The sequence below is a fragment of the Kitasatospora sp. NPDC043949 genome, assembly GCF_056435365.1.
The window spans coordinates 36,295-93,965 of sequence record NZ_JBWKEQ010000017.1 but is presented as its reverse complement, the minus strand read 5'-3'; the positions used below and the strand labels follow the sequence as shown (position 1 = coordinate 93,965).

44 protein-coding genes (1 of these 44 running past the window's edge) are annotated in these 57,671 nt (G+C 74.5%); 24 read left to right on the top strand and 20 right to left on the bottom strand.

Annotation, left to right across the window (positions count from 1 at the left end; genetic code table 11):
* Positions 1 to 967 carry the 3' portion of an APC family permease gene (locus AC07AL_RS16520; RefSeq protein ID WP_363630552.1) on the top strand. 881 nt of this gene lie to the left of the window's left edge, so 967 of the gene's 1,848 nt are visible here — the last part of the coding sequence; its start codon lies beyond the left edge, outside the window; its stop codon occupies positions 965 to 967.
* 30 nt (positions 968 to 997) lie between these two features.
* Here AC07AL_RS16520 and AC07AL_RS16515 read toward each other — a convergent pair whose 3' ends face one another.
* Complete coding sequence (locus AC07AL_RS16515; protein WP_363630512.1) at positions 998 to 1,576, bottom strand: DUF5994 family protein; 579 nt, start codon at positions 1,574 to 1,576, stop codon at positions 998 to 1,000.
* A 471-nt stretch (positions 1,577 to 2,047) separates the two neighbouring features.
* Between AC07AL_RS16515 and AC07AL_RS16510 the strand changes: the two genes are divergently transcribed.
* Positions 2,048 to 3,055, top strand: a complete 1,008-nt coding sequence (locus AC07AL_RS16510) for a LysR family transcriptional regulator (protein ID WP_363630510.1) — start codon at positions 2,048 to 2,050, stop codon at positions 3,053 to 3,055.
* Between the two features lie 69 nt (positions 3,056 to 3,124).
* Positions 3,125 to 3,796, top strand: a complete 672-nt coding sequence (locus tag AC07AL_RS16505) for a DUF3592 domain-containing protein (RefSeq protein WP_363586465.1) — start codon at positions 3,125 to 3,127, stop codon at positions 3,794 to 3,796.
* A gap of 254 nt (positions 3,797 to 4,050) precedes the next feature.
* On the opposite strand, the gene AC07AL_RS16500 is transcribed toward AC07AL_RS16505, so the two are convergent.
* Complete coding sequence (locus tag AC07AL_RS16500) at positions 4,051 to 11,616, bottom strand: LamG-like jellyroll fold domain-containing protein (RefSeq protein WP_363630508.1); 7,566 nt, start codon at positions 11,614 to 11,616, stop codon at positions 4,051 to 4,053.
* Positions 11,617 to 11,957: 341 nt separating this feature from the next.
* Here AC07AL_RS16500 and AC07AL_RS16495 point away from each other — a divergent pair, with 341 nt between their 5' ends.
* Positions 11,958 to 13,022: a substrate-binding domain-containing protein gene (locus AC07AL_RS16495; RefSeq protein WP_400805921.1), complete on the top strand. Its 1,065-nt coding sequence runs from the start codon at positions 11,958 to 11,960 to the stop codon at positions 13,020 to 13,022.
* A gap of 78 nt (positions 13,023 to 13,100) precedes the next feature.
* On the opposite strand, the gene AC07AL_RS16490 is transcribed toward AC07AL_RS16495, so the two are convergent.
* A complete protein-coding gene (locus AC07AL_RS16490; RefSeq protein ID WP_478317701.1) occupies positions 13,101 to 13,895 on the bottom strand; it encodes a sugar phosphate isomerase/epimerase family protein in 795 nt (264 codons plus the stop codon).
* A gap of 9 nt (positions 13,896 to 13,904) precedes the next feature.
* On the bottom strand, positions 13,905 to 15,896 hold the full coding sequence (locus tag AC07AL_RS16485) for a DUF2264 domain-containing protein (protein WP_478317700.1): 1,992 nt from the start codon (positions 15,894 to 15,896) through the stop codon (positions 13,905 to 13,907).
* A gap of 210 nt (positions 15,897 to 16,106) precedes the next feature.
* Between AC07AL_RS16485 and AC07AL_RS16480 the strand changes: the two genes are divergently transcribed.
* The 8 genes from AC07AL_RS16480 to AC07AL_RS16445 all read left to right on the top strand — a co-directional run bounded on the left by AC07AL_RS16480 (position 16,107) and on the right by AC07AL_RS16445 (position 25,454).
* The gene (locus AC07AL_RS16480) at positions 16,107 to 17,444 is read left to right on the top strand and encodes an ABC transporter substrate-binding protein (protein WP_363617368.1); all 1,338 of its coding nucleotides are present in this window, start codon (positions 16,107 to 16,109) and stop codon (positions 17,442 to 17,444) included.
* The gene (locus tag AC07AL_RS16475) at positions 17,441 to 18,391 is read left to right on the top strand and encodes a carbohydrate ABC transporter permease (protein ID WP_400334298.1); all 951 of its coding nucleotides are present in this window, start codon (positions 17,441 to 17,443) and stop codon (positions 18,389 to 18,391) included. Before AC07AL_RS16480 ends, AC07AL_RS16475 begins: the two co-directional genes overlap by 4 nt.
* On the top strand, positions 18,388 to 19,290 hold the full coding sequence (locus AC07AL_RS16470) for a carbohydrate ABC transporter permease (RefSeq protein WP_363586471.1): 903 nt from the start codon (positions 18,388 to 18,390) through the stop codon (positions 19,288 to 19,290). Before AC07AL_RS16475 ends, AC07AL_RS16470 begins: the two co-directional genes overlap by 4 nt.
* The gene (locus AC07AL_RS16465) at positions 19,287 to 20,336 is read left to right on the top strand and encodes a hydroxyacid dehydrogenase (protein ID WP_400805931.1); all 1,050 of its coding nucleotides are present in this window, start codon (positions 19,287 to 19,289) and stop codon (positions 20,334 to 20,336) included. The genes AC07AL_RS16470 and AC07AL_RS16465 overlap by 4 nt, the downstream gene beginning before the upstream one ends.
* Before the next feature lie 85 nt (positions 20,337 to 20,421).
* Positions 20,422 to 21,525 (top strand): Gfo/Idh/MocA family protein, encoded by a 1,104-nt coding sequence (locus AC07AL_RS16460; RefSeq protein WP_478317728.1) that lies wholly within the window; start codon positions 20,422 to 20,424, stop codon positions 21,523 to 21,525.
* Positions 21,525 to 22,697 (top strand): dihydrodipicolinate synthase family protein, encoded by a 1,173-nt coding sequence (locus AC07AL_RS16455; RefSeq protein WP_478317698.1) that lies wholly within the window; start codon positions 21,525 to 21,527, stop codon positions 22,695 to 22,697. Before AC07AL_RS16460 ends, AC07AL_RS16455 begins: the two co-directional genes overlap by 1 nt.
* A complete protein-coding gene (locus AC07AL_RS16450; protein WP_478317697.1) occupies positions 22,694 to 23,575 on the top strand; it encodes a sugar phosphate isomerase/epimerase family protein in 882 nt (293 codons plus the stop codon). The genes AC07AL_RS16455 and AC07AL_RS16450 overlap by 4 nt, the downstream gene beginning before the upstream one ends.
* A gap of 73 nt (positions 23,576 to 23,648) precedes the next feature.
* Positions 23,649 to 25,454 carry a beta-galactosidase gene (locus AC07AL_RS16445; protein ID WP_478317695.1) on the top strand — a complete coding sequence of 602 codons (1,806 nt, stop codon included), beginning with the start codon at positions 23,649 to 23,651 and terminating at the stop codon, positions 25,452 to 25,454.
* 99 nt (positions 25,455 to 25,553) lie between these two features.
* Here AC07AL_RS16445 and AC07AL_RS16440 read toward each other — a convergent pair whose 3' ends face one another.
* The gene (locus AC07AL_RS16440) at positions 25,554 to 26,345 is read right to left on the bottom strand and encodes a methyltransferase domain-containing protein (RefSeq protein ID WP_363630494.1); all 792 of its coding nucleotides are present in this window, start codon (positions 26,343 to 26,345) and stop codon (positions 25,554 to 25,556) included.
* Positions 26,346 to 26,669: 324 nt separating this feature from the next.
* Between AC07AL_RS16440 and AC07AL_RS16435 the strand changes: the two genes are divergently transcribed.
* Positions 26,670 to 27,749, top strand: coding sequence for a peptidoglycan recognition protein family protein (locus tag AC07AL_RS16435; RefSeq protein WP_478317694.1), 1,080 nt, complete (start codon positions 26,670 to 26,672; stop codon positions 27,747 to 27,749).
* A 77-nt stretch (positions 27,750 to 27,826) separates the two neighbouring features.
* Here the strand turns inward: AC07AL_RS16435 and AC07AL_RS16430 are convergent, their stop codons facing one another.
* Positions 27,827 to 28,276: a helix-turn-helix domain-containing protein gene (locus AC07AL_RS16430; protein WP_478317693.1), complete on the bottom strand. Its 450-nt coding sequence runs from the start codon at positions 28,274 to 28,276 to the stop codon at positions 27,827 to 27,829.
* A 299-nt stretch (positions 28,277 to 28,575) separates the two neighbouring features.
* Here AC07AL_RS16430 and AC07AL_RS16425 point away from each other — a divergent pair, with 299 nt between their 5' ends.
* Positions 28,576 to 29,655 (top strand): DUF2690 domain-containing protein, encoded by a 1,080-nt coding sequence (locus tag AC07AL_RS16425; protein ID WP_478317692.1) that lies wholly within the window; start codon positions 28,576 to 28,578, stop codon positions 29,653 to 29,655.
* 56 nt (positions 29,656 to 29,711) lie between these two features.
* Entirely contained in the window at positions 29,712 to 30,281 is a 570-nt protein-coding gene (locus AC07AL_RS16420; protein ID WP_363586480.1) for a DinB family protein, read from the top strand.
* 38 nt (positions 30,282 to 30,319) lie between these two features.
* Here the strand turns inward: AC07AL_RS16420 and AC07AL_RS16415 are convergent, their stop codons facing one another.
* Together AC07AL_RS16415 and AC07AL_RS16410 are read right to left on the bottom strand one after the other, a co-directional pair.
* Entirely contained in the window at positions 30,320 to 32,770 is a 2,451-nt protein-coding gene (locus AC07AL_RS16415; protein WP_478317691.1) for a polysaccharide lyase 8 family protein, read from the bottom strand.
* A gap of 101 nt (positions 32,771 to 32,871) precedes the next feature.
* On the bottom strand, positions 32,872 to 33,879 hold the full coding sequence (locus tag AC07AL_RS16410; protein ID WP_400805945.1) for a LacI family DNA-binding transcriptional regulator: 1,008 nt from the start codon (positions 33,877 to 33,879) through the stop codon (positions 32,872 to 32,874).
* A gap of 307 nt (positions 33,880 to 34,186) precedes the next feature.
* Here AC07AL_RS16410 and AC07AL_RS16405 point away from each other — a divergent pair, with 307 nt between their 5' ends.
* On the top strand, positions 34,187 to 35,626 hold the full coding sequence (locus AC07AL_RS16405; RefSeq protein WP_478317727.1) for a DUF2252 domain-containing protein: 1,440 nt from the start codon (positions 34,187 to 34,189) through the stop codon (positions 35,624 to 35,626).
* Positions 35,627 to 35,673: 47 nt separating this feature from the next.
* Here the strand turns inward: AC07AL_RS16405 and AC07AL_RS16400 are convergent, their stop codons facing one another.
* The 3 genes from AC07AL_RS16400 to AC07AL_RS16390 are packed head-to-tail and all read right to left on the bottom strand — an operon-like array spanning position 35,674 to position 38,426.
* The gene (locus AC07AL_RS16400; protein WP_400805948.1) at positions 35,674 to 36,360 is read right to left on the bottom strand and encodes an alpha/beta fold hydrolase; all 687 of its coding nucleotides are present in this window, start codon (positions 36,358 to 36,360) and stop codon (positions 35,674 to 35,676) included.
* A 27-nt stretch (positions 36,361 to 36,387) separates the two neighbouring features.
* Complete coding sequence (locus AC07AL_RS16395) at positions 36,388 to 37,866, bottom strand: MFS transporter (RefSeq protein WP_363586484.1); 1,479 nt, start codon at positions 37,864 to 37,866, stop codon at positions 36,388 to 36,390.
* Positions 37,863 to 38,426 carry a helix-turn-helix domain-containing protein gene (locus AC07AL_RS16390; RefSeq protein ID WP_363630482.1) on the bottom strand — a complete coding sequence of 188 codons (564 nt, stop codon included), beginning with the start codon at positions 38,424 to 38,426 and terminating at the stop codon, positions 37,863 to 37,865. Before AC07AL_RS16390 ends, AC07AL_RS16395 begins: the two co-directional genes overlap by 4 nt.
* A gap of 263 nt (positions 38,427 to 38,689) precedes the next feature.
* Between AC07AL_RS16390 and AC07AL_RS16385 the strand changes: the two genes are divergently transcribed.
* Complete coding sequence (locus AC07AL_RS16385; protein ID WP_478317689.1) at positions 38,690 to 40,009, top strand: proline-rich domain-containing protein; 1,320 nt, start codon at positions 38,690 to 38,692, stop codon at positions 40,007 to 40,009.
* A gap of 12 nt (positions 40,010 to 40,021) precedes the next feature.
* Here AC07AL_RS16385 and AC07AL_RS16380 read toward each other — a convergent pair whose 3' ends face one another.
* Positions 40,022 to 40,207 carry a hypothetical protein gene (locus AC07AL_RS16380; protein ID WP_478317688.1) on the bottom strand — a complete coding sequence of 62 codons (186 nt, stop codon included), beginning with the start codon at positions 40,205 to 40,207 and terminating at the stop codon, positions 40,022 to 40,024.
* A complete protein-coding gene (locus AC07AL_RS16375; protein WP_350879489.1) occupies positions 40,200 to 40,367 on the bottom strand; it encodes a hypothetical protein in 168 nt (55 codons plus the stop codon). Before AC07AL_RS16375 ends, AC07AL_RS16380 begins: the two co-directional genes overlap by 8 nt.
* 187 nt (positions 40,368 to 40,554) lie before the next feature.
* Between AC07AL_RS16375 and AC07AL_RS16370 the strand changes: the two genes are divergently transcribed.
* Positions 40,555 to 41,760: an alginate lyase family protein gene (locus AC07AL_RS16370; protein ID WP_363586487.1), complete on the top strand. Its 1,206-nt coding sequence runs from the start codon at positions 40,555 to 40,557 to the stop codon at positions 41,758 to 41,760.
* A 156-nt stretch (positions 41,761 to 41,916) separates the two neighbouring features.
* Here AC07AL_RS16370 and AC07AL_RS16365 read toward each other — a convergent pair whose 3' ends face one another.
* A complete protein-coding gene (locus AC07AL_RS16365; RefSeq protein ID WP_363586488.1) occupies positions 41,917 to 42,756 on the bottom strand; it encodes an HAD family hydrolase in 840 nt (279 codons plus the stop codon).
* A gap of 421 nt (positions 42,757 to 43,177) precedes the next feature.
* Here AC07AL_RS16365 and AC07AL_RS16360 point away from each other — a divergent pair, with 421 nt between their 5' ends.
* Positions 43,178 to 44,047 (top strand): chitosanase, encoded by an 870-nt coding sequence (locus AC07AL_RS16360; RefSeq protein ID WP_478317686.1) that lies wholly within the window; start codon positions 43,178 to 43,180, stop codon positions 44,045 to 44,047.
* 260 nt (positions 44,048 to 44,307) lie between these two features.
* Positions 44,308 to 45,582, top strand: a complete 1,275-nt coding sequence (locus AC07AL_RS16355) for an ROK family transcriptional regulator (protein ID WP_478317685.1) — start codon at positions 44,308 to 44,310, stop codon at positions 45,580 to 45,582.
* A gap of 14 nt (positions 45,583 to 45,596) precedes the next feature.
* Here AC07AL_RS16355 and AC07AL_RS16350 read toward each other — a convergent pair whose 3' ends face one another.
* Complete coding sequence (locus AC07AL_RS16350; RefSeq protein WP_363586491.1) at positions 45,597 to 46,166, bottom strand: TetR/AcrR family transcriptional regulator; 570 nt, start codon at positions 46,164 to 46,166, stop codon at positions 45,597 to 45,599.
* 101 nt (positions 46,167 to 46,267) lie between these two features.
* Between AC07AL_RS16350 and AC07AL_RS16345 the strand changes: the two genes are divergently transcribed.
* The 3 genes from AC07AL_RS16345 to AC07AL_RS16335 all read left to right on the top strand — a co-directional run bounded on the left by AC07AL_RS16345 (position 46,268) and on the right by AC07AL_RS16335 (position 49,383).
* The gene (locus AC07AL_RS16345; RefSeq protein ID WP_363586492.1) at positions 46,268 to 46,738 is read left to right on the top strand and encodes a nuclear transport factor 2 family protein; all 471 of its coding nucleotides are present in this window, start codon (positions 46,268 to 46,270) and stop codon (positions 46,736 to 46,738) included.
* A gap of 145 nt (positions 46,739 to 46,883) precedes the next feature.
* Positions 46,884 to 47,954: a TolB family protein gene (locus AC07AL_RS16340; RefSeq protein WP_478317684.1), complete on the top strand. Its 1,071-nt coding sequence runs from the start codon at positions 46,884 to 46,886 to the stop codon at positions 47,952 to 47,954.
* A 232-nt stretch (positions 47,955 to 48,186) separates the two neighbouring features.
* Positions 48,187 to 49,383, top strand: coding sequence for an RICIN domain-containing protein (locus AC07AL_RS16335; RefSeq protein WP_363586494.1), 1,197 nt, complete (start codon positions 48,187 to 48,189; stop codon positions 49,381 to 49,383).
* A gap of 135 nt (positions 49,384 to 49,518) precedes the next feature.
* On the opposite strand, the gene AC07AL_RS16330 is transcribed toward AC07AL_RS16335, so the two are convergent.
* From AC07AL_RS16330 to AC07AL_RS16315, 4 genes are all read right to left on the bottom strand, one after another.
* On the bottom strand, positions 49,519 to 50,508 hold the full coding sequence (locus AC07AL_RS16330) for a PI-PLC domain-containing protein (RefSeq protein WP_363589482.1): 990 nt from the start codon (positions 50,506 to 50,508) through the stop codon (positions 49,519 to 49,521).
* A 134-nt stretch (positions 50,509 to 50,642) separates the two neighbouring features.
* Positions 50,643 to 51,233, bottom strand: coding sequence for a hypothetical protein (locus AC07AL_RS16325; RefSeq protein ID WP_363589480.1), 591 nt, complete (start codon positions 51,231 to 51,233; stop codon positions 50,643 to 50,645).
* A 129-nt stretch (positions 51,234 to 51,362) separates the two neighbouring features.
* A complete protein-coding gene (locus AC07AL_RS16320) occupies positions 51,363 to 52,247 on the bottom strand; it encodes an alkaline phosphatase family protein (protein ID WP_363589478.1) in 885 nt (294 codons plus the stop codon).
* Between the two features lie 66 nt (positions 52,248 to 52,313).
* Positions 52,314 to 53,312 carry a phospholipase D-like domain-containing protein gene (locus AC07AL_RS16315; RefSeq protein ID WP_478317683.1) on the bottom strand — a complete coding sequence of 333 codons (999 nt, stop codon included), beginning with the start codon at positions 53,310 to 53,312 and terminating at the stop codon, positions 52,314 to 52,316.
* Positions 53,313 to 53,562: 250 nt separating this feature from the next.
* Here AC07AL_RS16315 and AC07AL_RS16310 point away from each other — a divergent pair, with 250 nt between their 5' ends.
* Entirely contained in the window at positions 53,563 to 54,828 is a 1,266-nt protein-coding gene (locus tag AC07AL_RS16310) for a serine hydrolase domain-containing protein (RefSeq protein WP_363589474.1), read from the top strand.
* Between the two features lie 88 nt (positions 54,829 to 54,916).
* On the opposite strand, the gene AC07AL_RS16305 is transcribed toward AC07AL_RS16310, so the two are convergent.
* Entirely contained in the window at positions 54,917 to 57,307 is a 2,391-nt protein-coding gene (locus tag AC07AL_RS16305; RefSeq protein ID WP_363589473.1) for an ATP-binding protein, read from the bottom strand.
* Positions 57,308 to 57,671 lie beyond the last annotated feature (364 nt).

The window sequence follows — 57,671 nt, the reverse complement described above, 5'->3', positions numbered from 1 at the left end:
CAACGACTTCCCCCGCGTCCTCTACCTCCTGGCACGCGACAACCAGGCGCCGCGGATCTTCCTACGGCTGGGCGACCGGCTGGCCTTCAGCAACGGCATCGTCGTGCTCTCGGTCGCCGCGGCCGCGATCTACGCGGCGTTCGACGGCATGACGGCGCCGCTGATCCCGCTGTACGCGGTCGGCGTCTTCCTCGCCTTCACGCTGTCGCAGACCGGCATGGTCGTGCACTGGTGGCGCCTGCGCGACCGCCACTGGCGCAAGAGCCTGATCTTCAACGCCGTCGGCGCGCTGCTCTCGGCGACCGTGCTCGTCACCGCCGCGATCACCAAGTTCACCTCGGGCGCCTGGTTCGCCGCGCTCGTGGTGGGCCTGTTCATCCTGGTGGCCACCAGGATCCGGCACCACTACGAGCAGGTCGCCGCGGCGCTCGCCCTGCACCCGCACGCCGTCGAGGTCCCCGGCCGCGCCCTCACCCGCCCGCGCCCACGGGACGGCGCGCCCGCGCCCTCCGCAGAGGCGGAAGCGGAGTGTGAGCGCGAGGCGGAGAGCGAGGAGACTCCCGAGGAGATCCACCCGCTGCTGATCGTGCCGATCGCCGCACTGGACCTGGCCGGCATGCGCGCCCTCGCCTACGCCGCCTCGCTCCGCCAGCCCGTCCTCGCCCTGCACATCAGCGCCAGCGAGGAGGAGGCCCAGCGCTTCCGCGCGTACTGGAACCTGTGGGGCGACCACCTGCCCCTGAAGATCCTCCTCTCCCCCTACCGCACGATCGTCGCGCCCCTGGTCAACTACATCGAGGCCCTGCACGACCAGCGCCCGGACCTCACCCTGACCGTCGTCCTCCCGGAGATCGTCGTACGGCACCGGCGCCACCGCCTCCTGCACAACCGACTCGCCCCCCGCCTGCGCAGGGCGCTCCGCCCACTGCCGAAGATCGTCGTCACCACCGTCCCGTTCCACGTCTGAGGACTGTCCAGCGTGTCCGCACCCGGACCGCTACGCGCCGGCGGGCCAGGAGGCGGCGCGGCTTCGGGCGACGTCCGCCCGCCGGCCGGCCTCGCCCGCGCCGGTGGCGGGCACGACCGCCGAGGGCAGGACGTCGGTACCGGGTTCCGGTCCGGCCGCGCCGCGGGCCGGCTCCGAGGCGAGCAGTTCGCTCGCGGTCCGGCTGTCGGCGGGGTCGGCCGCCCGGGCCATCAGCCGCTCGGCGGTGACGGCGTCCGTCTCCGGCGGTACGACCAGCAGGTTCAGCCGCAGCGGGGCGTACGAGCAGACCACGATCAGGTGCTCGTCCTGCTCGACGGTGAACCAGCCCACGTGGACGGTGTGCCCGGCGACCGGGGCCCGGTGCGGGACGGTCGGCCACTGCGCGGGGTTCACGGTGGCCCGGGTGACCCGCCCCCACGGACCGTCCAACGCTGCGGCGAGGGAAGGGAGTTCGAGGAGAAGGTCACGCGAGCGGGGCCACCAGGCGCCGTCCAGCCGACCGGGCCGGGTGCCCTCGGGCACCCGGGAGAGCCGTGCTGCGGGTACCGGGGCGGTGGGCGCCATCGCGCGATCGAGGGTCGTGGTCATGATCGAAGACCTGTCCCCGGACCCGGCCTCGGGCCGGATCCGGCATCGTCGTTCGCCGGAGACGACGCCAGTTGTCTTGCCCGGCATGCGAGGTGCCTTCGGTGATGTCCAGGCTACTCTCCGCCAGGCCCGGACCTCGCATGGCGGCCGCAGCAGCGCTTTCCCGACGATTCGTCGGCCGCGAGCCAGCACCCGGCTTCGATCGGATGGTTCCGGCTGCACGCCGGTGACTGTTTGCGCACGCGGCGTGTGGGACGACCCGCTGGAGTCCCGCCCCTCGCGCCGGGAGCGGCCGGCCGACGGGCAGCGGCGCGCCTGCCTGCCCTTCGGGAAGGGCGAGGAGAGGTGCCCGGCGAACGGCTTCGCCCTCAAACCGACCGGCAGGCCCGCCGCCCGGCCGCCGCCGCCGCGTCCGGCCTCTGCCAGGATGGGCGTCCTCGACCCCGGGCGCGGCGAAAGGGCGGCACAGTGGTGGAACTCGACCCGAAGAGGCTGCTGATCCTGCGCCAGATCGCCGACGCCGGCAGCGTGGCGGGCGCCTCGCGCGCGCTGGGCCACACCCCCTCCGCGGTGTCCCAGCAACTGGGCCGGCTGGAACGCGAGGTCGGCGTCCCCCTGGTGGACCGCACCGGTGGACGGGCCGAACTGACCGCCGCCGGCCGCCTGTTGGCGGGCTACGGCGACCGGATCGGCCAGGCGCTCCAGGACGCCGCCCGCGACCTGCGCGCACTCGGCGCCGCCGCCGCCGGCCCGGTCGCCATCGGTGTGCCGCCGCCCGCCATCACGTTCTTCGCCACCACCGCCGTCCACCTGCTCGCCCGCACCCACCCCGACCTGGCCCCCCGCCTGGTGGAGACCGGACGGCAGGAGGGCCTGCGCGCCCTGCGCCTGGGCGAACTGGACGTCCTGGTCATCGAGGACGACCGGCAGGAACCCACCCCGCTGCCGCCCGGCGTCGAGGCGAGCGTCATGTTCGAGGACGCCTACCGCCTGGTCGTCCCCTCCGACTGGCCCCCGCTCACCGACCCCGCCCAGTTGTCCGGCCGCCCCTGGATCGCCGCCCCGGCCGGCTCACCCCGGCAGCTGGCCTTCCGACGCCTGGCAGCCCGGCACGACATCGTGCCCCTGGTCGAGCACACCGCCCGCTACCGCTTCGCCGTCTACACCATGCTCGCCGCCCGTCTGGGCGCGGCGATCCTGCCCGCGAACGCCGCCGCCCTGATCGGCCCGGGCGCCGGCACCGTCACCACGCTGCCGGTACCGGGCACCTACCTGGTGCGCCTGCTGCGCCGCACCGGACCGTGGGGGGCGCCGCCGGCGGTGCGGGCGGCGGCCGAGGCGCTGCAGAGCGCGCTGCTGGCGGCGAGCGAGCGGCTGGCGGCCCAGGGCCTGACCGAGAGTGAGCCGCGCGTGAACGGCCACCTGGTCGACCCCAGCGAGCCGAACACACCCGCCGACCCGCCCGTCGCGACACCGTAAGCGCTGCTGAACGCCGGGGGTGAGCGCCGCTTGCTGGTGCCCGGCCCGGCCCTCTGCCAGCGTGGCCGGGTGACCACCATCGCGGACGAGCGACCCCCCGCCCCTCCTCCTGCCCCCTCCGGCGGGCTGCGCCGCCGGGCGCGCGCCGCCACGCGTCTGCTCCAACGGGCGGCCTGGGCCACCACGCTGGTCGGCGCGGTGACGACGGCCTGCACGCCGTGGGGATCCACGCCCTGGTACACCGGCTGGATCGGCGCGGCCGGTGCGGCGGCACTCGCGGCGCTGGCCTCACCGGTGCGGCCGGCCCTGGGCGAGAGCCCGCGCTCCGGCTCCGTCGCCGCCCTGTTCCACGGCGCCATGCTCGCCCTGATGCTCTGCACCTTCGCCGGCTGCTTCGCCTTCTCCCTCAGCGGCTGGTTCCACGAGCACGACCGCGACCTGCACGCCACGCTGCGGGTGTCCGCCACCGTCACCGGCTGCCACAACAGCGGTGACACCAGTACCGAGTGCACCTTCCTCTGGACGGCGGACGGGCACGAGTACCGCGCCGCCGAGGGCACGGACGTGCAGTGGCCCGACGGGCACCGGGTCGACGTGCGGATCGATCCCGTCCACCCGCAGCGGGATCCCGTCACCGACGGCGGCTACTGGCCGCTGTGGATCGCGGTCGTCGTGGGCGGGATCGGCACCCCGTTCAGCCTGTGGGCCTGGTGGGTCCTGGAGGAGTCCGCGAACTACTGACGCCGCGCCGGGCTCCTGCGGGTGCGGTTGTCAACCAATCGTCTCCGGATCAACACCGAACTCGGCGTGACCAGCAGGCTCCAGGCCGACCTGCTGCTCCAACGGCCGCGCGCGAGCGGGCACGGGACCTGAACACGGCTCAAGGCCTCGCCGTCGGCGAGGCCTTGAGCCGTGAGGTCAGCCCTCGGTGGTGGGCCCGCTCTTTCGGATCACGCCGGGCGCGCGACGTGATCCGACAGAGCGGACCTGGGTGCTCAGGCGTCCACGCCGTAGTACTGCGCGAGGAAGCCGGTCACGTCCGCCGCGTGCGGGAGCAACTCCGGCAGTTGGGCGGCGAGCGCGGAGCGGGTGGCCTCGGCGAGTTCGGGCAGGCCGGTGGCGGCGCCCTTCACGTACGGGTCGAGGCGGCGGATGAGCTCGTAGTTGCTCTCCACGTCGAGCTGGCGCATGGCCTTCTCCAGCGGCGGCGCCCCGGCCGGCGGGACGGCGGGCAGCACCCGGCTGACGAAGGTGACCCGGTGCAGCACCCGCCAGCACGGGGGCTTGCGGTCCGACTGGCGGGCCTGGCGCAGCGCCGCCGCGTTGGGGTCGTTGCCGTTCGCGAGCCAGGTGGGGTCGACGACCTTGTGGAAGAAGGTCTCGAAGTGCTCGCTGTCCTCGCCGAGGTAGAAGCTGAGGAAGCGGTAGGCGTCCACCTTGCCGGGCACCTTGACGGGTTGGCCGTCCTGGTCGAAGACGGGCTTGCGGTCCTGGTCGTAGCGCTGGAGGTTGGTGGCGGGGTTGACCTCCACGTTCAGTCCGAAGGAGCGGGTGGCCTCCTTACCCCGGGCGCGGGTGGCGGTCATCCCGCCGCCGACGGAGGCGTCCAGCTGGGCGCCGATGCCGATGCCGGCGATCTGGAAGGAGGTGCCGACCGAGGTGCCGACCGATCCGGACAGCGAGTACGAGCCCGAGGTCGTCTCGCTGACCACGTCGGTGGTCTCGGTGGTCTCGGCGAAGAACCCTCCGGCGGCGGTCCAGACGTAGGTGTTGACCAGGTCCCGGCGGGAGAAGCCCTGGCCGGTGGCGCTGTCGGTGGTCCCCCGCTCGCGGGCCGGCGAGGCGTCGGTGCCGATCGCGCCGCCGAGTACCCGGCCGGCCCGTTGGGCGGTGGGGTCGGGGGCGTGGGTCTCGGTGGAGACGGTGTCGTAGTAGCTGTGCAGGCGCTGCTGGTCGCGCTGGATGCGGCGCTTGAGCGCGTACGCCTCGCGGGGCTTGAAGTAGCTGTACTCGCCGCGCTCGCGGGTGCCCCGGTAGTCGGGGTCGGCGACCTTTCCGCGCTCGTCGAAGCCGACGGTGCCGTCGAGGGTGCCCTGCTTGGTGTAGCGGGGGTTGATCGGGAACGGGATGACGTTCCAGTCCTTGGGGATGTCGGGGTTGGGCTGGATGCGGTAGGCGACCAGGGCCCCGCTGTGGGCCAGGCGCAGGGCGAAGACGTCGGCGGTCTGGGACTGCACGACGGCGAAGCCGGTGTTGGCCGGGACGTAGCGGCGGCCGGTGGCGGGGTTGAGCAGGCGGCCCGGGTCCTCCCAGTGGCCGGTGAGGGAGACCTTGGTGGTGCGGGCGGTGTTCTCGCCCTGGGAGACGGAGGTCTCCTCCGCCCAGCTGTTGGAGAACTCCAGGTTGCCGCGCACGCCGGCGGAGACGCCGCCCTTGGCGATGGCCTTGGCGATGCCGAAGCCGAGCGGGGCGGTGATCATCCAGACGTCGACGTCCACCTCGTTGGACAGGGCGAACCCGAAGGCGGCGTCGACGCTGCGCTCCTTGGCGGAGGACAGCGAGCGCACCACCTGCTCGGCCTCGGTGAGTTGGACGGAGGAGGCGCCCTCGAAGGTGTCGCTGCCGGGGTCGGTGAGCCCGGCGGTGAGGTTCTCCGAGGGGACCGGCGGGGCGCCCTCCACGTAGCCGACGAGCTGCGGGTCGAACTGGATCTGGCTGACCCATTCGCTCACCAGCTCGCCGACCTTGTAGCCGGTGACCAGGTGCCAGCGCCCGTCCCGCAGGTAGCTGTAGGCGCGCTTGAGGACGCCGAACGCCTCGCCGCGGACGCCGTACTGCATGTCGGCGTACTCGGCCACGGCCGGGGCGGCGGAGACGGTCTCGTGGAACGGGGTGCGCATGCCGGCCAGCGCCGAGCGGACCTGCGCGGTGTCGGTGGAGACCGGCGCGCTGGACAGGACGGTGCGCGGGCGGGTGGCCTCGGCGCCCAGGCGCAGGTGGTTGCCGCGCAGGCCGTCGTCGCGGACCTGGGCGACGTCCGGCTCGGTGGAGTCGCGGTCGAACGGCCAGTAGGCGACCAGGTCCTCCTTCTCGCCCTTGAGCCGGGTGAAGAGGTTGTCGAGCAACTGCTCGTGGGTGCGGGCGGTGCGCCAGATCCGCACCTCCTCCAGCACGCCGTTCAACGACTCCGCGGCCTTGCCGCCCCTGATCACCGCGCCCAGGGTCAGCTGGGCGTCGCCGGCGTCGGCGAGGGCCGCGCTGTCGGGGGCGCCGGGGGTGCCCGCCGGGTCGCAGGCCACGGCGACGCCGTTGCGGTAGAGCCGGAAGACGCTGCCGCGCGGGTCGGGGTTGCGGACCCAGCGGGCGCCGCGCAGCCGGGCGGGGTGCGAGCCGGTGGCGTCGGCCGCCGTGCCGCCGGCGTTCTCCTCGAACCGCCAGTGCGCGATCAGGCCCCGGTCGCGGGCGGTGACGGCGGTGCCGAGCCGGGCGGCGTCGCGGGCGGCGCCCCAGATCCGGACCTCGGCGAGCACGCCGGTCAGCCGCTGCACGACGGAGCCGTCGCGGGCCCGGCCCAGCTCCAGCGGCGCGTCGTTGCCGCGCGGGCCGGGGCCCTCGTAGCGGGCCGTGCCGATCTCCCGGCCGTCCAGGTGGAAGCGGATGTCCTGCCACTCGCGGACCGCCACCGACTCGACCAGCTCGACGCTCTGGGTCACCGGCTTGCCGTCGGCCCCGGCCGCGGTGATCTGGCGGGTGCCCTTCTGCTCCTGCATCGAGCGCCCGCTCTTGCGGACCACCGCGATCCGGTGGAACGCCCCGGCCTTGACGCCCTCGGTGGAGGTGTACCGCACGGCCCGGCCCTCGGGCTCCTCGAAGGCGAACTCCAGCCTGCCGTCGGGCAGCACCGCCAGGCGGTACGGCACGCTGCCGCCCGCGCCGTCGGCGGTGCGGCCCTTCGAGAGCAGGCCCTGGGTCTCGCCGAGCCGGTCGAGGCGGGCGAAGACCTCCAGCGTCAGGTCGTCGGCGATGTCGAGGGCGTCGTCGTCGGCGACCTCCAGGTAGGCCTCGCCGTCCAACCGGACGGCCCAGGACTGCTGGTAGGCGGCGGCGAAGTGGCTCCACTCGCTCAGCGGGAAGGTCTCCCGGCTGACCACCCGGCGATCGCCGACGGTGGCGACGGCCCAGTAGCGGCCGCCCTCGATCGGCGACGGCGCGGGCACCGGGCCCGGCTTGCCGCGCAGTTCGGCGTGCCGCTGGTTGCCGGAACGGTCGGCCAGCACGGGCTGCGCACCGGCCGCCGGGGCGGAGTAGAGCCAGTAGCCGAGCAGCCCGGTCTCGCCGCCGGTGAGCCGGCGCTTCATCGCGGCGCGCACGTCGTCGCCGCCGCGCGCGCTGGACCAGAGCCGGACTTCGTCGATCTGTAGGGAGGCGAACTTGGTGGCCTGGAAGGGCACCTGCGCCAGGGAGAGCCTGCCCTGGCCCCGGTAGGGGGCGCTCGCGGTGCGGCGGGCGATCTCCTGGCCGTCCCGGTAGACCACCTGCTGGCTGGTGCCGCGTTCGAAGACGCAGGCCCAGTGGTGCCACTGGGTGTCGCCGAACCGCTGGGTGGTGTCCAGGTCGTCGCCGAAGAAGGCGAAGGTGAACTTGCCGTTCGACCGGAAGCCGATGTGCAGGCTCTCGTTGTTGCGGCCCTGGTCGCCGCCGTGCCCGAGGACGAAGTGGTCGCGCTCGTCGACGGCGGTGCGGCGGGCCCAGAACTCGACGGTGAAGTCGCCGTCGCCGAAGCCGAACGCGCCGGGCACCACCGCGGCGGCGCTCACCCCGTCGTAGGCCAGCGCCGAGGCGGCGGGGCCGCCGAGCAGCCCCAGGCCGTACGGGGTGTCGCCCGCGTTGGCGTGCACCAGCCGCACCGGGCCCTCGACCCGCTCGGGGTTCACCCAGGCCTCCAGGGTGAGGTCACCGGGGGTGGCGGCCCGCGGCAGCTGCTCGGCGGGCAGGGCCAGGAAGCGCCCCTGCCCGTCGAAGGCGTAGGCGCGGCCGGGCATGTCGGCGCGCCAGCGTCCGCCGTGGCCGCGCAGCAGGTCGCCGGCGGTGCCGACCGGGATCTCGGCGAGGCCGCCGGGGTCGACGGTGACCAGCCGGGAGCCGGACGAGAGCGCCACACCGGGCGCGGAGGCGGTGGCCCAGCGCTGGTCGTAGCGCACCCGCTGCACGCCCATGCCCGGCTTCAGCACCGTCGGGTCCGCGCCCGCGCCCAGCTTCAGCGACTTGCTGCCGGCGGGGTGGTCGCCCTCGAAGCGGAAGCCGTGGCCGCCGACGGTGACGAAGCCGGGGCCGGCGAGCCGGGCGAGGGTGCCCTCGGTGAACTCCACCACGCCGCCGTCGATCCGCAGCACGGTGCCGATCGGCACCGGCTGTTCGGCCGCGCCGTTGACCACGGCGGCGAAGTCCTCGGCCCGGCGGGGCAGGTGGGACCACTGCTCGCTCTGCCCGTCCCGGCGGATGGTCAGCTTGACCTGGGCCGGGTTGTCGCCGACCTCGACGGTGATCTCCGCCGCGGCCAGGTCGGTGGCGGCATCGCGGGCGGTGAAGGCGAGCGCCTTGCCGCCGGCCGTCAGCCGCCGGGAGGAGCGCAGCACCTGCGTGTCGTAGTAGCCGGCGAAGAACTGGCCGTTGGCGCCCCGGAAGTAGAGCACCAGGCTGCCGGTGGCGCTGTCCAGCAGGAACGGCCGGTCACTGCCCCGGGCGAAGGCGAGCAGCGCGCCGGAGCTGCTGAGGCCGGTGCGGTCGACGGAGAGCTGGGACATCGGCAGGGCGATGTCGTCGGAGCCGCGCACGCCGCCGGTGAGCCGGCCCAGCTCCTCGCGCTTGGCTGCCAGCAGGGCCTGCCGGGCCGGCAGGTCGCGGCGGTGGCGGGCGAGCGCGTCCTGCTTTCCGCCCAGTGTCAGCAGCCGATTGTCGATGTCCAGGATCTGCTGGTTCCGCTGGGCGGCACTCGCGCCCGGCCTGCCGGAGGCGCCGTCCTTCTCCAGCACGATGACGCCCTCGCCGGAGGCGTTGACCGTCCCGTAGTCGTACTGCACGATGCGGTCGCCCTGGCTGTCCCGGGCGCAGACCAGCTTGCCGCTGCGGCGGACCACCAGGCCTCGGCCGTTCCAGCTGTCCAGCGCGAAGTGGGTGGCGTCGTTGTCGGCCTCCCGGCGGTACTGGATCAGCGGGGTGTCGTTGTCGGTCTTCCCGCCGGAGAGGTTCATGTCCAGACCGGAGTCGACGTTGCGCAGGAAGTAGCAGGGGACGCCGTTGAGGTTGGTGCCGGTGGATTCGAAGGTCCACAGTGTGGAGGCGGCCGTCCGGTTGGCGGTGCGCACCAGCGGGGCCGTCGCGTCCTTGCGGTCGTTCTCCACCGCGAGGTACTGGTCCCGGCCGTCCTTGGGCAGCCTGAACCGCAGCCGGTAGCGCCAGAGGGTGACGTCGTCGTCCTGGCCTGCCCGCAGTTCGGCGCGCCGGCGCTCCAACTCCGGGACCTCGGCGGTCTCCTGCTGGAGGCGGGCGATCTCCGCCTCGGAGTTGGCCACGTCCCGGACGAGCTTGGCCACCTGGGCGTCCAGGTCACCGACGGCGTCCACGGCGCCGCTGGAGTCGGGGGCGGCGAGCACCGGCAGGGCCACCCGGTCCGGGATCTCGGCCAGCCGGCCGTCCCCGCCGACGCCCAGGTCGAGGGTGGCGAGGTAGGCGTCGTCGGTGGCCTTGCCGGTCACCGGGTCGGGCCCGCCGGTGGCGCAGGCGAGCAGCACCCGGGCCTGGCGCTTGACGGGCTTGGCCGCGCCGTCGTACCCGGCCGGGGAGGCCTCCTGCTGGTGGTGCAGGACGGCGGAGAGGCCGGAGACCACCGTGCGCCCGGTAAAGGCGAAGCTGTCGCGGCGCACCCCGGGGTTGTCGCCGATCGGGGCCTCGGAGGTGATCCAGGCCGGCCCGCCGCGCAGAGCCGCGTTGCGGGCGTTGTCCGTCTGGTCGTACAGCGTGTCGCCGGCGCCCTCGTCGAAGCGGTAGTAGACGGCCAGGCCGGGCTCGTTGCCGATCAGGCGGCGGCCGCGGTCGGCGGCCAGCTCGTCGCCGCTGCGGGGGCGGTTCCAGATCCGGACCTCGTCCAGTTCGGCGCGGCCGAACGAGCCGAGGGCGCGGCCCAGGGTCAGCGGGCCGAGACCGGCGTAGGGCATGTCGGTGGTGCGGCGGCCGAGTTCGACGCCGTCGCGGTAGACGATCTGCTCGCGGGTGGCGCGGACGAAGACGCAGGCCCAGTGGTGCCAGTCGGTGTCGCTGGTGCGCCGGCCGACGTTCAGGTCGTCGGCGTAGAAGGCGAAGGCGAAGGTGTCGTCCGAACGGAAGCCGATGTGCAGGCTGCGCAGCCGGGCGCCGGCGGCCGCGCCGTGCCCGATCAGGAAGTCCTCCTGGCCGCCGGTCGCGGTGCGCCGGGCCCAGAACTCCACGGTGAAGTCCGCGTCGGCGAGTTGGAGGGCGTTGGCGGGCAGCTCGGCCACGTCGTCGACGCCGTCGAAGCGCAGCGCCGTCTCGGCGTGGCCGCTCTCGCTCACCGCCGGTACCAGCGGCCGGCCGGTGAACGGGCAGGTGCCGGGGGCGGGTTCGTAGACGGCCTCGCGGTAGCGCTCGTCGGGGCTGGTCCAGGCCTGCGAGCCCTGGGTGTTGAACAGCCCGTCGCGGCTGCGCTCGACGCTGAAGCCGTCGATCCGGGCGGTGGCGTCGTTGTGCGCGAAGATCTGCCAGCGCTCCCTGCCGTGCACGGCGGTGGGCACCAGCAGGGCGGTGAACCGGCCGCGGGAGAGGTTGCGGACGAAGTTGAGCTCCTGGGTCGGCTCGATGAACGCCCGGCCCTCCATGTCCCGGGTGCCGAGGCTGTCCTTCGCGGAGTCCGGGCGGCCCTTGTGCCGGCTGCGGCGGTAGCGGACCTCCAGCACCGGCTTCAACTCGCCGCCGACCAGCAGGAACCGGTCGCAGAGCAGCGTGGCGTCGACCACCGGCGTCCGGCCCGCACCGCCGCCGGCGAGGTAGTCGGTGCGGGTCGGGTCGGCCGAGGAGCCGGTGCCGTCGGCGAGCCGGAAGACCGCGTCCGCGTCGTCGGCCCGGATCGACTGGCGCAGCACGTACAGGTGGGTGCCGTCGGAGACCACGTGGAAGGGCGCGGCCGCACCGAGCCTGGCCGTGCTGGACAGGAACGGGTCCAGTTCGTCGTCGCCGAGCCGCTCCGCCGGATCCGCCTCGACCCGCCCGCCGCGCTTGACCACGGGCATCCGCACCGCACCGGCCACCGCGTAGCCGACCCGGGCCAGCTCCGCCGGGAACGGCAGCGGCAGCGGGTTCTCCGACCAGTACGCCGCATCCGCCTCCCCGCGCGCCTCGTCGTGCTGCGACAGGTCGAGGACCGTGTAGACGATCCGTCGCTGGTCGTCCATCGCGAAGGCGACCGTGCTGCCCTGGTGCCGCACGGTCGTGGTGTGCACATAGGAGCGGTCGCTGTAGACCCGCGCCAGATGCTGAACCTCCGTCAAACCCGCCACCTCACAAGCCGTTGGCCGCCGGGAACGCGACGGCCGGTGATCAACACTTAACGTGTCGACGCTCTCACTCGACGTGACGGGTGGGCAAGGTGGCTTTCCGCCAGTGCGCGGCTGGAATCCGATCATGCACGGGCGCGGCGGATTCCCCGCGAGTGCGAAGGGCGGGCGGAAGGACTGCGCCTGAGGTCAGGCCGGGCGGGCCGTCGCCGTGGACGCGCGGGCAGGCCGGTGCGGTACCGGGTGCGGCATCACGGTCATACTTGATCGGAAGTCGATCGAAAGATATGGTCCGATCAACCAGCGGCGGTTCGGAGCAGTACGGGGGACAGGCGATGACCATCTCGGCCGAGGAACGTCGGGACCTGATCCTCAAGGCCGTCGGCGAGGCGAGCGGGCCCCTGCGGCTCGCCGACCTGGCGGCGCGGCTCGCCATTCCGGCGGTGACCGTGCGGCGGGACGTCGCCGCGCTGGCCGAGGCCGGCCGGGTGGGGCGCTCACACGGATTCGTCGTACGGCGCACACCGGAGAAGCCGACGGACGGCGAGGGCGGGACCCGCGCCCTCGGGCTGCTCGTGCCCTCCGTCGGGTCGTACTTCGACGAGCTGATCAACGGAGCCCGGGCCGCCGCGACGGCGGCGGGCGCCCGGCTGGTCCTCGGCATCGCCCCGTACGAGGCCCGCGACGACCGCACGCAGGCCGAACGGCTGCTGGAGTCCGGCCTCGACGGGCTGCTGCTCGCGCCCAACCTCCTGCCGGGCCGGCCCGCGCAGGCCCACGACTGGCTGGACGACCTGCCGGTGCCCGCCGTCCTGGTCGAACGCGGCGCCCCCGAGTACGGGGGCCCCGGCGCCGGCCTGGACTCCGTCGGCTCGGACCACCGGCAGGGCGTCCTCCTCGCGCTGCGCCACTTCGCCGACCTCGGCCACGACCGGGTCCTGCTCGCGGCCCGCGGCGACTCCTGGACGGCCCGGGAGGTCCGGGCCGGCTACCAGTACGGCACCAGGTTGCTCGGACTGGCCGCCCTGCCCGTCCTGGACACCCTCGGTGACGACGGCCGCCCCGCCGACTCCGACCGGCTCGCCGGGCTGATCGCCGACGCCGTGTCCGACGGCGTCCGCGCCGCCCTCATCCACAACGACCAGGACGCGATCCAGCTGCTCCCGCTGCTCCGCGCCCGCGGCCTCGCGGTGCCCGCCGACCTCGCGCTGATCGCCTACGACGACGTGTTCGCCGCCCTGGCGGCCCCGCCGCTGACCGCCGTCACCCCGCCGACCCGCGCGGTCGGCGAGACCGCCGTCGGCCTCCTGCTGCGCCGTCTCACCGCCGGGCCCGATCTGCCGGTGCACCGGATCTCCCTGCTCCCGGCCCTGCGCATCCGCACCTCCTGCGGCGGCTGAACCCCCAGCCCCCGGCCGGGGGCCCGTCCAGCTGCCACCTTCGCAGGGCGGTCCGCCCACGGGCCGGGCCGGGGAGCGCTACCGCCGCAGTCCCGCCAGCCAGGCGGCGGCCGCGCCGAGCAGCGGAGCCAGCGGGGCGGCCTCGGGGTACCACGGCGCCTCGTACTCCCAGCAGACCCAGGCGTCGGCCGGCAGCAGGGCGAGGCAGGCGGCGATCGGCAGGGTGCCGGCGCCGAGCGGCAGCGGCGTGCGGTCGACGGCCGAGGCGACGTCCTTGACCTGGACGTGGCCCAGCCGGCCGGCTAGCGCCCGGTGGGTGGCCTGCGGCGGCTCCCCGCCGAGGACGGTGTGCTGGAGGTCCCACAGGGCGCCGACGGCCGGGTGGTCGACGGGGGCGAGCAGCCGGGCGAGGTCGCGGCCGGTCGGGTGCGAGTCGTGCGTCTCGACCAGGACCCGGACGCCGAGCTCGGCCGCGCGGCCGGCGACGGCGGCCAGCCGCCGGGCGGCGCGCTCATCAGCCCGTTCGTCGGCCGCCGCCGGGCCGGGCGCGGCGCCGCCGCGCGGGAAGACCCGGACGGCCGGGCAGCCCAGGTCGGCGGCGAGTTCCAGGTGTCCGCCGAGGTCGGCGAGAAGCGGGGCGTCCGCGCCCGGGGCGGCGATGCCGAGGTAGGAGGCCAGCGCGAGCGGAACCGTCCCGGTGGACGCCAGTGCGCGCACCGCGGCGCGCCGCTCGTCGGCGGTCAGGCCGGGGTGGACCGGCTGGCCCGGGGCGCAGCGCAGTTCCAGCCCGTGCCAGCCGTGGTCGGCGGCGAGGCGCGCGGCGGCGGCGAGCGGCAGATCGGGCAGGCCGAGGGTGGACAGGGCGAGCGGCACGGGTGCTCCTCAGGTTCGGTCGCCGGGCGGAAGTCGGCGGGCGAAGGCCGCTCCCGGCGACAGCTCCGCCTCGTGGACGGTGCCGTCGGCCCACCGCACCCGCAGCCGGTAGGCCTCGTCGGGAGCGGCCGCCACGTCCGCCGTCGGGCCACCGAGCGGCGGGAGCTCGTCCGCGGCGGCGGTAAGGCGGGCTGCGGTGAGGCGGGCTGCGCACACCAGCAGGTGGACGGCCCCGCCGGTGGCGCCGGTCAGGACCGGCAGGGCGGCGTCCGCCCCGAAGGCCGTGCCGTCCGGGACGGGGCTGGTGCGGGCGGCGGTGTAACCGTGCAGGGCGCGCAGTTCGCTGGTCAGCAGACGGCCGTCCAGCGTGTGGGCGGTCGCGGTGGCAGCGGCGGTGGCGGTGCCGGGCCGGGCGGGTGGCAGGTGGTCTCCGGCGACGGCCCAGCCGCCCTCGCGCAGCGGGGTGCCGGACGGGGCGCCGACGACCAGGTGGGCGCGGACCTCGTCGGCGCCGTGGGCGAGGGTCAGCGAGGTGACGGTGACGCCGGGCAGGGGGTGTCCGCCGGCCCGGGGGCGGTGGGTGGAGGCCGCCCAGCCGTCGCCGGTGGCGAGCGGGGTGATCGGGCCGCGTTCGGTGGGTTCGCCGTCGACCAGCAGGGCGAGGTGGTTGTCGGCCGGACCGGTGTGGACGGGGCCGGTGGCGGTGGAGTGGGCGAGCCGCGCGTAGTGCGGGTCGTCGGGGTGGACGCGGTCGGCGGGCTGGTCGTCGCTGCCGTGGTTGTGGAGGCGGACCAGGCCGTCGGCCGCGGTGGACTGGACCAGCCAGCCGGGGCCGGGCAGCACGCGGACGGTGTCGCGGCGTTCGGCGGGCGCGGGCTCCTCGCGGTCGGTCCAGGCGGGGTGGTCGGCGGGCAGCAACAGGCCGAGGAAGCCGGAGGCCGCCCAGTAGGGCGAGGAGGGGCCGGAGTAGGGCTGGACGAGCGGGGGGTGGGGGCCGTACCAGCCGAGGGTGAGCAGGCCGTCGGGGTCGGTGGCGCCGCGGTCGAGGAAGTGGCGCAGGGCGCCGGAGGCGAGTCGGCGGGTGGTGCCGGGGGTGAGCGGGGTGTGGCCGGTGAGCGTGCCGGCCCAGAGCGGGGCGGCGGCGGCGAACCGGTAGATCAGCGAGCGGCCCTGGTGCACCGGCGCGCCGTCGCCGCCGAACAGGTGGGCGTGGTCGGCGAGGTGGGCGGCGAGCCGGGGGCCGTACTCGGCGAGCAGGGCGCGGTCGTCGGCGAGGTGGGCGTGCAGCACGGGGTAGAGGTGCAGGGCCCAGCCGTTGTAGTGGTCGAAGGCGCGGGGGCGGCCGTCGGTGTACCAGCCGTCGCCGAGGTAGAAGCGGTCGACGCGGTCCAGTCCGCGCCGGACGGCGGCGCGGGCGGCGTGCTCCTCGATGCCGGCCTCGGCGAGGAAGCCGCCGACGGCGAGCGGGAAGAGCCACCAGTTGTTGTCGTTGGGCGTGCGGTGGAGGGTCTCGGCGAGCCACCGGGCAGTCCTGGTCCGGACGTCGGCGGGGAGGCGGTCCCAGAGCCAGGGGCGGGTCAGCCGCAGGGCGAACGCGATGGCGGCGGCCTCGACCATGGCCTGGCCGCGGTCGGTGACGACGGGCCAGGACGCCGGGTCGTCGTCGGTGAGGTCGCGAGCGGTGGTGGGGTGGCGGGTGCCGGCGTCGAGTCCGGCGGCGTAGCGGTCGAGCAGGCCGTGGGGGTCGGCGCCGCCGGCGCCGGCGATCCGCAGGGCGGCGAGGAGGAAGGTGCGGGCGAAGCCTTCGAGGGCGTCGGAGCGGCGGCCGGACCAGCTCGGCCGGGGGCCGGGGAGGTCGATCAGCGCGTGTCCGGGGCCGGCCCAGGGGAGGACGGCGTCGAGCAGCCCGTCGGCGGCGGCCTCCCAGTGGGCTCTGGTCCAGCCGGTGCGGGGGCTGAGGGCGTGGTCTTCCGGGGGCAGCAGCACGGCGGTGTCCTCCATGGCCCGGGGCTCGGGAGTCGCGCCCCGTGCGGGGAATCTAGAAAGCGGTTGATCGTTCGTCAAGGCTTTTGATCGCAACGGATCATTTGATCCAGATCTCTTGACTTCGATCGATCGCCCGCCCAGGATGGCGACCACTTGCCCGCCCGGTCGCGGCCACCGGCAGCCCCCCTGACCCCCCGGCCGCGCCCCCCTCTCCCGGAGTCGTGCATGCCCTCACTCCCGCTCCCCCTCCCCCACCCCCGGCGCAGACTCCTCCGCGCGGCCGCCGGCGGCCTGCTGTCCACCGTCCTCCTCGCCGCCTGCGCCGGCAGCGGCGGCGGGGCCCCGAAGGCCGACGACGGCAAGCCGGTCACGCTGACCTTCTGGGCCTGGTCCAAGGGGACGAAGGAGGTCGTCGCCGCCTTCAACGCCTCCCACCCCGACGTCAACGTGGTCTACGAGGAGATACCCTCCGGCACGGCCGGCGGGTACGCCAAGATCTCCAACGCGGTGAAGGCCGGCAACGCCCCCGACGTGTTCAACGTCGAGTACGCCCAACTGCCGGACTTCGTCAGCCAGGGCGCCGTCCAGGACATCTCCAAGCTCGTCCCCGGCGAGCTCAGGGCGAAGTACCTGCCGCAGACCATGGACCTGACCACCCTCGGCGGCCGCACCTGGGCGCTGCCCCTGGACGCCTCGCCGCAGGCCTTCTACTACCGCAAGGACCTCTTCGACCGGGCCGGCCTCACCCCGCCGAAGACCTGGGACGAATTCCGCACCGCCGCGCAGAAACTGAAGCAGGCCCAGCCGGACACCCGGATCGCCACCTTCTTCCCCGACGACCCGGCCACCTTCGAGGCGATGGCCTGGCAGGCCGGCGCCCACTGGTTCACCGGCCGCGACGACGCCTGGAGCGTCGACCTCAACGGCGCCGGGACCAAACCGACCGCGGACTACTGGCAGCAGCTGATCGCCGAGGACCTGGTCCGCGTCCAGCCCTCGTTCAGCCAGCCGTGGACGGCCTCGCTGCAGAAGGGCGAGACCGCCGGCTACCTCGGCGCCTCCTGGGGCGGCGGGGTGCTGAAGGGCACCCTGCCCGACGCGGCCGGCACATGGGCCGTCGCCCCGGTGCCCAGCTGGGACGGCACCCCGGCCAGCGGCATGGTCGGCGGCACCACCTTCGCCGTCTCCAAGGACAGCAGGAAGGCCGGGGCCGCCGTCGAGTTCGCCACCTGGGCGACCACCACGCCGGAGGGCATCAAGGCCCGGATCGCCTCCGGCACCTCCTCCGCCTTCCCGGCCGCGCCCGCCCTCGTCCCGGTGGCCGAGGAGGCCTTCAAGGCCGACTTCTACGGCGGCCAGGACGTGTACGCGCTCTACACGGACGCCGCGAAGTCGATCAAGCCGAACTGGCAGTGGGGCCCGACGATGAACGCGACCAACAACGCGCTCAAGGACGCGTTCGGCAAGCTCACCCAGGGCGGCACCGTGCAGGCGGCCCTCGACGCCGCGCAGCAGTCCACCCAGGCCGAGCTGAAGAACCGCGGCCTCAAGGTCAAGCAGTGACCGCCCACCCGCCCCGCACCGGGCCCGGGCCCGCCGTCGCCGCCCGCGCCCGCCGGCGCGGGCGGTACGGGGCCCCGGCCGTCCTGCTCGCCCCGTTCGTGCTCCTGTTCACGGCCTGCACGCTCGTCCCGATCGGCTACGCCGTCCACCTCAGCCTGTACACCGAGCACCGGTCCGGGCTCGGCTTCGGCGGCGGCGAGACGGTCTTCACCGGCCTCGGCAACTACGCCCGGGCGCTCGGCGACCAGGCGTTCCGCTCGGGTTTCTGGACCACCGCGCAGTACTGCCTGCTCTACATCCCGCTGATGACGGGGCTGGCGCTGCTCCTCGCGCTGCTGCTGGACTCGGCGCTGGCCCGCGCCCGCCGCTTCTTCCAGCTGGCACTGTTCCTGCCGCACGCGGTGCCCGGCATCATCGCCGCGCTGATCTGGGTCTACCTGTACACGCCCGGCATCAGCCCGGTCATCGACGTGCTGAACGCCGGCGGCGCCCACCCCGACCCGTTCGGCGCGCCACTGCCCGCCGTGGTCAACATCGCGCTCTGGGAGTGGACCGGCTACAACATGGTCATCTTCTACGCCGCGCTCCAGGCCGTCCCGCGCGAAGTCCTCGAAGCGGCCGTCGTCGACGGCGCCGGACCGCTGCGGACCGCCGTCAGCGTCAAGATCCCGCTCATCCGCGCCTCGATCGTGCTGGTCGGCCTGTTCACCCTGATCGGCTCGCTCCAGCTCTTCACCGAACCGATGATCCTGCACGGCGCCTCCCCCGGCGTCGTCTCCACCTGGACGCCCAGCATGTACGCCTACACCGCCGCCTTCGACCGGGGCGACTACGGCCTGGCCGCCGCCGCCTCGGTGCTGCTCGCGCTCGCCGCCGCCGCGCTGTCCTTCCTCGTCACCCGGGCCACCCGCCCGCGCCCGGACCGGCGGACGGAGGCCACCGGATGACCACGCTCGCCCCCGGACGCCGCCCCCGGCAGCGCTCCGCCGCCCGCAGCCACCCGCCCCGCCGGCCGTGGACGCTCTCCAAGGCCGCCGTCAACGGCGCCCTCGTCCTCGCCACCGCCTACACCCTGCTGCCGCTGCTGTGGCTGGTGACCGCCGCCGCCAAGAACACCGGCGACCTGCTCGGCGGGCGCGCCCTCTCCCCCGCCACCTGGCACCTCGGCGACAACCTGCACGCGCTGGCCACCACCGGGGACGGCATCTACTTCCGCTGGTACCTCAACTCCCTGCTGTACGCCGGGCTCGGCGCCCTGGCCTGCGCCCTGGTCTGCGTCTGCGCCGGGTACGCGTTCCACGTCCACGCCTTCCCCGGCAAGGAGAAGCTGTTCGGCCTGGTGCTGCTCGGCGTGCTGGTGCCCACCACCACACTGGCCCTGCCGATGTACCTGCTCGCCTCGGACCTCGGCGTGGTCAACACCTTCTGGGCGGTCTTCGTGCCCTCCCTGGTCAACCCCTTCGGCGTCTACCTCGCCCGGGTGTTCTGCGCGGGCTACGTCCCCGGGGAGGTGCTGGAGGCGGCCCGGATGGACGGCGCGGGTGAACTGCGCACCTTCTGGTCGATCGGCCTGCGGATGATGACGCCCGGCTTCGTCACGGTGTTCCTCTTCCAGTTCACCGCGATCTGGAACAACTTCTTCCTCCCCCTGGTGATGCTCTCGGACAACCGGCTCTTCCCGGTCAGCCTCGGCCTGTTCAGCTGGAACGCCCAGACCCACGCCTTCCCCGAGTACTACCCCCTCGTCGTCAGCGGCTCGCTGCTCGCCGTCCTCCCGCTGGTGGCGGCCTTCGTCGGCCTGCAACGCCACTGGCGGGCCGGCCTGACCGCAGGAAGCGTCAAATGACCACCACCACAGCCGACATCCGCTCCCCCGCCGCCCCGGCCCGCAGGCCCCGCGCCCTGCTCGCGATGGACCGTGCCCTGCCCGCCCGGCTGCTCGACCGGCACGCCGTCCAGCGGCTCACCGACCTCGCCGACCTCGACCCCGACCTGGTCGTGGACGACTTCGCCGCCCCCGAGGCCGCCGCCGCGCTGGCCCGCACCGAGGTCATCATCAGCGGCTGGGGCTGCCCGCCGCTGGACGAGGCCGTGCTGGCCGCCGCGCCCCGGCTGCGCGCCGTCATCCACGCCGCCGGCTCGGTCAAGCACCATGTCACCGAGGCCTGTTGGCGGCGCGGCCTCCAGGTGACCTCGGCGGCCTGGGCCAACGCGCTGCCCGTCGCCGAGTACACCGTCGCCGCCGTGCTGCTCGCCAACAAGCGGCTGCTCGCGATCCGCGAGGACTACCGGCACCGGCGCGCCCCGCACGACTGGCAGGGCGCCTACGCCGCCGCCGGGAACTACCGGCGCACAGTGGGCATCGTCGGCGCCTCCCGGATCGGGCGCCGGGTGCTCGAACTGCTCGGCCCGCACGACCTCGACCTGCTGCTGTACGACCCGTACGTGGAGGCCGCCGAGGCCGCCGCGCTCGGTGCCCGGGCCGTCGGCCTGGACGACCTGTGCGCCTCCTCCGACGTGGTCACCGTGCACGCCCCCGAACTGCCGGAGACCCATCACCTGGTGGACCGCCGCAGGCTCGCCCTGATGCGCGACGGCGCCACCCTGGTCAACACCTCCCGCGGCTCGCTGGTCGACCAGCAGGCGCTCACCGACGAACTCGTCGCCGGCCGCCTGGACGCCGTCCTCGACGTCACCGTCCCCGAGGTCCTGCCCGCCGACTCACCGCTGTACGAGCTGCCGAACGTCCTGCTCACCCCGCACGTGGCCGGCTCGCTCGGCGGCGAGCTGCACCGGATGGCCGCCGCCGCGGCCGACGAACTCGCCCGCTACGCGCGGGGCCTGCCGTTCGCCCACGCCGTCCACCCCGAAGGCATCCACCGCACGGCCTGACCGCCCCCCCCCGTTACCAGCTGCAAGGAGAACACCCGTGGACCGCAAGGTGATCGGCGTCGTCCTGAACGGCGTCACCGGCCGCATGGGCCACCGCCAGCACCTCGTCCGCTCGATCCTCGCCATCCGCGAGCAGGGCGGCCTCGACCTCGACGACGGCCGGGTGCTCTGGCCCGAACCCATCCTGCTCGGCCGCAACGAGGCCAAGCTGCGCGCCCTGGCCGAACGCCACGGCCTGGAGCACTGGACCACCTCGCTCGACGAGGCGCTCGCCCACCCGCTCACCGAGGTGTACTTCGACGCCCAGGTGACCCCCGCCCGGGAGGCCGCCCTGCGCGCCGCGATCGGCGCCGGCAAGCACGTCTACACCGAGAAGCCGACCGCCGAATCCCTCGACGCCGCCCTGGAGCTGGCCCGCCTCGCCCGGGCGGCCGGCGTCCGCAACGGCGTCGTCCAGGACAAGCTGTTCCTGCCCGGGCTGCGCAAGCTCAAGCGGCTGGTCGACGGCGGGTTCTTCGGCCGGATCCTGTCCGTGCGAGGCGAGTTCGGCTACTGGGTCTTCGAGGGCGACTGGCAGAGCGCCCAGCGCCCGTCCTGGAACTACCGCGCCGAGGACGGCGGCGGCGTGATCCTCGACATGTTCCCGCACTGGCGCTACGTGCTGGACAACCTCTTCGGGCCCGTCCGCACGGTGTACGCGCACACCGCCACCCACATCCCCCGCCGCGTCGACGAGCAGGGCCGGGCCTACCCCGCCACCGCCGACGACGCCGCGTACGGCGTCTTCGAGCTGGCCGGCGGCGTCGTCGCGCAGATCAACTCCTCCTGGGCGGTGCGGGTCGACCGGGACGAACTGGTCGAGTTCCAGGTCGACGGCACCGAGGGCAGCGCCGTCGCCGGGCTGCGCGAGTGCCGCATCCAGCACCGGGCCACCACCCCCCGGCCGGTCTGGAACCCGGACCTCCCGGCCACCGACCCCTTCCGCGCCCAGTGGCAGCCGGTGCCCGCGAACGAGGAGTACGACAACGGCTTCAAGGTGCAGTGGGAGCTGTTCCTGCGCCACGTGGCGACCGGCTCCGCCTACCCGTGGGACCTCCTGGAGGGCGCCAAGGGCGTCCAACTCGCCGAACTCGGCCTGCGCTCGGCGCGCGAGGGCCGCCGCCTCGACGTCCCCGAGCTGGTGCTCTGATGGCCGAACTGGACCTGCCCGGGCACGGCCGGCTGCGGCTACGCGAGCCCGCACCGCTCGACCTGCCCGCGCACCCGCCCGCCTCCCGCACGGCCTTCGCGGCCGCCCACGTCGTCGCCGACCCGCTCGGCGCCAACGCCGCCGGCGCCCCGGCCGCCCTGGACTGGGACGCCACCCTCGCCTTCCGCCACCGCCTCTGGTCGCTCGGCCTCGGCGTCGCCGACGCCATGGACACCGCCCAGCGCGGCATGGGCCTGGACTGGGCCGCCACCCGCGAACTCATCACCCGCTCCGGCGCGGCGGCCCGCGCCGTCGGCGGCCGGCTCGCCTGCGGCGTCGGCACCGACCAACTCACCGACCCGGCACGCTCCTTGAGCGACATCACAGCCGCTGCCCTGAGCGAGGTGGCGGACGCCTACGAGGCGCAGCTCGCCGTGGTCGAGGCGGCCGGCGCGCAGCCCGTCCTGATGGCCAGCCGGGCCCTCAACTCCCGCGCCCGCGGCCCGGAGGACTTCCTCCGCGTCTACGACGGGCTGATCCGGCAGTCCGCCCGGCCGGTGATCCTGCACTGGCTCGGCGCCGTCTTCGACCCGGCACTGGCCGGCTACTGGGGCTCCGCCGACCTCGACGCGGCCACCGACACCGTCCTCACCCTCATCCGCGAACACCCCGGGCGGATCGACGGCATCAAGGTGTCGCTGCTGGACGCCGACCGGGAGATCGCGCTGCGCCGCGCCCTGCCCGCCGGGGTGCGGCTCTACACCGGCGACGACTTCCACTACCCCGAACTGATCAAGGGCGACGAACTCGGCCACAGCGACGCCCTGCTCGGCGTCTTCGACCCGATCGCCGGCCACGCCGCGGCAGCCCTGCACGCCCTCGACGCCGGCGACACCGCCCGCTACGACGCGCTGCTCGGCCCGACGCTTCCGCTGGCCCGGCACCTCTTCGCGGCGCCGACCTACCAGTACAAGACCGGTGTGGTCTTCCTCGCCTACCTGGCCGGCCACCAGGAGCACTTCACCATGGTGGCCGGCGCCCAGAGCGGCCGGTCCGTACCGCACCTCGTCGAACTGCTCCGGCTCGCCGACGCCGCCGGGGTGCTCCCCGACCCCGAGCTCGCGGCCGACCGGATGCGCCGCTACCTCGCCCTGGCCGGGTGGTCGGCGTGACCGCACCTCACCCCGCCGAGCGGGGCACCGCCGCCCCCGGACTGGAACGGCTCTCGCTCAACCAGATCACCACCAAGCACTGGTCCCTGCCCGAGGCCGTCCGGGGCTGCGCGCAGGCGGGCATCCCGGCGATCGGCCTGTGGCGGGACAAGGTCGCCGAGACCGGAACGGCCCGCGCCGCCCGGCTGGTCCGCGACAGCGGCCTGACCGTCAGCAGCCTCTGCCGGGGCGGCTTCCTCACCGCCGCCGGAGCGGAGGGCCGCCGCGCCGCGCTCGACGACAACCGGCGGGCCGTCGAGGAGGCCGCCGAACTCGGCACCGACACCCTGGTGCTGGTCGCCGGAGGCCTGCCCGAGGGCAGCCGTGACCTGCCCGGCGCGCGCGCCCGGATCGCCGACCTGCTCGCCGAACTCGCCCCGTACGCAGGACAGTTCGGCGTACGGCTGGCCATCGAACCGCTGCATCCGATGTTCTGCGCCGACCGCGCCGTGGTCTCCACCCTCGGCCAGGCGCTCGACCTCGCCGCGCCGCACCCGGCCGCCCAGGTCGGCGTGGTCGTCGACAGCTACCACGTCTGGTGGGACCCGGCGCTGCCCGAACAGCTCGACCGGGCGGGCCGGGACGGCCGCATCGCCGCCTACCAGGTGTGCGACTGGACGCTGCCGCTGCCCGCCGACGTCCTGCTCGGGCGCGGCCACGTCGGCGACGGCCACATCGACTTCCGTTCCCTCACCGACCAGGTCACGGCCGCGGGCTACACCGGCTGGATCGAGGTCGAGATCTTCAACGAGCGGATCTGGGCCACCCCCGGCGCGCAGACCCTCGCCACCGTGGCCGACCGCCACCGCACCCACGTGGTCGCCGCGCCGCGCCGGTAGCCGTCGGGCGTTCGCCGTTCGGCCCTGCCCTACCCTGGCAGCCCGTGCCACCCCCTCGAAAGCTGGTCACGCCATGATCGAAACGATCGAACTCGACTACGACGACTCCGGGTTCCGCCGCAACGGGGCCCCGCACCGGATCGTCGCCGGCGCCCTGCACTACTTCCGCGTCCACCCCGAGCTCTGGGACGACCGGCTGCGCCGCCTGCGCGCCCTCGGCGTCAACACCGTGGACACCTACATCCCCTGGAACTTCCACGAACTTCCCACCGGTGAGATCGACTTCACCGGCTGGCGGGACGTGGCCCGGTTCGTCCGGCTGGCCCAGCAGCACGGACTGGACGTCATCCTGCGGCCCGGCCCCTACATCTGCGCCGAATGGGAGTTCGGCGGCCTGCCCGCCCGGCTGCTCGCCGTCGACGGCCTGCGCCTGCGCTGCGCCGACCCCGCCTTCCTGGCCGCCGTGGACGGCTGGTTCGACGCCCTCGTGCCCGAGCTGGTGCCGCTGCTGGCGAGCCGCGGCGGCCCCGTCGTGGCCGTCCAGGTCGAGAACGAGTACGGCAGCTACGGCACCGACGCCGGCTACCTCGCCCACCTGCGCGACGGCCTCCTCGCGCGCGGCGTGGACTGCCTGCTGTTCACCGCCGACGGCGCCGAGGACTTCATGCAGCAGGGCGGCGCGATCCCCGGCCTGCTCGCCACCGCGACCTTCGGCTCCCGCGCCCCCGAGCGCTTCGAGGTGCTGCGCCGCCAGCAGCCCAAGGGGCCGCTCGCCGCCATGGAGTTCTGGATCGGCTGGTTCGACCGCGTCGGCGGGCCCCACCACGTCCGCGACCCGGAGGAGACCGCCCTTTCCCTGGACGCACTCCTCGCCACCGGAGCCTCCGTCAACCTCTACATGGCCCACGGCGGCACCAACTTCGGCCTCTGGTCCGGCGCCAACCACACCGGCACCAGCCCCGACACCCCGGGCTACGAGCCCACCACCACCAGCTACGACTACGACGCCCCCATCGGCGAGGCCGGCGAGCTCACCCCCAAGTTCCACGCCCTGCGCGACGTCATCGGCCGGTACCTCCCCCTGCCCGACGGCGAACTCCCCGCCGAGCCGCCCCGCCTGGCCCCGCGCCGCATCGACCGCAGGACCGGCCGGGCCCGCCTGTTCGACTCCCTCGACGCGCTCGCCACCCCGCACCACCGGCCCGTCCCGGAACCCATGGAGAACCTCGGCCAGTCACTCGGCCTCATCCACTACCGCACCCGTGTCCCCGGCCCCCGCCCCACCCTGCCGCTGCGCGTCGACGGCCTCGGCGACCGCGCCCAGGTCTTCGCCGACGGCAACCCCCTCGGCACCCTCGACCGCAACGACCCCGGCGCCACCCTCCCGCTGGCCACCACGCCGGCCGGCGCCACCCTGGACATCCTGGTCGAGGCGCTCGGCCGCACCAACTACGGCCCCCAACTCGACGACCGCAAGGGCATCCGGCGCGGCGTCTCGCACGAACGCCAGCGCCTCCACGACTGGGAGATCCGCCCGCTCCCCCTCACCGACCTGAGCGGCCTGGCCTTCGACCCGGCCACCACCGCCACCGACGGCGACCCGGCCTTCCACCGCTTCGAGACCGACCTCGACACCCCCGCCGACGCCTTCCTCGCCCTCCCCGGCTGGGGCCGCGGCCTGCTCTGGCTCAACGGCTTCCTCCTCGGCCGCTACACCGACGAGGGACCGCAGCGCACCCTCTACGCCCCCGCCCCGCTCTGGCGCCCGGGCACCAACACCCTCGTCCTCCTCGAACTCACCCGCCACGGCGAGGCCCTCGACCTCCGCGACCGACCCGACCTCGGCCCCGTCACGGACGCCCCCAGCTCAGAGTTCTGAAACCCCGCCTCACCGACATCGTGACCGCCCTGCTCACCGGCTACGCCGTCGCCTCGACGACCCGGCCGGTCGGGGACTGAGCGTTCCCGCGGTGGTCGGCTACCGGCGCCGGCCCCAGCAGGTGATCAACGGGGCGGTGGTCACGTCCAGTTCGGTGTCGCGGAGGTTGGCCAGGTGCCGGTCCAGGTCGGCGGCGGTGAGGCCGGGGCCGACCAACTGGTCGCGGAGCTGACGGACCGTCGCCGCCTCCAGCTCCCGGCAGGCCGGGGAGGTGACGGGGAAGTACGCCTCGGCGGCGACGTCCGTCAGGCCCGCCTCGCGGAGCAGCCGGGGCAGGGTGCGGCCGAAGGCGAGGTCGGCGCCGCGCTCGGCGAGCCGGGCCCGGAACGCCCGGCGCACCCGGTTCGCCAGCTCCTGGTCCGGTCCGTGCTCGTCCGGGCAGGCGAGCGGTTGCAGGGCCGGGTCCGCGTCCTCCACCACCAGCCAGCCCCCGGGCCGGACCGCCGACGCCAGCCGTCGCAGCACCTCGGCCCGGTCCGGCAGGTGCACCAGCACCAGGCGGACGTGCACCAGGTCGAACAGCTCGTCGGGCAGCGGGTCGCGGGTGACGTCGTGCCGGCGGACCTCGACGCGGTCGGCGGGCAGTCCGGTCAGCCAGCTGGTGTCGAGGTCGCTGGCCAGGACCCGGCCGGTCGGCCCGACCCGCTCGGCCAGCGCCAGCGGGATCCCCGGGCCGCCCGCACCCACCTCCCAGCAGTGGTGCCCGTCGGCCGGGCCCAGCCGGTCCAGGTGCTCCAGCGTCCACGGGTCGAACAGTTCGGCGATGCCCTCGAACCGTCGACCCGCCTCCCGCTGCCGGTTGTCCAGCAGGTAGCCGCGCTCGTCGCCCATGCTCCGCGCCTCTCGGATCGCCCTTGCCCGTCGCCCCGCCCGTCGCTCGACGCGGCCGACCGCGATGGTAGGCGATCGGCGCCGGGTGCGCGAAGGCACCCCGAGGAACGCACCCTCGCGTCTCCCGCCCCGGGCTGCGGCGTCCCGGGACGTGGGAGGGACGGCGAAGCCATGGTGGACCGGGCCTCCGCGCTCCTAGCGTGGCGGCCGACCGGTCCGACCGGTCCGACCGGTGCGGACCGCGGACCGCCCGCGGACCCGCCCGGACCCGCCCGGACCCGCCCGCCAGCCCGCCAGCCCGCCAAGGAACAGGTGGCCCCGTTCATGTACCCCGACTTCACCCCGCCCCGCCCCGGTCGCCGCTCCTTCCTGACCGGCGCCCTCGCGGTCGGCGGCGGTGCCCTGCTCGCGTCCGCCCTGCCCGCCGGGGTGGCACGAGCCGCCGACGGGCCGACGGTCGCCGACACGGCCGCGTGGGGCGCCCGGCCCTCCAGCATCCCCGTCAACGTCCTGGCCGGGGTGCCGGACAAGGTGATCGTGCACCACACCGCGACCCCCAACGTGACGGACTACTCGCAGGCGGCCGCGTTCTCGCTGGCCCGGTCGATGCAGACGTACCAGATGGACTCCGAGGGCTGGATCGACACCGGGCAGCACTTCACCATCAGCCGCGGCGCGTACGTCCTGGAGGGCCGCCACAACAGCCTGTCCACGCTGCGCGGCGGCGCCCAGCACGTCGAGTCCGCCCACTGCACGGCGCAGAACACGGTGGCGATCGGCATCGAGAACGAGGGCACCTACACCACCGTCGACCCGCGCGGCGAGCAGTACGCGGCGCTGGTCGACCTGATCACCTACATCTGCCGCCAGTACGGGCTGCGGGCCTACCAGATCTACGGGCACCGGGACTTCAACAACACCGAGTGCCCCGGTGACCGCCTGTACGCGCTGATCCCGCAGCTGCGCCGCGACGTCGCGGCCCGCATCGGAGGAGACCCGACCGGGCCCGTGTGGCCGGTGCTCACCGGCGGGGCCTCGGGCGAGACGGTGCGGACCCTCCAGTACCTGCTGGTGCAGCACGGCGCGAGCCTGACCGTCGACGGAGCGTACGGGCCCGCCACGCAGAGCGCCGTCACGGCCTTCCAGAACCTCACGCACGCCACCGCGGACGGGATCGCGGGCAACCAGACGTGGAGCCAGGCGGTCGCGCCCCTCGCCGACGGCGCCTCGGGCGGCGCGGTGCTGGCCGTGCAGAACCAGTTGGTCGCGCACGGCATCCAGGTGGGCGTGGACGGCGCGTTCGGCCCCGGCACCCGGTCCGCGGTGACGGCCTTCCAGACCTCGGCCGGACTGCCCGCCGACGGGGTGGTGGACGCCCGCGCCTGGAGCCGGCTGGTCGCCTGACCCCGTGCCCGCCGGCCCTGGCCCGGACCACCCGACGCCCCCGCGGATCCGTTGCGTCCGCGGGGGCGTCGTCGTGGTCAGCCCAAGGTCCTGTCCGGCCGGGACGGCCGGCGGCCGGTGACGGCCAGCACCAGGCCCGCCGCCAGCACCAGCACGAGGGCGCTCAGCGGCCGCAGCAGGGCCGTCCGACAGCGGTGGGTCCCCGTCGGCCCGGGTGCCGGCGGCACGGCGGTGTCCGGCGGTGCGCCGACCGGTGCGCCCGCGGCGCGGCAGCCGTCCGCCCGGCGCCACAGGTCGAGCAGCCGGTCGGTGTCGCCGGCGCAGACGGAGGCGATGCTCTCCACGGCGTCGCGCGGCGGGAACTGCTTGCCGTTCACCCACCGCTCCCAGGAGGACTTCGCGTAGTGGGTGCGTTCGCTGAGCCGGGCGTACGTCAGGCCCGACTCGGACTTCAGCGACCGGAGCTCCCTGGCGAGTTCGTCGGCAGGGGCTGGAGACGTGGTGTACGACGCGTGGTGGCGGTCCATGTGGCTTCTCCCCCGTTGCTCTGTGCTGTGACCGTGCCCGGGCCGGGAGCCTGCCGGCGTGCCGGCCAAGGCGCGGCCCACTCTGCGGGATTCTCCGCCGATCTTCGAGCGTCTTCGGCGGTTCTGAGACGGTCCGAGGTCGTCCCACGGCCCGGAGCTGCACCTTGGGACGCCGGGGCGGAGGCATCGTGAGACGGTGTCCGGGACGCGGGCCCCGGGTGGGCGCGCCGCAGGGCGCGGCGCTCGGGGAAGCGGGCGGTGGCCGAGGGAAGTCGACCGATTAGACTGATCATCCGAAAGTGGATCAGTTTGCATCCTCCACCGACCCGCCCGAGGTACCCGCGATGAGCCAGTCCTGGAAGCCGCTCCCTGACGATCTTTCGGAACCCGCTCGGCGTCTGGCCGAGGAGCTGCGCGCGGTCAAGGACGCGCACCAGATCTCACTGGCCGAACTCGGGAAGAGGACCTACCTCAGCAAGGCCTCCTGGGAGCGCTGGCTGAACGGGAAGCGCCTGATCACCCCGCAGGCCCTGGCCGGCCTGATCGCCACGGTCGAGTGCGACGCCGATCTGCTCACCTCCCTGCTGCGGAAGGCCGAGGCCGCGCGCGACGCGGACGAGGCGCTCTCCCCCGAGGCCGCGCCCGCGTCGGCCGAAGCCCCTGCGCCCGCGCCGGCCGAGGCCCCCGAGCCCCAGCCCGTACCCGAGCCCGCGCCCGCACCGCCCGCCGAGGTGCCCGAGCCGGCGGCCGAAGCGCCCGACGCCGCCCCCGCCTCACCGCGGCCCGCCCCGTGGCGGCGGCCGGCGGCCGGCGTGGGAGCCGCCGTCGCCGCCGTGCTCATCCTGTTCGCGACCCTGTACCTGCGCGGCCCGCACGGCGGCAACGGCACGGCATCGGCGGCGACGCTCCCGCCGAAGACGGCGGCGACGACGGCCGCCGGGTCCGCGCCGCTCTGCGAGGGCGTCGGCTGCGCCGGCAAGGACCCCCAGGACATGCGGTGCGACGTCGACCAGCGCACCCTGCTGACCGGCAACGTGGGCAAGGTCGTCCTCTACGTCCACTACAGCCCGCGGTGCCGGGCCGCCTGGTCGGGGATCACCGACGGCTCCCCCGGGGACAGCGCCACCATCACCACCAACCACGGCTCGCAGGAGACCGCCCTGATCCACTGGGGCTACGACAACTACTCCGTGATGGTCGACGCGAGCCCCGGCGACACCACCTTGCAGGTGTGCGGCCACCAGAAGGAGGGCGACAGCTGCACCGGCGTCGTCACCGACCTCGCCGCCCGCGCGAGCGCCCTCCCCGGCCCCCCGCCTCCGGCCGCCGCTCCCACGCCCACGCCCACGCCGACACCCACGCCCACGCCGACGCTCTGAGGAGCCGCCACCATCGCGGCGAAACCCACTGGCGGCTCGGGCCCGCACGAACGAACATGGCCCGCATGAGCGACCAACCCGAGCGATGGACCCAGGCGACCGTCTACCCCGACATGTGGGCCGACCCGGACGACGACCCCCGCAACAGCGAGGGAGTCAGCCCGGACGGCGAACTCCCGACTCTGAACGACTTCCTGACGAACTACCGCCACACCCTGCGGATGAAGTGCGAGGGCCTGGACCCGGAGCAGCTGGCCCGCCGCTCCGTCCCGCCGTCGACGATGTCACTGCTCGGCCTCGTCCGGCACCTCGCCGAAGTGGAACGGGACTGGCGCGGCTGGATCAGCGACGGTGATCCGCTGCCGAAGCTCTACGGCCGGCGGGACGCGGACTTCGACGGAGCCGTCGCCGAGCAGGCCGAGGTCGACGCGGCCTTCGCCGACCTCGCCCGCGAACAGGCCGCCACCGACGCCGCCCTGGCCGCACACCCCGATCTGGGCGTGCGGCTGGGGAAGAACGGCATCGCGGTGCGAGAGCTGCTGGTGCACAGGATCGACGAGTACGCCCGTCACTGCGGGCACGCCGACCTGTTGCGCGAGTGCCTCGACGGGCGGGTCGGCCAGTGAGGCCCGTCCCGGTGCGCTGACCTCGGCGGGCGGCCCCGTCAGGCGGCGCCTCGCTGGAAGGCGGCGCCCCGCCGGAACACCGCAGACAGGCTCGCTCCCCCGGTGCCCGCCACCGCGCAGCGCAGCGCCAGCGGCCCGGAGTCCGAGAGCACCGTGATGCCGGTGCCGCCGCTCGCGAGCCGGTAGCCGTCCCGCGCCAGCGTCAGCTGGACGGTGGCCGCCTTCCGGGTGGGGTCGGCGACGGCGATGGAGAGGTCGCCGCCGTTCTCCCGGAGCAGGACGGAGCAGGGGGCGGAGACGGTCAGCGGGCCGACCGTGCCGGGGGCGAAGAAGTTGGCGAGGGTGAGTCCGAGTCCGGGCACGCTGATCGCCTGGGCGTCGGCCGTGTTGGCGAGCACGGTGGCCGTCGGGGCCGCCGCGCGGGCCGCCGCCTGGTCCGGGCCGGCCCCGGGCATCAGCACGTAGTGGTACGTCCCGTCGACGGGGTCGGTGCCGTGGTCGAGGCCGATCGACAGGTAGGTCCGGGTGATCGGGTCGGGCGCCCCGCCCCGGTTGATGTCGGCCCACGCCCCGGTCCGCCGTTCGCGGGCGAGGTCGAGGGTGGCGCCGTCGGGGAACACCCAGGCGCCCGACCCGGCCAGCGCCGCCCAGCGGACGCCGTCGGCCCTCCGGCTCCAGCCGGGGTCGGCGGGCTGGCGGACGCCGTCCAGCACGAACTCCCGATCTTCGCGGGCCCCGAGGTTGCGGTGGTCGACGGTCGTGCGGACGGCGACGCCGTCGGTGCAGCCGATGCCCGCGCCGAGGCAGACGATCGAATCGTCCAGGCAGAACCAGGACTTGCGCCCGACCAGGGCGGAGCCGAGGCCCCGGACGTCCTGGCCGACCACCGACCAGTCGCCGTCGCTCGCCCCGCCCGCCCAGGCGGTCGCCGGGCGGGCCTGGCCCCAGTCGCCGCCGGCCCCGTCGGCCAGCGGGCGCGTCGACACGGTGGTGCCGGGCAGCCGGTAGGGGTCGGCGGTGGGCCAGAAGGAGTCGCTGTACTGCTCGTCGCCCTGCTCGCCGCCGTACCAGTAGAGCATTCCGCTGCCGCTGTGCCAGGCCCGCAGGTTCTCGCCGTTCCCGCACTCGTAGAAGGCGGTCCGGGACGAGGACAGGCTGAGCTGCGCGCTCCAGCCGGGCCGGCGGTGGACGGCCCGGTCCATGGTGAACACCCGGCTGCCCGTGCCCTCGTCCGCCGCCCGGGTGCCGGAGTCCGCCAGGAGGGCCTGTGCGCGGGCGAGTTCGGGGATGTCGGCGAGGACGTTGGACAGGTAGGGGAGCACCTGGTCGCGCTGGAGGGAGCCCTTCACGGCGGCGCGCCAGGCCGCCGCCTGGGCGGCCGGCACCGACCCGGAGTCGGCCAGCCGCAGGACGTCCCCGAGCAGGGCGTGACCGCGCACGTGGTCGTCCAGGCGGGCCCGCCGTGCGTCGCCGGCCTGCACGCCCCGGCTGACGGCGCGGCCCGAAACCCCGTCCATCACCAGGCCGTTGAACAGGAACGGCAGGAACCCCCGGTCCACGGCGGTGAAGACGTTCCGCAGCGCGGGATCGGTGACGGCCCAGGGCGTTCCGGTGAGCAGGCGCAGCAGCCGGCTCAGGCTGCCGAGCAGCACCTCGCCGTAGCTGCCGGTGTACGGCACCCAGGTGTGCTGGACGAAGCTGCCGTCGGCGTAGATCCCGTCGCCGGTGGTCACGTAGCGGAACACCGGTGACAGCCCCCGCTGCGCGGCGGCGACCGGGGCCGCCGAGCGGCCGATGACACCGCGCAGCGCGAGCACCCGGCACAGGTCCACCCGGTTGGCCCCGGTGCTGGTCCCGGTGTACTTGTCGACCACCGTGGACGGGACGAAGTGGTCCACGGCCGCACCGCACGCGGCCGCCCGTTCGGCCGTCAGGAGGTCGCCGAGCAGCACGCACACGTCCAGCAGCGCCTGGGGGGCGCCGATCTGCCAGTCCCACCAGTTCCCGTACGACGTGGTGGTGGCGGTGTAGGCGCGCTGGAGCACCCAGTCCAGGCCGGTCGCGACGGCGGCGCCGAGGCCGGGATCGCCCGTCGAGCCGGTGGCCGGCCGGGTGAGGGCCAGAGCCATGAGCCGAAGCCGCCCGACCGTCGACGTGACGGCGGCGGAGGCCGAGCCGACCGGCAGGTCGGGCCAGAGCGACCCGGGCTGCGGGCTCAACGCGGCCTGGTGGCCCCGCGCCTGGTCGCCCAGCGCGGTGAGCGCGCGGGCGAACGGCGGCGCGGCCGGGTCGTACCCGGTTCCGGTCAGCTGCTCGGACCAGGCCGCGCGCATCGCGTCGTAGCCGTCGGCGGCCCGGGCCTCGGTGGGCCCGCCGAGCCACCACGCGGCCGCCGCGGCGGTGGCGGCGGCGCTGGTCCTGAGCAGTCCGCGCCTGCTCAGGACCGGTATCGCCGCCAGGTCACCGGTCTCCGTCCACGAGCTGTCCATCGGGCCGTCCTTCCTCGCGAACTCCCTTGTCTGACCGGAGAGTAAGCGCTTTCTATCGCGAGGACAACGCTTCCGGCACGGGCCCGTGACCGGAGGGCCGGCTACCCGACCGGCCCCGTCGACCCGCGGGGCACCAGTTCGGTGGCGAGGACGGCCCGCTGCGGCTCGGGGCCGGGGCGGTGCAGCGCGAGGCGCAGCGCCGTGCGGCCGAGGCCGAGGTGCGGGATGCGCACGGTGGTCAGGCCGGGCCTGAGGTCCTCGGCCCCGGGCAGGTCGTTGAAGCCGACCACCGAGACCTGTCCGGGCACGGCGATCCCGTGCTCCCGCAGGACCGTCAGCACGACGGCCGCCACGTCGTCGTCGTGCGCGAAGACCGCCGAGAAGTCCGGCGGCCCCTGGGCCAGGCGGCGGCGCAGCCAGGCCCGCGCCCCGTCCCGGGTGTGGCACCCCTCCACCGTCAGTTCGGCCGGGCGGCGCAGGCCGTGGGCCGCCAGCGCGGCCTCGTACCCGGCGAGGCGCTCCCGGGTGGTGGTGGTCGCGGCCGGTCCGCCGAGGAAGAGGATCCGCCGGTGGCCCAGCGCCAGCAGGTGGTCGACGGCCGCCCGCGCGCCGCCCGCGTTGTCGTAGTGCACGGCCGTCAGCGGCAGCTCCTCCCCCGGGGCCGGCCGGCCGCAGAGCACCAGCCGGGAGCCGGCCGCGTCCAGGATGCGCGCCAACCGGGCGATCCGGGAGCGGTACCCCGGGCTGTCCTCCACCCCGCCCACCAGCACGACGGCCTCCACGTCGCGCGCCCGCATCTCCTCGACCAGCGTCAGTTCGCGGTCGGGGTCGTCGTCGGTCGCCGCCACCAGGCAGAGGCAGCCCTCGTCCACCGCCTGCCGCTCCACGCCGTGGGCGACCCGGTTGTGGAAGGGCGCCGCGAGGTTGCCCAGCAGGATCGCCACCGTCCGGGACCGCCGGCCGGCCAGCGCCCGCGCCTGCGCGTTGACGACGTAGTCGAGGTCGCGCACCGCGCGCAGCACCCGCTCCCGGGTGGCCCCGGCCACCGGGTAGTCGCCCGCCAGCACGCGCGACACCGTCGCCATCGACACGCCCGCCAGCGCCGCCACGTCGTTCACCGTGGGCCTGCCCCGCCGGGCTCTCCCCCCGTCGCTCACCGCTGTCCCCCCGGTCCCGACCAGCTCCACGCCCGGCCTCCACGGCGGGCCGTGCCCCGAGGATACGGGCGGACGCCCTTCCCGCCTCCGCAGACCTCCGAAGACCTCCGCCAACTGCTCGCCGGCCGTCCCGCGTCCGGCGGGCTCAGGAACCGTCGTCAGATGTCGGACGTCACTCCCCCTGCAAGCCGTTCGCGCAGGTCGCGGGCGAGTGGGAGCCGGAAGGGACGGGTGGGGAACGGTGACGCAGGTGACCGAGGTGACCGAGGTGGCGGACGGGGCCGTGGCCGGTGTGGACGGAGCTGCGCCGCAGGGGCGGCGGGCGTTCGCGGTGGCCGGGTTCGCGTCGGGGCGGGGCGGGCGGGCGCGGGAACGGGGGAAGGCGCTGCGCGGGCGCATCCCCCGGGAACGGCACGCGGAGTTCTCGCCCGGGCCCGAGCGGCCGACGGCCGTCGAGGCGATCGAGGCGTCCAACGCGGGCCGGATCGCCGCGTTGGTGCCGATCCGGGTGGGGCGGATGGCCGCCACGCCGTTCGCGTTCCTGCGCGGTTCGGCCGGACTGATGGCCGCCGACCTGGCGGGCACCCCGGACACCGGGGTCGGCGCCCAGCTGTGCGGGGACGCGCACGCCGCCAACTTCGGGCTGTACGGGGACGCCCGCGGGCAACTGGTGATGGACATCAACGACTTCGACGAGACCGTGCCCGGCCCGTGGGAGTGGGACCTCAAGCGGCTGGCCGCGAGCCTGGTGCTGGCCGGCCGCGAGACCGGGGCCGACGAGACCACCGCCCGGGAGGCCGCCCAGCACGCGGCCGGCTCCTACCGCCGGACGATGCGCACGCTCGCCAAGCTGCCCGCGCTGGACGCCTGGAACGCCGTCGCGGACGAGCAGTTGGTCTCCTTCACCGAGGCGCACGACCTGGCCGAGGTGCTGCGCAAGGTCGGCACGAAGGCGCTGGGCAACACCAGCGCCAGGTTCGCCGCCCGCAGCACCGCCCGTACGGCGGACGGCGGACGGCGGTTCACGGCCGCTCCGCCGGTGCTCACCGAGGTGACCGACGCGACCGCGCGGGCCGTCGCGCAGTCGCTCGGCCCGTACGTGGCGACGGTGCCCGCCGAGGTGCGCACCCTGCTGTCCCGCTACCGGGTGCAGGACGTGGCGTTCCGGGTGGTGGGCACCGGCAGCGTCGGCACCCGCTCGTACGTGGTGCTGCTCACCGACCACCGGGACCAGCCGCTGGTGCTCCAGGTGAAGGAGGCCCGCCCGTCCGTGCTGCTGCCGTACCTGGAGCGCGCGGGCCACCCGGTGGCCGGTCAGGACGGCCACGAGGGCCGCCGGGTGGTGCTCGGGCAGAAGCACATGCAGGTGGTCAGCGACACCCTGCTGGGCTGGACGACGGTGGACGGACTCCCCTACCAGGTCCGGCAGTTCCGCAACCGCAAGGGCAGCGTCGACCCGGCCGCGCTGCTGCCGGGCCAACTGGACGACTACGCCCGGATCACCGGCGCCCTGCTGGCCCGGGCGCACGCGCACACCGCCGACCCCGACCTGCTGGCCGGCTACTGCGGCAGGAGCGAGGCGCTGGACGAGGCGGTCGCCGCCTTCGCCGTCGCGTACGCGGACCGGACCGAGGCCGACCACGCCGACCTGGTCGCGGCGGTGCGCGCCGGCCGTCTGCCGGCCGAGTTCGGCGTCTGACCGGGGGCACCGGGCCCGAACGGGGCCCGCGCGTCAGGACGCCCGGGTCAGGCGGACAGGAACGGCGCCACCGCGGCGACGAACTCGACGGGCCGGGCACTGTGCACGAGGTGCCCGGCCTCGATGGTGACCATCCGGCAGTCCGGGATCAGCCGGGCGAGCTCGGCGAGCCGCTCCTGCGGGACGTGGCTCGCCGAGCCGCCCGCGACCACCAGGGTGCGGGCGGTGATCCCGGCCATCCCCGCCAGCCAGGCCGGGTCGGGGGTGTCGACCTGCGCCTTGACGGCCTTCACCACGGCCCAGTCGAAGTGCACCGGCTCCTCCGGCGCGTCCGGCACCGCGCCGGCCGGGCGCGGGTGCGGTGCCGGGATGTCCTCCAGGACCAGACGGCCGATCCGCTCCGGCCGGGCCTGGGCGACCAGGTAGCCGACCACGCCGCCCATCGAGTGGCCGACCAGGTCGACCCGCGCCAGGCCGAGCGCGTCGAGGAAGGCGAGCACGTCGTCGCGCATCTCCTCCAGGCCGTACCGGGCGGTGCGGCCGCTGTCGCCGTGGCCGCGCAGGTCGAGCGCGTACACGCGGTGCCTGGGGGCGAGCTCCGGCAGGACGACGTCCCAGTCCGTGGCGCGCTCCCCGAGGGCGTGCAGCAGCACCAGCGCCGGGCCGTCCGGCGGGCCGCTCTCGCGGTAGGCGAGCGCCACCTCGGGCAGGTCCACGATCCGGTTCTCGGTCATGCCCGCCACCGTACGTGCGGGCCTGCGCTAACGGACCGCTGTTCGCCCACGGCTCACCGCGACGGGCTCGCCGGTCGCCTCCCGGGCCGCCCGCCGGCCGGCGAACACCGAGGCCAGGACGGCGAGGGCGGCGACCGCCGCGCACACCACGCTGGTGGCCAGGTAGGCGGAGCGGTGGTCGCCGCCCCCGGCGGTCTGCCGCAGGTAGACGCCGGACAGCGCCGAGACCGCGACCGCCGCCGCGATCCGCTGGGCCATCTGCAGGATGGCCCCGCTCACCCCGGCCGCCTCGGCGGGCGCGTGGCGCAACACGTACGCCTGGTTGGTGGCGCCCATCACGCCGATCGAGGCGCCGCCGAACAGTTGCAGCAGCGCCAGCAGCCAGGGCAGGACGGCCGCGGGCGCCCAGTGCGCGACGAGTCCGCTCGCCAGCATGACCAGGGCGGAGCCGGTCATGCCCGCGGTGATGGTGCGCCGCCCGAAGCGCTGCACCACCCGCCAGGCCAGCGCGGAGGCGACGCCCATGGCCACCGCCGAGGGCAGCGCAACGAGTGCGGCGCCCATCGGGGAGAGCCCGAGGCCGTCCTGGAGGAACATGGTGAGCACCAGTCCGGCGGCGAGCGAGGAGCCGAACTGGGCCATCGCGGTCGCGGTGCCGAGCGCGTACGGCGCGGAGCGGGTGAGTGCCGGGTGGATCAGCGGGTGGCCGCCGGAGCGGGCGTAGCGGCGCTGCCACCAGGCGAGGGCGCCGAGCAGCAGGACGGCGACGGCGGCGAAGGCCAGCCAGCCGGTCCAGCCCGGCGGTTGGACGAACGGCAGCATCAGGGCGAGGGTGAGCGCGGCGACCAGCAGCAGGCCGACCAGGTCGAGGTCGGCGTGCCGGGCACTCGGGCGCGGCCTGGGCAGGTGACGCACCGCCAGCGCGACGGTGGCCAGGCCGAACGGCACGTTGAGCAGGAAGGTCAGCCGCCAGCCGTGCTCGGGGCCGGCCGCCGCCAGGACCGCGCCGCCGATCGGCGGGCCGAGCGCGAAGGCCAGCCCGCCCGTGACGGCGTACATGCCGAGGGCGCGGGCCCGTAGTTGGCCGTCGAACACGTCCTGGAGGGTGCCGATCATCTGCGAGTTGACCAGTCCGGCGCCCACGCCCTGGAGCAGCCGGGCGGCGATCAGCACCTCGGGCGCGGTGGCGGTCGCCGAGACCAGGCTGACCAGGGTGAACAGGGTGAGGCCGGTGACGAAGAACCACTTGCGGCCCCTGACGTCGCCCAGCCGCCCGCCGGGGATCAGTGCCAGGCCGAAGGCGAGCGAGTAGCCGGCCACGATCCACTGGAGGTGGGCGGGTTGGGCGTGCAGGCTCTCGCGCAGGGCCGGGATGGAGGTGTTGAGGACGGACTGGTCGAGCAGCGTGGTGAAGCCGCCGGCGACGCAGACCAGCAGGACGCGGCGCCCGGCGGCGTCGAAGCGCTCGCGGGGCCCGGCGGCTATCCGGGTCTTCGGGCGCCTCACGGTTCCACCACCACCAGGGCGTACCGGGCGTCGTCCGGGCCGGGGGCGCGGAAGCGGCTGGTCCCGGAGACGTAGCGCAGGCAGTCGCCGGGGCCGAGCAGGTGCCGCTCGCCGTCGACGGTGAGCTCCAACACCCCCTCGAACACCCACAGGTGGTGTTCCAGGTCCGCCAGGCAGGGGCGGTCGTAGGCGATGTCGGCGCCGGCGGGCAGCCGGCCCTCGACGATCTCGGCGCGCAGCGAGCCGTGCGGCGGGGAGACGGAGCGGCGGACGAAGCCGGTGGTCTCGTCCCGCCAGATCCGCTGGTCCGCGGCCCGCACCAGCCGGGCCGGCGCCGACTCGACCTCGGCGAGCAGCCGGGACATGGTCCGCCCGTAGACGGCGCAGAGCCGCCCGAGCAGCGCGGCGGTCGGGCTGACCTCGGCCCGTTCGACGCGCGACAGCGTCGAACGGCTGACGTCCGCCAGCCGGGCCAGTTCCTCCAGCGTCCAGCCCCGTTCCAGCCTCAATTCGGCGAGCCGGTTGGCGAGCCGCTCGTCGACGGCCGTCTCGATTCCCATATTCGCGATGCTATCCCGGATATGAGATCACTCCCAGGGGCGCGGGCCGCTGTGACCGGGGCGTGGAGAAGGGCGGGAGGCGTGGACTCGGCCGGGACGGCGCGCCGCGTTCGGGTGCGCGCCCCTGCGCTCCTCGCGCCCTCTCCCTTCCTCCGGCTCCTCCGCCGCCTCGACTCTTCCGCCCCCTCGGCCCGGGAGGGGCGGTGATCATATGATGTGCGGCGGATCAGGGCTGGTCAGCGGCCCACCGGCGAGGGGGAACCATGTTCGGCATCATCAGACCGTGCAAGCACCGGCTGTCCGAACGGCTTCAGGCGTCGTGGCTGGCGCACCTGTGCGGGCTCTGCCTCGCGCTGCGCGACGACCACGGTCAACTCGCCCGCACCGCCACCAACTACGACGGCCTGATCATCTCGGTCCTGGTCGAGGCCCAGGCCGCCCGCGAGGACGCCTCCTGGCGGCGCACCGCCGGGCCCTGCCCGCTGCGCGGCATGCGCACCGCCTCCGTCGCCCGGGGCGAGGGCGCCCGGCTCGCCGCCGCCGTCTCGCTCGCCCTCGCCTCGGTCAAGATCCGCGACCACGTCGAGGACCGTGACGGCGTGTTCGGCCGCCGCCCGGTCGCCGTCGGGGCCCGCGCGGTCACCCGGCGGTGGGACCGGCAGAGCGCCGGCAGCGCCTCGACGGTCGGCTTCGACACCGGCGTACTCCTCGAAGCCGCCTCCCGGCAGGGCGAGTTGGAGCGGTCGCTGCCGCCCGGCGGCTCAGTCCTGCTGGTCACCGAGCCCACCGAGACCGCCACCTCGGCCGCGTTCGCGCACACCGCCGTCCTCGCCGGGCGCCCCGGCAACGCCGCCCCACTCGCCGAGGCCGGCCGGCTCTTCGGCCGGCTCGCCCACCTCCTCGACGCCGCCGAGGACCAGGCCGCCGACGCCGCCGGCGGCGCCTGGAACCCGCTGACCGCCACCGGCACCGGGCGCGCCGAAGCCGAACGCCTGTGCCGCGACGCCGTCCACGGCATCCGGCTCGCGCTGCGCGAGGTCGAACTGACCGACCGGGCCCTGGTGCACCTGCTGCTCGCGCACGAGACCGAGCGGGCCGTCGAGCGGGTCTTCGGCCCGGCCGCCCACGCAGCCGCCTGCCAGACCCGGAACGCCGGACCCGCCGCCGACGGGTCGGCGCACGCGGCGACCGGCGGGCACCCGCACGCCGCCGGGGAGCACCCGCACGACGCGCCGCCGCGCCAGGCGCCGCCCGGGCAGACTCCCGGTCAGGATCCCGGCCGGACCCCGCTCCCGCCGTGGGTGCCCCAGGGCCCCGGCTTCACCCCGATCGGCGCCAAGCCGCCGCGACCGCGCAACCTGCTGGCCGGGTGCGCCGTGTGGGCGCTGATGGCCTGCACCTGCCAGTTGCTCTGCTGCGAGCACAACGACCCGTTCAACCGGGAGCGCCGGGAGGGCTGGTGCCAGCGGCACGACTGCGACTGCGCCGACTGCTGCGACCCCTGCAATTGCTGCAACGGTTGCGATGGCTGCGACGGCTGTGGCTGTTGTGATGGTTGTGACTGCTGCGACTGCAGCTGCTGACGTGCCGTACCGTCAGCCGTCCGGATTCCACCGCGCCGCCGGCGGCAGCGGCGGCATCTGCGACACCGCCACCTGATCGACCGCCACCGGCCCGGAGCGCCCCCGCGGCACCCCGGGCCGGTCAGCCGGCCCGTACGCCTCACCGCGCCGCCAGAGCGGCAGCACCACCACCGGGCGCCGCTCCGACCCGTCAGGCATCGGACCCGGCCGCCGCCCGTCGCCTCGCCCGGTCAGCCGTCCGATCCGCCGCCAGCGAGTTCTCCAACCGTGCCAGCAACTCCCGGAACCGCTCGGTGTCCTGCTCCGTCATCCGCCCCTCGGGCGCCGCCCCCGGCCACTCGGCCGTCATCTCGTTCATGGGTCCGACGTTACGCCCCGACGATCAACAGGCGATAAATGCGGAACGCACGCCTACGGGTGCGGCGGTGAACGGAGCCGGTCCTCTTGGCGCGCGTGGGGGTTGGTGGTTCACTTCCCATGTTAGGCAACTTTCCTAACATGACATCAGCGCTCGACCGCCTCCCCCGCGAGAGGAACACCTCCCCATGGGACGTAGCAGCACCAGGACACTGATCGCCGCGGCGGCACTCGCCGCCCTGCTCCCGCTCGCCTCCGCACCGGCCGGGGCCACCGCACCCGTCGCACCCGCCCCGCACAGCCCGCGGGCCGCCTTCCAGCACCCCGGCGTGCTGGTCGGCGACCAGCAACTCGGCTTCCTCAAGGACAAGCTGGCGGCCGGGGCCGAACCCTGGACGTCCGCCTTCGCCGGCCTCCGGTCGAGCAAGTACGCCTCGCTGGACTGGCGGCCCCGGCCGCGCGCCACCGTCGAGTGCGGGTCCAGCTCCCACCCCGACAACGGCTGTTCGGACGAGCGCGACGACGCGATGGCCGCCTACGCCCACGCCCTGCAGTGGGTGCTCACCCGCGACCAGCGGTACGCCGACAAGGCGATCGAGATCATGGACGCCTGGTCGGCCGTGATCCAGGAGCACACCAACAGCAACGCCCCGCTGCAGACCGGCTGGTCGGGCAACAACTGGTCCCGGGCCGCCGAGTTGATCCGCCACTCCGGGGCGGGCTGGCCGGCCGCCTCGGTCGACCGCTTCGCCACCATGCTGCGCACCGTCTACGTGCCGCTGCTGTCGCCCGGCAGCCCGCGCAAGAACGGCAACTGGGAGCTGATCGAGACCGACGCCCTGATGGGCATCGCGGTCTTCCTCGACGACCGCGGCCTGTTCGACCAGGCCGCCGGCATGTGGCGCAAGCGCCTGCCCGCCTACGTCTACCTGTCCTCCGACGGCGATCTGCCGGTGCCGCCGCCCAAGGCCGGGATCGAGGGCGAGGCCGCGCTGGTGAAGTACTGGTCCGGCCAGTCGACCTTCGTGGACGGGCTCTCGCAGGAGACCTGCCGCGACTTCGGGCACACCGGCTGGGGCCTGGAGGCCGCCGCCCAGACCGCCGAGACCGCCCGGCTCCAGGGCCTCGACCTGTGGGGCGAGGGGCGTGAACGGCTGGTCAAGGCCCTGGAGTTCCACACCGCCTACGACAACGGCGCGAACGTGCCGGACTGGCTCTGCGACGGCTCGGCGAAGACCGGCCTCGGCCCGGCCGTCCAGCTCGCGTACAACGAGTACCACCTGCGCGAGGGCGTGGCGATGCCGCAGACCGAGCAGTACGTGGCCGCGCACAGCCCGTTCGGGGCCAACTACTTCATCGGCTGGGAGACCCTGACCCACACCAGCGCGCCCTGACGGCGCGGGCGGCAAGCGGCGGTTCCGGGAGTGCACCCGCCCGGAGCCGCCGTCGCGGCTGCTCCCTTCCCGGGAGCGTCCGTTCCGGGAACGGGCCTTCCGGTAACAGGTGGTCCCGGAACGGGCGTTCTCGGGAACGCCCGTTCCGCGCGTGACTCACCCCTCGGGGAACAGGCCCTCCAGGACGGCGGCCACCCCGTCCTCGTCGTTGCTGCCGATGACGTGGTCCACCGCGGCCAGCACCTCCGGGTGGGCGTTGGCGACGCCGTACGAGGTGCCCGCCCAGGCCATCATCGGCAGGTCGTTGGGCATGTCGCCGAACGCGACCGCCTGCTCGCGGGTGATCCCGCGCCGCCGCGCCAGGTCGCCGAGCGCGGCGGCCTTGCTGACGCCCTTCGCGACGGCCTCGACCAGCCGCTCGCCGTTCGCGTGGTAGACCGTCACCAGCTCGCCGAGCACCGGACGGGCCAGCGCCAGCAGCTCGTCCGCGGACAGCTCCGGGTGACGGCCGATCAGCTTGGGCGCCGGGCGGCCGAACAGCCGTGTGTCGTCGAGGCGTTGCACCGCGGTGTCGGCGTCCCAGGCGCCCGCCTCGTAGTGCGCGTCCCCGGCCAGCTCCTGGGCGTACTCGACGGCCAGCCCGATCCCCGGCACGGCCTCGCGCAGCCGCCGGGCGCTCTCGCCGAGCACGTCGACCGGGATCGGGTTCTCGGCGATCACCGTGCGGGTGCGCATGTCGTAGCCGAAGGCGCCGTTGGAGCAGATCGCCACGCCCCGGTGGCCGAAGGCGGCCGCGATCTCGCCCATCAGGCGCGGCGGGCGGCCGGTGACCAGGACGACGAGCCCGCCGGCCCGTTCGACCCGGGCGAGGGCGGCGACGGTACGGGCCGAGACGGTGCGGTCGCCGCGCACGATCGTCCCGTCGAGGTCGGTGGCCACCAGGCGCGGCGGCCGTATCGGGGTGACGGTGGGTGGGGTGGTGCTCGGGAGGCTCATGGGTCGGTGCTCCGTGCTGGTCGGGGTTTCGGTGGGGCGGCCGGGCGCGGGGACGTGTCCAGTACGCGCGCGTACGGCGCAGGCGGTGCGCACGCGGCGGGCACGCGGTGTGTGCGTGCGCGCGGGGCACCCGGGTCGGCGGTGCAGGGAGCTCGCGGGCCGGGCCCGGCGGTGGCCGGGCAGTCGGTCGCCAGACGCTCGGACGGTATCACCGGGGTGGCCCGATCGGCGACGACCGAGTACCGCCTCCGAGACCGAAGTAATTTTATTAGGAAACTTTCCTTACCTTATAGACCGTCACCGACCGCAGACCGTACTCTGCTGCCGCGAGCTCGCGCTCTTGCCCCCACAGCGCCCGGTCGGCCGGCGCGCCACCCCCCACTGCCTCCGGCGGCACCGCCCCGGAGATCGGAGCACACCCATGCGAGTTTCCCGAACCCGACGCCTCGCCGCCGCCACCGCGGCAGCCGCCCTGGTCGCCGGTGCGGCCTGGGCCGCCACCTCCGCCTCGGCGTCCGCCGCCCCCGCCCGGGCGACCGCCGCGGCCGTGCAGCGGGCGTCCGCAGGCGGCCTGACCCCCGATCAGCACCGCCGGGCCGACCAGCTGATCAGCATCTTCGAGAACAGCACCACCGAACTCCAGTACGGCTACGCCGAGAACATCAACGACGGCCGCGGCGTCACCGCCGGCCGCGCCGGCTTCACCACCAACGACGGCGACGCGCTCAAGGTCGTCCGCGCCTACACCGCCGCCTCCCCCGACAACCCGCTCGCCCGCTTCATCCCCGAGCTGGAGCGCCTGGCCGCCGCCGGCAGCGGCGACACCAGCGGCCTGCCCGAGAGCGACTACGTCGCCGCCTGGAAGCAGGCCGCCCAGGACGCCACCTTCCGGCAGGTCCAGGACGACCAGGTCGACCAGCGCTACTTCACCCCCGCCATGAACCAGGCCGACCAGCTCGGCCTCACCACCGCCCTCGCCCGCGCCGAGTTGTACGACGCCTCCATCCAGCACGGCAACGGCAGCGAGTACGACGCCCTGCCCGCCCTCATCAGCCGCACCAACACCAAGGTCGGCTCGCCGTCCGGCGCCGGCGAGAGCACCTGGCTGAACGCCTTCTTCGACGTCCGCGTCGACGACCTCACCAACCCGGCCAACTCCTCCACCGCCGCCGAATGGAGCAAGTCCGTCGACCGGGTCGAGTGCCTGCGCCGGATCGCCGCCACCGGCAACTACAACCTGGACGGCCCGCTCAGCGTCACCGCCTTCGGCTCCGGCTACACCATCGACTGACCCACCCGCACCCGTCGAGCCCGGGGTCCAGTGTGTGGGACCGGACCCCGGCCCGGCGAGGCCCGCCGCCGGACTCCCCGACCCCGGCGGAGCGCGGCCGCGCCGGGCGATCCGACCGCCGGTGGCGGCAGGGAGCCGGGACTCCCCGCCGCCACCGGCGGTCCGCGCTTCCACTCCTCCACTCCGCCGATCCGCTCACCGCCCGTCCTCTCACCGTCCGTCCTCGTTCGTCGGCTGACGAGTGCCCTACGATCGACCGAATGAGCACAGCAGGACGGACTACGGCCACGGACGGGGCGCCGCAGCCCGCCACCCTCGCTCCACTGTCAGGGCCTGGACAACAGCCGTGGAACCGGCAACGGCTCCGGAGCAACAACGAGTGGCTCCTGCTGGAGCGGCTGCGCCGGCACGGCCCGCTCTCCCGGGCCCAACTCGCCCGCGACACCGGGCTGTCCAAGCCGACCGTCTCCACCGCGCTGGCCACCCTCGAACTCGCCGGACTCGCCCGCGAGGCCGGCCGGTTCGCCCCCGAGCGCGGCCGCACCGCCGTCCTGTACGAGACCGACCCGGCCGCCGGGCACGTCCTCGGGCTCGACATCGGCCGGGCCCGGCTGCGGGTCGCCGTCGCCGACCTGTCCGGATGCGTCGTCGCCCGCCGCGACCTGCCCAACCGCGGCCGCTCGGCCAACGCCGTCGCCGACGCCGTCGTCGCGGCCGCCCGCGAGGCCATCGCCGAGGCGGGCCTACCCGGCACCGCCGTCGCCCACACCGTGGCCGGCACGCCCGGGGTCTGGGACGAGCGCAGACGCAGTGTCAGACTCGCCGCCAGCCTGCCCGGCTGGGGCCGCCCCGGCCTGTTCGACCGAATAGCCGACGGCCTGGGCACCACCGTCGCCGTCGCCAACGACGCCAACCTCGCCGCCGTCGGCGAGTACACCTACGGCGCGGGCGCGGGCAGCCGGGTCTTCGTCTACCTGCTGGTCGGCACCGGACTCGGCCTGGGTGTGGTCAAGGACGGCGAACTGCTGACGGGGGCGCACGGCGCGGCCGGCGAACTCGGGCTGCTGCGCCTGCCGGGCTGCACCTCCACCACCAACACCAACACCGGCACCGGCACCGGCACCGGCACCACCCTGGAGGAGACCGTCTCCGCCGACGCCGTGGTGCGCACCGCCCTCGACCTAGGGATGCGGCGGCCGCTCACCGCCGAGAAGGTGTTCACCCGGGCCCGGCTCGGCGAGCCCGCCGCGGTCGAGGCCGTCCGGCAGGAAGTGGACCGCCTGGGCTACGTCCTCGCCGTCGTCGCCGCGCTGCTCGACCCGGACGTGATCGTCCTCGGCGGCGGCATCGGGCGCAGCGCCGACCTGCTGCTGCGCCCGCTGGAGCAGGCCCTGTACGAACGCTCCCCGCTGCGGCCCCGGCTGGAGCCGAGCCGGCTCGGCCAGGACGCCGTCCTGCTGGGCGCCGTCGCCACCGCCCTGGAGGCGGCCCGCCCCGAGGTCTTCGAGCGGCGCACGGCCCCCGTCCCGGGCTGACGGCCCCCGGCCCGTCAGGTGCGGGCGGACAGGGCGGCGTCCAGCAGTACGCGGGCGGCTGCCTTGGCATCGGCGGCGGCGCTCGGGTCGCCGTGCACGGCGGCGGTGGTCATGGCCCCCTCGGCGAGCAGCGCCAGCTGGGCGGCGGTGGCGGGCGGGGCGCCGGCGGCCTCGGCCAGGCAGACGAGGTAGGCGTTGAACTCCTCCTTGTGCTGCCGGGCGGTCGCCGCGACCGCCGGTGAGACGGCGCCCAGCTCGCCGAAGGAGTTGACGAACGCGCAGCCCCGGAAGCCGGGTTCGGCGAACCAGCGACCGAGCCAGTCGAAGACGGCGAGCAGCTGGTCGCGCGGCGGCGTGGCGGCGCCGGCCACGTAGGCGGCGAGGTTCGCCCGCCAGCGCCCGTCCCGGCGCCGTAGGTACGCCTCGACCAGGTCGTCCTTGGACGGGAACTGCTGGTAGAGCCGGCGCATCGTCAGGCCGGAGGCCGCCCGGACGGCGTCCATGCCGACCGCCTGGATGCCCTGCCCGTAGAACAGCTCCTCGGCCGCGTCGAGGATCAGGCCCCGCGGGTCGTGCTGGTCCATCTGCCGTGCCCTTTGCGTGAGAACGATGGTTCTCCTAGGGTAGCCGCTACGGCGAGAACGACCGTTCTCGCCGTCGGCTCCGCCGCACCCGAGGAGACCCCGTGACCGAACAGCGCCCTCCCCTGCCCCCGTTCACCCCGGAGACCGCCCGACGGAAGGTCCGCGCCGCCGAGGACGCCTGGAACACCCGCGACCCCCACCGCGTCGCCCTCGCCTACACGCCCGACAGCCGGTGGCGCAACCGCACCGAGTTCCTCACCGGACGCGAGCAGATCGCCGACTTCCTCACCCGCAAGTGGCACCGCGAACTCGACTACCGCCTCGTCAAGGAGCTGTGGGCGCACGACGGCGACCGCATCGCCGTCCGCTTCGCCTACGAGTGGCACGACGACTCCGGCCAGTGGTACCGCTCCTACGGCAACGAGAACTGGGAGTTCGACCGCGACGGCCTGATGGCACACCGCCACGCCGCCATCAACGACCTGTCGATCACCGCCGCCGAACGTCTCTTCCACTGGCCGCTCGGCCGGCGCCCCGACGACCACCCCGGCCTCACCGCCCTCGGACTCTGACCCGGCATCAGGCTCCGCTCCCGGCAGGGCGGCCGGGTCGGCTGTTGTTCCACGACCGTGACACGGCTCGCACCGGCCGCTGAACTCCCCCTGGGATGCTCCTCCTCGAACGCGAACAGCACCCGAGGGGGACCTGGAAATGTCCGTGCGCAACAGATTCGGCACCACCGCCGCGCTCGCCGTGATGACCACCGTCGGCGCCGTCCTGCTCTCCGCCTGCGGCCCCGACAACGCCGGCTCGGACCCGACCGCCGCCCCCGGCAGCGCGGCGCCCGGCGCCACCGCTCCGGGGACCCCGGCCCCGGGCGGCTCCACCCACCCGAGCACCCCCACGCCGAGCACCCCCACGCCGGGTACCCCCACGCCGGGTGCCAAGGAGGTCAACGGCACCAGCGCCGCCAACCACCTGACCATCAGCACCGGCACCCGGGCCGTCGCGATGAACGGCACCACCGTCGACTTCGGCACCGTCGTCCGCGACCTCGCCTGGTCCCCCGACGGCAGGAGGGCGGCCTTCATCGACGGGAACGGCGACCTCGTCGTCGCCGACCCCGACGGCGGCGCGAAGGTCACCCTCGCCACGGCCCCCGGCGGCGAGACCTGGTCCCACCCCACCTGGCAGCACGCCGCGCAGGGCCCCAGCGACCTCCCCGAATCCGCCGAACGCTTCGACACCATCGTCTTCGCCGCCGCCAAGGGCGGCGTCCTGCGCCTGGAGAAGATCCCCACCAAGGCCGTCGGCGGCACCCCCGAGGTGCTCACCCCGCACACCTCCCTGGACGGCAACGCGAACATGCCGCAGCCGCCGCAGACCGGCAACACCTGGGCCGACGCCGGCGGCCGGCACGGCGAGATCGTCTACGCCAACACCCCCGCCGACGAGGTCTACCTCTACGACGACTACATCCGCCCCGCCACCCGCGACCTGGGCCAGGGCTCCCAGCCGGCCCTCTCCCCCGACGGCGAACACGTCGTCTTCGTCCGCTCCGTCGACGGGCACGACCACCTGTTCACCCGCTCCAGCCGGATCGACCAGAAGGACGAGAAGGACCTCACCCCCGCCGCCGCCACCGACTACACCGAACCCGCGTGGTCCCCCGACGGCCGGACCGTCGCGGCCCGCACCCCCGACGGCGTCAGCACCCTCCCCGCCGACGGCTCCGCCGCCCCGGCCCAGGTCTCCACCGTCAAGGGCCTCCCCGCCTACCGGCCGTGAGCCCCCGGGATCGGGCAGCGTGATCGACGGACGTGGCCCGTTGAACCCGGGCGGCCCGATCATCCGTCCTTCACAAGGGGCTTGAGAAATCGCCCGCACGGGTTCGGGCCGGCGCACCGCGGGCGTCAGGCCTACGCAAGGGATGCGTATGGATCGAGACAAAATGGCACTGATCGGCTGACCGGAATGCCATATTTTGTCCCGCCCATCACAGAACTCGCAAGGAGAGCACGTGCGTTCGACGAAGAAGCTGTCGGCCCTGGCCGCAGGAATGAGTGCCGTGGCCGTCCTCGGCCTGGCGGGGCCCGCGATGGCCGACGGCTCGTACGACCCGGCCCAGGAGAACTGCAACGCCGCCAACGCGGTGACTCCCGGCTCGACCAGCCTGGTGTGGTGCATCCAGGCGGCGCAGCACACCTCGGAGGTCAAGAACCGGGCCCGCGGCGAGTTCGTCCAGGACACGCTCGACATGCTGATCAAGGCGACCGGCGGCAGCTACAACATCATGGTCTTCAACATCAAGGGCGACAACGCCTTCGGAGACCCCTGGTACGTCCACAACTACGAACAGAGCTTCCAGAACGTCGCCTTCACGTACGACGTCGACTACCACGACAAGACCTCGCGCGAGGACCAGACCTACCGGATCTGGGTCTTCTCCGGCGGCGGCAGCTTCGCCAACGGCTTCGACGGCGGCTGGGGCAACTGGGGGTTCTACGGCCTCTTCAACCGGACCACCCGCGAGCACACCTGGACGTACCCGAGGGGCACGGGCAGCGCCGGCCAGCGCTACAACCACACCGACGGCGTCGTGAACTTCTCCCCGATGGCGTTCCCCGGCGTGCCGAGGGACCCGGGCACTCCCGCGCCGGGCGGGCTGCCGGCCACCCAGATCGTCCCCGCGATGCCACAGGACCCCGGCACGCCGTACGACCCCGGGGTGCCCGCCACGCCGGCCAGGCCTCCGCACACCGGCAAGCCCGGTGAGCCGGCCGAGCCCGGCACCAAGCCCGGCACCGGCACCCCCACCGGCTCCGGCCGGCCCGCGCTCAACACACCCGTGCACCTGCGGACCGTCAACAACCTCGGCGCCGTTGCCACCGGCTCCGGCGAGGGCGCCTCGGTGATCGCCGGGAAGCCGGGCGACGCGGGCGGCACCTGGACGTTCCGCGACGCGGGCGGCGGCCGCTACCGGATCACCAACGCACTCGGGCGGGACCTCACCGAGAACACCGGCACCTACTTCGCCAACACCAAGGGGTGGAAGGGCTCTTCGGAGCAGAAGTGGGAGGTGAAGAACGTCTCGGGCGACCGGTACGTGATCCGGATCAGCGACCAGGACTGCCTGACCTACCACGAGGACGACAAGGAGCTCGGGGTGTGGACCTGCGACGGCTCCGCCGAGCAGCAGTGGACCATCACCCGCTAGCCATGGCGCCGTCCCGCCCGCCGCACGGGCGGCGGGCGGGACGGCGGGTGCCTTCGGCCGGGCAGGGCCCAGCGGAACAGGCCCAGTGGACGGTCCCAGCGGACGGGCCCCACGGAACAGGCCTGGCGGAAAGGCCTAGCGGAACAGCCGGTCGCCGCTGTTGGCCATGCGGTGGGTGCCGCTGTGGCGGTTCACCCAGTCACGGACGAGGTTGATGGCATTGGCGCACTGCCAGCTGTTGTCGTACTCGCGCACGCCGGTGAAGGCGCCGTAGCCCGCGATGATGCCGTCCACACCCGCATCGCCGAGCAGCTTGTCGACGTACCACGGGTCGTTGTAGGTGGTCGTCCAGGACAGCGTGGCCGCGAGCCGCCCGGCGGCGCGGTCCCCGGCCCCCTTCTTCAGCTCCGCACACGTGTTGTAGGTGGCCTCCGTGCAGTTGCCGAAGCCCTTGGTGATGTCGGAGTCGCCGTAGTCCATCGCCCGGTGACCGGCCGGGAATCCGGAACCGGACCGGTTGAAGGCGCCCTGGACCTGGTCGCGGGTGCCGGTGGACGTGATGCCCTCCAGCGGGCCGAGCCTGCCTTCCAGGCTCTGCCAACCCCTGCCGCCGACGTCCGGGGTGTTGCCGCCGTGGTACTCGAAGAAGCCGTAGAGGACCTGGATCCCGGCTGCCGTCAGCCGCTGCGCCTTGTCGCGCAGTCCGGCGACGCTGCACGTGCGGTTGGGCTGCTCCCCGCAGTAGTTCGGGTCCTTGATGTCCAGCCAGACCAGCGACAGCCGGCGTCCGGCGTTGGCGTTGGAGAGGATGCGGTCGATCATGCTGTCGAAGCTGGGGCCCAGTCGGTTCTCACCGGCCGAGGAACAGTCGTGGTAGGCACGCCATTCGTTCGGGTTCCACCAGGCGCAGACGTCGATCTCGATGGCGTTGGCGCCGTGGCCGAGCGCGGCGTCCACCCCGTCCAGGGTGTCGACCCGGTGCGCGATGGCGTAGATCGCGTGACGCGAATCGGCCGCCGCCGCAGGGGTCGTACCGAGCGCGGTGAGGCCGACGATCCCGCACAGTGCCGCCAGCAGCGCCAGCACCTTCCGCGCGCCGGTGCCGTGCCTGAGGTGAGTGGTCAAGAAACGTACTCCTCGATGTCGGTGCCCTGAAGCCGTCGCCGATGGACGGCCGCCCCCGATCCAGGACTGGTCATGTCCGCCTCAGTCTGACACTGGTTCGTGGCCGGTACGGGGCGAACCGCGCAAATCCTCCGCTAAAGTCCGTCGCGCGAGGCCAACTCGGCCCGGAGCGCGGGCACATGCTCGTCGGCGGACTCGTGCGGCAGGAACTCGACCGGGTCCAGGAAGCGGAACAGCACCCGGCTCCCGGTGACGGCGAACTCGTAGTCGCCGAACCCGACCACCGCCCCCGTGCCGCCCCGCACCGCCCCGCGGACGGCGGCCGCCGTCAGCTCGTCCACGCCGCCGGGCGCCGTCGCCCGGCGCCGGGCGTTCGGCCGGGCCAGGTACGGGCACACCATCGCCGCGTAGAGCATGCAGGCCCGGTGGCCGGGCCCCTCCATCGTCGGCGCGAGGTTGCGGTACGGCCGCCCCTCGGCGAGCGCGGCCGCGATCGCCGCGCTCTCCGCCGCTCCGACCACGCGCCACACGGGGCCCCGGGCCATGAACCCCCCGCACACCGAACAGAGGCGCTCCAGCGCGCAGTTCGCGCTGCGCTCGTGGTCGGTCAACGCGAACTGCGGCTCGCCGCCCCGCCACGGCGTGATCGCCGGCACCGGATAGCCCCGGACGTCCCGGGGCCGCTCCCCCACCCGCTCCGGCATCGGCACCGCATCGAATCGCACGCCCCCATCCTCGCCGCCCCCCACGCCGCTGTCGACCTCCGACGCGGCAGCCGCCCCGCGCGGCGGGCGCGGGGCGGCCGGTGGTCCGGGGGCGACTCCTGGTGGATCGTCCGAACGGCGGGCCAGGACCTAGTTCCAGATGCCGGTGATGTCACCGGCGTTGGCCGCGTTGCCCGCGTGGGTGGTGGCGCCGGCGAGGTCCTCCAGGGTCCGCAGCACGTTGTAGTGGTTGTAGGTCGCGGCGGAGGTGCTGCCGGGTGTGACGTGGGCGCCGTAGAAGACGGTCGGGATGCGGTTGCCCGCGAGCCGGTTGTCCTCGTCGAAGGTGACCACGAGCAGGCTGTTGTGGCTCTTGGCCCAGGTGGCGTAGGCGCCGAGGTTGTTCTTGATCCAGGTGTCGCCGGTGCCGACCGAGCAGTCGTGCATGTCGCTGCAGAGGTTCGGCACGACGAAGGAGACGTTCGGCAGGGTGGTGTAGTCGGTCGGGAACTGGGCGAAGGTCCTGGCCGAGTTCAGCGGGACGTTGCCGAAGCCGAACCAGGGGTTGTGCTTCTGCGCGTACTTGCCGCTGCTGCACGCGGTGCTGCCCTGCGCGGGCAGGGTCTCGTTGTAACTGGCCCAGGTCCTGCCGGCGGCGGTGACCTCGGAGGCCAGGTTGGGGCCCTGGAGGGCGCCGACGGAGACGCAGCTGTCGTCGGTGACGCCCTGGGTGGAGCCGGAGAACAGGGCGTAGTAGTTCGGCTGGCTGGGGTGGGTGATGCCGAACGACTGGGTGAGGTTGGCGCCGCCGGTGGCCAGGGAGTTGAGGTAGGGGGCGCTGCTGCTGCCGACGACCTGGTTGTAGGCGTGGTTCTCCATCACCACGACGACGATGTGGTCGGGCGCGGGCAGGGCGGCGGCCTGCGCGGTGGAGGCGGTGGCGGCCCAGAGGCCGGCGGAGGCCGCGACCAGGGCTGCCACCGAGCCGAGGGCGGTGGCGGTGCGACGGGAGCCGGGCTTGGTGGACGAAGTCATGACAATTCCTCGGGTAGGGAGCGGCCCGGGCGCGGACGCTCGATCAGGCCCGCGCGACGAACCGTTCTAGTACGGCGTGCCGTTGGCGAAGTCGCGGGCGACGGTGGACTCGACGGTGGTCAGCACGCCGGGGTCGGTGGTGATCAGGCCCAGCTCGCGGTTGTTGTTCAGCGAGTTGTCGGAGAAGTTCTCCGAACCGGCGAACACCTTGGCCGAGGGCGTGCCGTAGTCGGCGACGATCGCCTTGGCGTGGATGTACAGGCCCGTGGTCGAGGAGTAGGTGACCACCTGGCCGCCGGCCGTGACCACCTGGTCGAAGTAGCTGCTGTAGGACGAGGGGTTCATGCCCACCACCCGCACGGTGACGCCCCGGCCGGCGGCCGCGGCGACCGCGTCCACCAGGGCCTGGTCGCCGAACTCCAGCTGCTCCAGGTCCAGCGTGTGCTGCGCGCCGTTGATCAGGTCCAGCAGGCGGGCCTGCGAGTCGGTGGGCGACCAGACCAGGTTGTCGCCGTCGGAGGGGGTGATCGAGGTCTGGGCGTAGTCGGCGGCGAAGACCTGCTCGATCGCGGCGACGTCGTTGGCGTCGGTGTCGACGACGCCGTAGTCGCGGCTGCTGGAGTAGTAGGTGGAGTCCAGGTTCCCGGTCAGGATCAGGGACTTGGCGCCGTCCACGGTGACGGTCTTCTGGTGGGTGTAGACGAACGTGGAGGAGGAGTACGTCACCCCGACGCCGGCGGCCCGCAGGGCCGAGTAGGCGGCGCCGTTGACCGAGGTGTGCCGGCCGTCGAGGATCACCCGGACGGTGAGGCCGGCCCGCTGGCGGCCGATCAGGGCGTTGACGGCAGTGGTGTCGCGCAGCTCGTACATGGTCACGTCGACCGAGCGGGTGGCCGAGTTGATGAGGTCGTAGACGACGCCGTGGTCCCGGTCCGGGAACACGATCGGCGTGTACGTGGCGGCGGTGGCGGCGGTGGCGGCCTGGGCGGTGCCGGACAGCGGTATCAGGCCGGCGGCGGCGAGCAGCAGCGCGCCGGCCCGGCGCGCGGAGGTGGCCAGGGGCATGCGGAACTCCACGATCGATGAGGGGGAAGGCCTGGGCGAAGGTGCGGGAGCACGCGCGAGGCGCCCGAACAGCATCGGGTGGATCGGTCGACGCGGGTAGACGACAGCAGGTAAAACCTTGACCCCGGGTCGGGAAACGGATGGTGCGGCCGATCGGGTTCACTTTGCCAGCCGCAGGCCCCTCCGGTGATAGTGGATCTTCGAGGACGTGGCCGGACGCCGCGTCAGCCGAGTGAGAGAACAGAGGATCATGGCGAAGATCAGCCTTCTGCGTCCGCTCGCGGTGGCGGCCGCGGGTGTCGTCCTGCTGGCGACCGGAGCCGCGCACGCCGTGGCCGCCGACCAGGGCACCACCGGCGCGCCCACCCCGGACACGGCCGCGGTGCGCGCCGCCCTCCAGGCGACCACCGACGCGGGCGCCCCGGGCGCCTTCGCGGTGATCCGCGACCACGGCGACGCCGAGTCCACCCGGTCGCTGGCCGTCGGCAAGGCCGATCTGGACGGCACCCCGATGAACTCCTCGTGGAGGTTCCGGGTCGGCAGCAACAGCAAGATGTTCAACGCCGTTCTCGTGATGCAGCTGGCGGAGCAGGGCCTGATCGACCTCGACAAGCCGCTGCGCGACTACCTGCCGGCCGGCACCCTGCCGGACACCTGGACCATGACGGGCCGCCAGGTCATGGAGCACCGCGCCGGGATCTACGACCACACCAACGACCTGCTGGAGCAGGCCGGCGAGGAGACCACCAGCGCCTTCGAGGCGCGCATCCGCACCAACGTGTACGCGCCGCGCGACCTGGTGGCGATGTCCGTCAAGCACGGCCAGCAGTACACGCCCGGGAGCCGGTACTCCTACTCCAACACCGACTTCGTCCTGATGGGCCTCGCGGTCGAGCACCTCACCGGCCGCCCCTACGAGGACGTCCTGCGCGAGCGGATCATCGAGCCGCTGGGCCTGAGCAAGACCTCCTTCGTCGTGCCCGACCAGGAGATCCAGGGCGCGCACGTCACCGGTTACCTCACCAACGACGACCGCACCAAGCCGCTGCTGGACTCCACCGCGCAGACCGGCTCCTGGGTGTGGACGGCCGGCGCGGTCATCTCCGACGCCGCGGACCTCGACCACTTCCTCACCGCGCTGATGGCGGGCAGCTCCGGCGGGCTGGTCTCGGACGACTCGCTGAAGCAGATGACGGCCGCCCTGGCCACCCCCACCGCCAAGATCAGCTACGGCCTCGGGCTGCGCCGCATCTCGCTGTCCTGCGGTGACGTGTACGGCCACGGCGGCATCGTCCAGGGCTTCCAGACCCAGTCGTTCGCCACCCCGGACGGCAAGCGCTCCGTCGTCGTGTTCGCCAACGCCTCCAACAACGGCTCCGTGACGCAGGGCCTGATGAACGCGCTGGAGCCGGCCTTCTGCGGCAAGAAGCCGACCGTCGCGCCGCGGACCTCGTTCGCCCCGAGCGCCTTCGCCGAGAACCACACGCTGCCGGTGGTCGAGGACACCCGGATCTGACCGTCCCGCACAGTCCGCCGCTCACGCGCCCGCACGGCCCACCCGCCGTGCGGGCGTGCGCGTTTCGCCCGCCACCGGGCTTCCCGCCTCACCCCGTCCGGCGCCGCCCCTGCCGGGGGCCGTCCGCGCTGAGGTCGGTGAGCGCCTCGGTGAGGAGTTCGCGGGCCTCCTCGGCGCGGCCCTGCTCGATCAGGGCGGTGCCGAGCTCGGTGAGGGTCTTGGTCATGCTGTCCGGCCGGCCGATCTCCTCGTAGTGGGTCAGGGCCTGCCGGTAGGCCTTCTCGGCGGCCGGCCAGCGCCCCAGCGCGGCTCGGTCCAGGCCGAGTTCGTGTGCCGTCATGGCCGCCGCCAGGTGCATCAGCGGCGAGGACCAGCGCTCCACCAGCTCCAACGCGCCGGCCAGCGCGCGCCGGCGGGACTCCACCGCCTCCTCGGCCCGGCCCGAGTCGCGCAGGCAGTTGGCCGCGCCGCGCAGCGTGACCAGCCGGCCGATCCAGCCGGAGCGGCTGTTGACGGCGGCGAAGGTGTCCGCGGCCCGGTGGTAGGCGTCGATGGCCTCCCGGTGCCGGTGCAGGTGCCGAAGGCCCGCCGCGAGGTAGGTCAGCGCCCAGCCCTCCTGCTCGCGGGCGCCGATCCGGCGGGCCAGTTCCAGCCCCTCGTTGGCCAGGTCGATGCCGCGCTGGTAGCGGTGCAGGCAGGTGACGTACGTCCACGCCAGGTAGTTGACGTGGACGGCCTCGGCCAGCTGGTCGCCGCAGGCGCGGGCCGCGTCGACCGACAGTTGGAAGACCTCGGCCCAGATGTCCCAGCTCAGCAGCCGGTCGGAGAACCAGTGCATGGCCTCGGCGGTGTCGATCACCTCCCGGTGCCGGCCGGCGGCGAAGGCCTGGTGGAGGGCGGCCAGCCACTCCGGGTGCTCCTCCTCCAGCCAGCGCGCCGCCTCGGTGAGCGGCACCGGGGGGCCGGTCCGGTCCGCGTCGGCGTCGGGATCGGTCTCGGGGTCCGCCGTCGCGTGGTCCGGGTCGAACCGAAGGCCGTACTCGGCGGCCCGGTTCAGCAGCCAGTCACCGGCCCTGGCCCGGGCCCGCGCCACCGCCTCGGGGCCCTCGTCGGCGCCGAGCCGCTCGCCCGCGTAGAGCCGGACCAGGTCGTGCAGCCGATAGCGCTCCGGGGTGGCGAGTTGCACCAGCCCGGCGTCGATCAGCTGCTCCAGGACGAGTTCGGTCCGGCCGACCGGCAGGCCCGCGTAGGCGGCGGCGACGGCGGCGGTGAAGTCGTGCCCGGCGGTCAGTGCCGAGCGGCGCAGCACCAGCTGGGATTCGGCCGGCAGCCGCCGGTAGGACAGCGCGAAGGCCGGACGGACGGCCAGGTCTCCGGTCTCCAGCAGGTCCAACCGGTGCTCCTCGGCGGCCAGTTGGCGCACCAGATGACTGACCGGCTGCTGCGGGCGGGCCACCAGCCGCTGCCCGGCGATGCGCAGCGCGAGCGGCAGGTAGCCGCAGAGCCGGGCCAGTTCGGCGGTGGCGTCGGGCGCCGCGTCGATCCGCTCGCGGCCGGCGATCCGGGCCAGCAGGTCGGCGGCCTCGCCCGGGGCCAGGGCGTCCAGCCGCAGGCGGAGCACCGACTCCAGCCCGGGCAGGGTGTTGCGGCTGGTCACCAGGGTCACGGCGGGCCCGGAGCCGGGCAGCAGCGGGCGCACCTGGCTCTCGTCGGCGGCGTTGTCCAGGACCAGGACGAGCCGGCGCTCGCGCACCAGGGCCCGGTAGAGGCCGGCCCGCTCCTCCGTCCCGGCGGGCACCGCGTTGTCGGCGACGCCCAGGGCGCGCAGCACCTGGCCGAGCGCGTCGCGGGCGGAGAGCGGGGTGGCGGCCATGCCGCCGAGGTCGAGCGAGAGCTGCCCGTCGGGGAAGGAGGGGGCCAGGGTGTGGGCGGCGTGCAGGGCGAAGGCGGTCTTGCCCAGGCCGGGCTGACCGCTGATCAGCACCACCCGGGGGTGGGCGGGTCGGTCGTCCTCGGCCAGCTCGGCCAGCAGGGCGAGGGCGTTCTCGCGGGCGGTGAAGTCGGCGATGTCGCGGGGCAGCGCGAGGGCGCCCGGCACGAGCGGGACGGGGGGCACGGCGTCCCCGGTCTCGGCCGGTCCGGCGGGGGCCGGGGCGGGAGCGGCCGGCCCGCGGGTGGGGGCGGCGGCCGGCACCGGCCTGGTCCCCCGGGGGCGGCCGCACTGAGCGGCGCGGTCCAGCGCGGCGGTTTGCGGGGCGTCCAGGCCCAGCGTCTCGGCCAGGGCCCGGACGGTGCGCCGCTGCGGCCCGCGGGTGCGGCCTCGCTCCATGTCACCGACGGCGCGCAGACTGACGCCGGCCGCCGCGGCGAGCTCCTCCTGGGTCAGGCCCGCCGCCACCCGGTGCCCGGCCAGCAGGCGGCCGAAGTCGCCGGCCCCCTCGGACTCCGTTCCCGCTCCCGTGCCGCTCACAGCCGTCATGTCCCGCCCCTGCTAGCGCCGTTACTTCTGCCAGGCGTTGTGCCTGATCGACCGTCCCAGGCAGAAGTATGCCCGGGCAGAAGTATGCCTCGCACCCAGCCCTTTCCCAGCATCGAGCGCCCAGCTCAGGCGCCGGGCACCCCGGTGCGGGCCGCGGCGTCCCACCTGCTGGTGGGACGGCCGCGCGTGCTGGTTCTGCCCATAGTTCCGCCTGTGGTTGTGCCGATCGGACGGGACGAGCAGGGCGAGCGGGACGAGCGGGACGGGCAGGGCTGCTGCTGCGGCGGGGGGGGGGGGGGGGGGGGGGGGGGGGGCCCCCCCCCCCCCGGGCCCGGCGCCCCCCGCCTCTGTGTGGAGGCCCTTC

Coding starts and splice junctions, on each gene's coding strand:
- AC07AL_RS16515 (WP_363630512.1), bottom strand. CDS start 1,576: ATGACCACGACCCTCGATCGCGCGATGGCGCCCACCGCCCCGGTACCC.
- AC07AL_RS16495 (WP_400805921.1), top strand. CDS start 11,958: ATGACCATCTCGGCCGAGGAACGTCGGGACCTGATCCTCAAGGCCGTC.
- AC07AL_RS16485 (WP_478317700.1), bottom strand. CDS start 15,896: ATGGAGGACACCGCCGTGCTGCTGCCCCCGGAAGACCACGCCCTCAGC.
- AC07AL_RS16480 (WP_363617368.1), top strand. CDS start 16,107: ATGCCCTCACTCCCGCTCCCCCTCCCCCACCCCCGGCGCAGACTCCTC.
- AC07AL_RS16470 (WP_363586471.1), top strand. CDS start 18,388: ATGACCACGCTCGCCCCCGGACGCCGCCCCCGGCAGCGCTCCGCCGCC.
- AC07AL_RS16465 (WP_400805931.1), top strand. CDS start 19,287: ATGACCACCACCACAGCCGACATCCGCTCCCCCGCCGCCCCGGCCCGC.
- AC07AL_RS16460 (WP_478317728.1), top strand. CDS start 20,422: ATGGGCCACCGCCAGCACCTCGTCCGCTCGATCCTCGCCATCCGCGAG.
- AC07AL_RS16455 (WP_478317698.1), top strand. CDS start 21,525: ATGGCCGAACTGGACCTGCCCGGGCACGGCCGGCTGCGGCTACGCGAG.
- AC07AL_RS16445 (WP_478317695.1), top strand. CDS start 23,649: ATGATCGAAACGATCGAACTCGACTACGACGACTCCGGGTTCCGCCGC.
- AC07AL_RS16440 (WP_363630494.1), bottom strand. CDS start 26,345: ATGGGCGACGAGCGCGGCTACCTGCTGGACAACCGGCAGCGGGAGGCG.
- AC07AL_RS16435 (WP_478317694.1), top strand. CDS start 26,670: ATGTACCCCGACTTCACCCCGCCCCGCCCCGGTCGCCGCTCCTTCCTG.
- AC07AL_RS16430 (WP_478317693.1), bottom strand. CDS start 28,276: ATGGACCGCCACCACGCGTCGTACACCACGTCTCCAGCCCCTGCCGAC.
- AC07AL_RS16420 (WP_363586480.1), top strand. CDS start 29,712: ATGGCCCGCATGAGCGACCAACCCGAGCGATGGACCCAGGCGACCGTC.
- AC07AL_RS16415 (WP_478317691.1), bottom strand. CDS start 32,770: ATGGACAGCTCGTGGACGGAGACCGGTGACCTGGCGGCGATACCGGTC.
- AC07AL_RS16400 (WP_400805948.1), bottom strand. CDS start 36,360: ATGACCGAGAACCGGATCGTGGACCTGCCCGAGGTGGCGCTCGCCTAC.
- AC07AL_RS16390 (WP_363630482.1), bottom strand. CDS start 38,426: ATGGGAATCGAGACGGCCGTCGACGAGCGGCTCGCCAACCGGCTCGCC.
- AC07AL_RS16385 (WP_478317689.1), top strand. CDS start 38,690: ATGTTCGGCATCATCAGACCGTGCAAGCACCGGCTGTCCGAACGGCTT.
- AC07AL_RS16380 (WP_478317688.1), bottom strand. CDS start 40,207: ATGCCTGACGGGTCGGAGCGGCGCCCGGTGGTGGTGCTGCCGCTCTGG.
- AC07AL_RS16375 (WP_350879489.1), bottom strand. CDS start 40,367: ATGAACGAGATGACGGCCGAGTGGCCGGGGGCGGCGCCCGAGGGGCGG.
- AC07AL_RS16370 (WP_363586487.1), top strand. CDS start 40,555: ATGGGACGTAGCAGCACCAGGACACTGATCGCCGCGGCGGCACTCGCC.
- AC07AL_RS16365 (WP_363586488.1), bottom strand. CDS start 42,756: ATGAGCCTCCCGAGCACCACCCCACCCACCGTCACCCCGATACGGCCG.
- AC07AL_RS16360 (WP_478317686.1), top strand. CDS start 43,178: ATGCGAGTTTCCCGAACCCGACGCCTCGCCGCCGCCACCGCGGCAGCC.
- AC07AL_RS16355 (WP_478317685.1), top strand. CDS start 44,308: ATGAGCACAGCAGGACGGACTACGGCCACGGACGGGGCGCCGCAGCCC.
- AC07AL_RS16350 (WP_363586491.1), bottom strand. CDS start 46,166: ATGGACCAGCACGACCCGCGGGGCCTGATCCTCGACGCGGCCGAGGAG.
- AC07AL_RS16320 (WP_363589478.1), bottom strand. CDS start 52,247: ATGACTTCGTCCACCAAGCCCGGCTCCCGTCGCACCGCCACCGCCCTC.
- AC07AL_RS16315 (WP_478317683.1), bottom strand. CDS start 53,312: ATGCCCCTGGCCACCTCCGCGCGCCGGGCCGGCGCGCTGCTGCTCGCC.
- AC07AL_RS16310 (WP_363589474.1), top strand. CDS start 53,563: ATGGCGAAGATCAGCCTTCTGCGTCCGCTCGCGGTGGCGGCCGCGGGT.
- AC07AL_RS16305 (WP_363589473.1), bottom strand. CDS start 57,307: ATGACGGCTGTGAGCGGCACGGGAGCGGGAACGGAGTCCGAGGGGGCC.